Source organism: Spirosoma sp. 48-14 (assembly GCF_001898575.1).
GTDB lineage: Bacteria > Bacteroidota > Bacteroidia > Cytophagales > Spirosomataceae > Spirosoma.
Genome location: NZ_MKUD01000027.1, coordinates 57,672 through 110,617, shown reverse-complemented (window position 1 = coordinate 110,617; position 52,946 = coordinate 57,672). Strand labels below are relative to the sequence as shown.

Genomic DNA, 52,946 nt, shown 5'->3' with positions numbered 1-52,946 from the left:
TTATTATTACCGGGTGCGGGCAGTCAACGCGGCAGGTTCGTCGAATCCTTCCAATACGGTCGATGTTACAACGCCCGTTGGTCCACCCATTGCGGCTCAGGACCTGAAAGCTACGGCCACATCCACCACACAGATCAGCCTAAGCTGGAGTGCCATTCCTAATGCGGTTAGTATCGTGATCGAACGCAGCCTGGATGGAACAAGTAACTGGAATTCGCTGACGACGGTAGCCGGAACGACCACTGCCTATGTCGACAACGGCCTGACACCCAATACCCGGTATTATTACCGAATACGTGCCACCAATGCCAGCGGAACCAGCCCAACTAGTAATGTTGCCGATGCCATCACCCCCGATGTTCCACCCAAAGCACCTATTGGCCTGTCCGTCAAAGTGATTTCACCAACCCAAATCAATGTATCCTGGACAGACCAATCAGCCAACGAAAGCGGTTTTGAACTCGAACGAGCCACCGGCTCAAGCGGTTCGTTCCAGAAAGTAGCCGACTTACCCGCCAATAGCACCAGCTACGAAGACAAGACATTGGCTGACAATACCCAATATTGCTACCGGGTACGGGCCAAAAATGCGGCTGGTCCATCGGCCTATACCGACCCGATCTGCGCCACCACTCCGCTAGCCCCACCGGGCACACCCGCCAATCTGACTGCCGAAGTCGTCGATTACGACCAGGTCAAACTAACCTGGGCCGCCGTGGGTGCTTCGGCCGTAACTATACGCATTGAGCGATCAACGAGCCCGTCGGGACCGTTCCAGGGAATAAAGACCGTTCCGGCCTCACAGACGACCTACACCGATGCTGGCTTACAGGAATTTACCACTTACTACTACCGGATTCAAGCCAGCAATACCGCCGGAAGCTCAGGCTATTCGAACGTTGCCCAAGCCCAGATCAAGGAGATTCTGATTGCCGTAGAAGATGAGTGGCTTTCTCAAACGCAGGTGTTTGTTGCCGATCAGACCCTGCATATTCAAACCGACTGGCATCAGTCCAGCGTGGCCCAGATTCAACTCCATAGCCTGGCCGGACGAGTCCATCTGAATGACAGTCGACGTGTTTTACCGGCTGCTGCCTGGACCTACGCACTGGGACAACTACCAACGGGTGTTTACATCGTCGCCATCCACGTCGAGGGGCGAGTCTTTACGAAACGAATCCTACTGCCATGAAAAAACTAGTTGGCCTATTTATGCTCCTGCTTGGCCTGGCAGGTTGTCAGCCCAAACCCGTTACGCCCATCACCAGCCTGATCAACAAAGTCTGGAAAGCCAATACCGTTAAAGAATCGGAAGTGCTGGTCTTTACGCTGGGGGCTACATCGAATATAAAACCGGGCTATACCAACTTTCGGCTCGATCTGAGCAAGCCCGACCAGGTGATTTTGAAAGATGTAGATGGGCGCGTCACGACGGGCACCTGGAGTGTATCGACCGATAACAAACGGCTCCTGCTGGACAACCTAACGCCCAAGCCTACCAACACCAATGGGTTGATTGAATACTATATTCTGGCCGAGCCCGACGGCTCTACTTTATCCCTGGAACGCACCGCCGAAAGCCGCAAAACAGGCAATACCGTGAACCAGTACGCCTTAATTCCTGAATGATACGTTTATCAATGGCTTTTAATATTTCTGCTGCATCATACTAACCAACCTATCCATTTGTAAACGTTTAGGCCGATTTACTGTGCTATCATCAACATACTGATGCATGAGGAATATGAATCGTTTTCTGGTTTTCGTAGAATGAGAACTGTTGCAGCAACTGCTGCGCCATTTGTTGAAGCGTTTCTTCGGTCAGGAACCCCTGGTGCGCCGTCAACAGCACGTTCGGATGATGGCACAGCCGATCCAATAAGCTATCGTCAAGGTTTCTGCCCGAAAAATCGTAATGAAAATAGGGGCGTTCCCGTTCATATACATCAGCCCCATAGCCAGCCAGTTGCCCGGCATCCAGCGCCTTCAGAACAGCCACCGTATCGACAATCCCTCCCCGCGCTGTATTCACTAAAATGGCCGTAGGTTTAAGAGCTGCCAGCGTGTAGTCGTTGATGAGGTGTTCGGTGAGGGGGGTAAGCGAGCAATGCAGGGAAAGAATATCGGCCTGTTGCAGTAGCTCTGCCAGTAAGCCATACTGAACCCCGGCTCCGATCAGTGCGGGATCGCGTTGCAGGTCATAGGCAATTACCTTGCAGCCAAAGCCCAGCATGATTTTAGCAAACGCCCGGCCAATACGACCAGTCCCAATAATCCCAACGGTTTTCCCATGCAGATCAGTCCCTACCAGCCCGTCGATGCGAAAGTCGGCCAGTTGCACCCGTTCGTGGGCTTCGGGCAAGTGCCGAACAAGCCCCAGCACTAGCGCAGCTGCCTGTTCAGCCACTGAATAGGGCGATAGTCCGGGAAGCATCAGCAGGGTTATACCAAGTTCATCCATGGCCTGCTGGTCGACATTATCAAGGCCCACGCATCGCATTCCCACCACCGACACACCCAGCTTTTTTAGCCATAGCAAAACAGGGCGGCTTAAGTCATCGTTGGCAAACGCACAAACCGCCTGATGCCCTTTAGCCAGCTCTACAGTTTGCAGACTCAGGGGCTTTTCGATGAACGTAATTTGATGGGTAGTACCCGACCCAAACCAGGGCTTCTCGAAAGAAAATGCGCTAAAAAAAGCAATGTTCATTACGTTGCAAACGGCTACAGATTAATTCGTAAAGGTGCTGGTATGGCAACGGTCAACCTATGATCTTCGTCAGACTTCTTACTGATTTACCTCCATCGGTCAATTGGTAAACCCATTAGATGGCAGCCAGCACCGGCACCAGACTCTGACGGGCCACATGCTGCGTATTACTTTCCATCAGAAATGTCTGGAAACAGGTATGTGGCTTAGGCAGCATCATGATCAGATCGGCTTTATGATCGGCCCGAAAATCGTCCAGCACAATGCTTAGATCATTTCCGGACAAAAAACTAAATGTATGAGGTTGGTCAGCCAGCAATTTCCGGATGCCTTCGGCAGCTTTCTGGAGGGCTTCGTCCGGTTCATCTTCCATACAGACGATGTCCAGGGTGGCCCCGAAGAGTTTGGCAAAACGTTTGGCGTTGGCCAGCGCCAGCGCATCAATAGGCTCCGACAGATCGACCGCCAGAATGATTGACTGCACGCGCCGATACCGGGCTCCCGGTGGCACCAGCAGCATAGGCACCTGCGTTCGGGGAATACGTTTCGTAGCCAGGCTTCCCTCCAGGCGAGCCTTCTCCGGATTTTGGCCCGCCAGCCCCATCACCAGTAAATCCGGTTTTAGCCGGGCGATTTCGGTGTCAATCGCTGTTTCGGCATCTCCCGGAAACGCAATAATCGATACATCGATAGCCCCTTTCGTTGCACTAGTCATCCGCGTCCGCATACGACTGAGCTGGCTGATGGCCAGAAAACGCTCCTGATCAGTAAAGGAAGCGACCGAGCCATGCATGTCGGCCAGCGTAACGGGTGTATAGGCATGAACAATGGCCAGGTGCGTACGAAGCTGATTCGCCAGTTGGCAGGCATAGTCAGCAGCCCAGAATTCATGGTTCGAAAAATCAGTGGCCAACAGGATGGTTTTCATAAAGAATTGACTTGACGGAAAAGCATAAAAAGGCATTCAACATCGATTAGCTTCTGACTTCGGGCATATCGACTCCCTCCCGGCGAATGTAGGCTTTATGCTGGTCCAGCTTCTGATAGCACCAGTCTACCAGCTTCTGCGCGTCAGCCCGTTTACTCAGATGCTCCAGTGCCGCCAGCACCAGTTGGTATCGGCTCATGTTGTTCAGCACCAGCATATCGAAAGGGGTCGTCGTACGGCCTTCCTCCATATAGCCCCGCACATGAAACCGGGTCGGATTAGTCCGATGGTGCAGCAGTTCGTGAATGAGTGTAGGATAGCCGTGAAAGGCAAACACCACGGGCCTACTCTCCGTAAAGAGCTGTACAAAAGCCGCTTCGGGAAAGCCATGCGGATGCCGATCCGGCGACTGCATCGTCAGCAGATCAACTACATTGACCACCCGAACCCGCAATTCGGGCAGGTGTTCCGTTAAAATAGCGGCAGCAGCTACTGTTTCGTTGGTCGGCACATCGCCAGCGCAGGCCAGCACCACATCGGGCTGATGCCCTGTGGCATTACCTGCCCACTCCCAGTCCGACATACCCCGGCTGCAATGAGCGCGGGCTTCGTCGATGCTCAGCCATTGAGCCTGCCTGGCTTTAGACGCTACAATCAGATTTATATAATCGCGGCTCCGCAGGCAGTGGTCGGCCACGGCCAGCAAACAGTTGCTATCGGGAGGCAGATATACCCGCGCTATTTCGCTCTTCTTTTCAACTACCGAGTTAATAAAACCCGGCGCCTGATGTGTGTAGCCGTTATGGTCCTGCCGCCAGACGTGCGACGTCAGTAGATAGTTGAGCGACGCCAGAGGTTTTCGCCAGGGCGTTTCCTTGCTCACTTTCAACCATTTGGCGTATTGATTCAGCATCGAGTCGACCAGCGGTATAAACGCTTCATAGCAGCCAAACAACCCATGTCGCCCAGTGAGCAGATACCCTTCCAGCCAGCCCTCGCAGGTATGTTCGCTCAGGATTTCCATTACCCGGCCATCGGGCGACAAAAACTCGTCGGTTTCGATCATAGTCCCCATCCAGGCCCGCTGCGTCGCCTGAAAAAGAGGAGCCATTCGGTTCGACGTGGTTTCGTCGGGGCACACCACCCGGAAATTCCGAGCCGATTCATTCAGGCAAAATACATCACGCAGGTACAACGCGAGCGTATGGGTTCCCTCGTCGGTAACGGTTCCGGGCGAGGCAACCGGCACGGCATACGACGCATAATCGGGTAGTTGCAGCGGCACGAGTTGCTGGCCTCCATTGGCGTGGGCATTCATACCCATACGCCGGGAACCCGTGGGGCAGGTCGCCAGCACATTGGCAAATGGACGCCCCAGACTATCGAACAAATCCTGTGGCCGGTAACTCCGAAGCCAACCCTCCAGAACAGAAAGTTGGGCAGGCTGACCAGCCGGATCGGCAACAGGCAACTGGTGCGCATGCGAGGTATTCTCGATTGGTTTTCCATCGACAGTCAGCGGGCAGGTCCATCCTTTGGGCGTTTGCAGAATGATCATCGGCCAGGCCGGCACACCCGTCAGCAATCCCATACGTGCCTGATGCTGAATGGTCTGAATCTCTTCATAGGCCCAGTTCATGGCCTGCCACATAGTCGCATGAACCTGCATCGGATCGCTCCCGCCAACAAACCGAACCTGATACCCGTAGCCGATAAACAGACTGGATAACTCAGACTGGCTCATACGCCCGTAAATGGTCGGTCCAGACAGTTTATATCCGTTTGCGTGCAGAATGGGTAATACAGCCCCCGAGGTGGCCGGATTCAAGTACTTGTTCGAATGCCAGGCAGCTGCCAGTGGCCCGGTTTCGGCCTCCCCGTCGCCAACAACACAGGCAACCAGCAAATCAGGATTATCCAGAGCCGCTCCAAACGCGTGCGACAGGCAATACCCCAGTTCACCTCCTTCCTGAATCTGTCCGGGTGTGCCCGGCACCAGATGGCTCGGCAAGCCATACGGCCAGGAGAATTGCCGAATTAGTTCGCTCATCCCGTCCATACCTACCCTAAACTCCGGGTAAAACTCGCCCATTGTTCCTTCGAGGTAAAGGTTCGCCAGAATAGCGGGCGCTCCATGACCCGGCCCAACTACCATAAGCACCTCCGCGTTGGTATCCTGAATCAGTCGATTCAGATGCGTGTACACCAGGTTCAGCCCTGGCTGCGTACCCCAATGCCCCAGCAGGCGCGGTTTAATATCGGAGGCTTCCAGCGGTCGCTCCAGCAGGAAATTGTCACGCAGATAAAGCTGAGCCGCACCAAGGTAATTGGTCGCCTGCCAATAACGATGCACATTCGTCAATCGTTGGGGCGAAGGCTCGACAGTTGAGGGAACGATAGTCTGGTTCATTCGTATTGAGGAGGTAAATAGAAATAGGTTACCATCGGCAAAATTGTCGACTGACGGACGTCGGTAGTCTGATGGGTATTAGGTGCTTCTATGACTTTCATCAGTCAATCGTCTGAGAACATTAGGTGTGAGTAAAATCAGCCGTCCTACCAATCCATATCAGTTGATACAGCAAGCTGCGAAGGCAATTTTGAGACGCCAACTCTCTGTAGCGTATGCCCCTCTCACCCCTCGAACCGATAACCAGTTTAGCCGGATTGACAACCGATGAAGTCAACGTATCGCGAAGCCGCAACGGGGCCAACGCCTTACCCGAGCCCGAACATCGCTGGCAATTACTGGTCGATATCGTTACGGAGCCTATGTTTGGCTTACTGGCGGGTGCCTGTACTCTCTATGGGTTTCTGGGCGAGTGGCAGGAAGGCATCGTTCTCGGCATAGCGATGCTGCTTGTGGCGGGATTATCTGTTTTTGAATCCATCCGTAGCGATAAGGCGTTGCAGGCGCTACGCCAGTTAACGCAACCCACCGTTCAGGCGATGCGCGACGGGCAACTTACGGATCTTCCGACAGCCGAGTTGGTGGTTGGCGATGTGGTGCTGCTGACCGAAGGTCAAACTGTTCCGGCCGACGGGCGGCTCCTACAGGCCAATGATTGCACAGTCGATGAGTCTATGCTTACAGGCGAGTCGGTTCCGGTAACAAAAATCGAAGATGGTACTCGTTTATATAGCGGTACGGTACTCACATCCGGTCGGATATTCCTCTGGATTACGGCGGTTGGCGAACAGACCGAACTCGGTCAGCTAGGGCGTTCGCTCCAAACGATAGTTGCCGAAAAAACACCGCTCCAACAGCAGATTCATCACTTCGTAAACCGGATGGCCTTCGTAGGACTTGGGGCCTTTTTGCTGGTCTGTCTTATCAACTTCGCCCGTTCCGGCGATTGGGTTACGTCATTACTGTTTGGCCTGACCATGGCCATGACCATCCTGCCCGAAGAAATCCCCGTAGCCTTTAGCAGTTTTATGGCGTTGGGAGCGGCTCGAATGGCTCGGTTCGGTGTGCTGACCAAACAACCGCAGACCGTTGAAAGCTTAGGATCAGCATCGGTCATCTGCGTCGACAAAACCGGAACGATTACGCAGGAAGGGATGATCTTGACGCATATTTACGCGAATGGCGAAACGACCCTTATCGCTGCGGACAACGAGAGCTCCCTACCAACGGGAGCCCACGAGGTGCTGTCATATGCCCGATGGGCCAGCGAATCGGAACCGTTCGACCCAATGGAAAAAGCGATTTTAACGGCTTACATGGCGCATAGCGCCCCAACCGACGCAGGTCAGCGCCCCATGGTACATGAGTATCCGCTATCGGGTTCTCCCCCCATGATGACGCATGTGTATGACCTAACCACGGGGAACGCTCAGATAGCCGGGAAAGGAGCCGTCGAACGCATCGTTCAGATTTGTCGGCTGGCCTCTTCCGAAGCCAAGACCATTTTGGAAACGGCTCGTCTGCTATCGGCCAAAGGCTATCGCGTGCTGGGCGTTGCGGGTAGTCATTGGTCAGAGGCTACCTATCCGGCCAGTCAGGACGATTTCCCGTGGACGTTTAAAGGGCTGATCGCATTCGAGAATCCGCCCAAACCCAACGCCGGTTGGGTCATTGACCAGTTCAAACAGGCCGGTATCACCGTCAAGCTCATCACCGGCGATGCCCCCGAGACCGCGCTCGCCATTGCCCGGCAGGTCGGTCTGGACGAAGGGATAGCCTGGCTGACGGGCGAACAGGTAATGGCCCTGTCGGATCGTGAACTTCGCAAAAAAGTTGACCGGATAAACGTATTTGCCCGGATGCTGCCCCAGGCTAAACTGCGGGTGGTCGAAGCCTTAAAAGCCAACAAACAGGTGGTAGCCATGACCGGCGACGGTGTGAATGATGGCCCCGCTCTGAAAGCAGCCCATATCGGCGTGGCTATGGGTCAACGCGGCACTGAACTTGCCCGCCGGGCAGCCTCCCTCATTCTGACCAACGACGACCTGGGGAGTATGGTCGATGCGATTGCTCTGGGTCGGCGCATCGATCAAAACCTGAAAAATGCAATCGCCTATATCGTTGCCATTCACATTCCCATCATCCTGATCGTAACACTTCCCTTAATCGCCAACTGGCAGTATATCAATCTACTTAACCCAATTCATGTCATCATCCTGGAACTCATTATGGGTCCAACCTGCTCCATTGCCTTCGAACAGGAACCCGCCGGAGCCGGATTGATGCAGCAACCACCCCGCCCCCTGAATGCTACTTTTTTTTCTTCACGAGAATTAACCCTGAGTCTCATCCAGGGGCTGGCCATCACCCTGACTACGCTCGGCATCTATTATGTGACCATGCAACTTGGTTATTCGGCCAATCTGGTTCGTACGCTTACGTTTACCAATCTGGTCATGAGCAACATCTGGCTAACCTTCATCCGTCGGTCAAACCAGGAACCGCTGCTTCGGTCCATACAGAGGCCCAATCCTGTTTTGTGGGCTGTTGTCGGCGTTACGGTCGTTATGCTGGCCGCTGCACAAGGGATTCCGGGGATTCGGGATCTCATGCAGTTTACGCCACTGACCGTTGCTCAATGGGGTCAATGTTGCCTGCTCTCCCTGGCGGGAACCCTATGGGTAGAAGGGTATAACGCGTGGCAGCGACGGCCTAAGGGGTTAGGCCGGTAGCAAATTTCGAGGCAACAGATCAAGCAAACTGGTGTTGGGCATTCCCTCCTGTCGCCACAACTCGGTTCCCTGAAGCAGCAATATGAAGGCCGGAAGTCGCTGCAACCCAAAACTACGAACGATAGCTGGATGAGCTGCCGCTTCAATTTTTAGTACCCTTATTTTTCCCTCAAGCTGATATTGCAACTCACTAATCATCTCCTGCACAGCCGAATAGGGCTTATCGTCGGTAGGAATAAATGTCAGTAACACGGGCAATGTCACGCTGGGCACTAACCGTTTTGTGCGGCCTGTATTCATATGCGTATCGGTTTCTGAATCGGCCTGATCGATTCATGATGCGGTGAAGATGGGCACTTATCCAGCGCAAAAAAATGACCTCAATCAGGTAAGAAACTAATATTGATGGGGTAGCCAGATCAGCGATCGATCAACGTCCCAGCCAAGCCTCCCGAAAGCATGACATCTTCGCATGCTTATACGCCCCCTATGCTTGTTAATACGTCGTCGATAACGGCAATTTTATTAGCCGATAAGTTGCATCAACATAGCTTCATTTCCGTACTTTGTTCCCAACTACCCCTAACCATAAACTTCTCCAAGATCCTTCCATGTTTAAAGGCATCGATGCCACGGCCCTGATGAGCCTCCTGTTCGAGCAGGAAAATGACTTCCTGGGCGTGTATGATCTCCACCAGAATCACTATATACGCATCAATCGGGCGGGTGTGCAGATGCTCGGCTATCCTTCTGAAGAGCTTTTGCTGGGTCAGCCTCAGCTTTCGTTCAGAAGTCACCCCCTTTCGTCAGAAGAATGGACAGAACTGGTCGGACGCCTGAAACAGAAAGGGCACGTTGAGGAAGAAACCGAAATTAAACGGCATACGGGCGATACGTTCTGGGGACGTATAACCCTGAAGTTATTTTCAGGCGACCAGATGATGCTGGTGCGTATCGCCAATCTGGACCGACTACACCGTACCGAACGCGAGCTGGACCACAGCGTCAGGCGGTATGAATCCGTTTTTACCAAGGCGACAATTGGGATCATCGTTGCCAATGAGAAAGGCCAGATTGTATCGGCAAACCACATGGCCAGTCAGTTATTTGGGTACACGAATGATGACCTGATGGGTGTGTCGATTGAACAACTCGTACCCCGGAGCGTTAGTCAGTACCACGAAAAACTCCGGCATTCGTTCAATAATAATCCGCAGTCCCGACCGATGGGACACAACCGGGATCTGTATGCCCAGCGCCAGGATGGCACCCTGTTTCCGGTCGAAATCAGCCTGGGCTATTTCCGGCTCGACAATACACTCTATGCTGTAGCCTACATCGTTGATATCACATTCAAAAAAGAAACCGAACGGCAGCTGCTGGAACAAAAAGCCAACGTAGAACGGCTCAATACCGAACTTGAACAGAAAGTAGCCGACCGCACCCAGGCCTTGATGGACACGCTGGAGCAGTTGGAGCAATCGAAAGATGAACTGGCTCAGGCCCTGAAAACGGAGCGGGAGCTCGGCGAACTTAAATCGCGCTTCGTCTCGATGGCGTCTCATGAGTTTCGCACACCACTCACGGCCGTACTCAACTCCACCTCACTAATCGAAAAGTACCCCAACGCCGACCAGCAGGACAAACGCCAGAAACACCTGCAACGCATCCGGGCATCGGTCAAACACCTCAACGATATTCTGGAAGAGTTTTTATCGGTAGGACGGCTCGAAGAGGGAAAAATTACGGCCCATCCTGCTCAGGTAGATCTCGTTCTCTTGGTAGAAGAAGTGGTGCACGACATGAGCAGTCTGTTGAAGGCCGGGCAAACGGTCGACATTGCGATACAAAGTCCGTCTTCGATCTGGCTCGACCCCTCGCTACTTCGTAAAATCATGGTCAACCTCCTGTCGAATGCCATTAAATATTCGGGCGAAGGCACTTTAATACGAATAGAGGGGCATTGCGCTAACCAACAGATAACCGTAGAGGTGATTGACCAGGGTATTGGCATCTCACCCGACGATCAACAACACCTGTTTGAACAGTTTTTCCGGGCTAAAAACGCAACAAATGTATCGGGCACCGGCCTGGGACTACACATTGTGGCCCGGTATGTCGAACTCATGCAGGGCACCATCCAGCTGCAAAGTGAATTGAACAAAGGGACCACCATAACCTTCAGCTTACCGTATGAAAACCATCCTCTTGATTGAAGATAACGAAGCCATTCGCGAAACAACCGCCGAAATCCTTGAACTGGCCAACTATCATGTTCTCACCGCCGAAAATGGCAAAATCGGGGTTCAGATCGCCCTGGAAACCAGACCCGATCTGGTGATTTGCGACATCATGATGCCCGTTCTGGACGGTTATGGGGTTTTGCAGGTCTTCAACCGGAATCCAGATCTATCGGGTGTGCCCTTCATTTTTCTAACGGCCAAAACCGAGCGAAACGACTTTCGGAAAGGCATGGATCTGGGGGCCGACGACTACCTGACCAAACCCTTCGAAGAGAGTGAGCTACTGAGCGCCATTGAAGGCCGCCTGAACCGCTTTACACATATACGACCCGATTATGACCTGAAACAGGATGGCCTTGCGCAGTTTCTGGACGATGCCAAATCCGTAGGGAATCTGAACAGCCTGTCGGTTGATCGCAAACCGCATAGCATCCGCAAAAAACAGTACGTCTATTCGGAAGGCGATGACCCAACCCGACTATTTTTCGTTAAGTCGGGCAAAGTAAAGACGGTACGCAACAATACCGATGGCAAGGAATTTATTACGGGTATTTATGGGCCGGGTGAGTTTTTCGGTTATTTCGCCCTGTTGGAAAACCGCGACTACACCGATTCGGCCGTTACGCTGGAAGATTCGGAACTACTCTACATTCCCAAAGACGATTTCCTTCAACTGGTTTCCAGCAACCCCGATGTCAGCCAGCAGTTCATCAAATTGCTGGCCGGGCGAGTTGGCGACCGTGAACAGCAGCTACTGGGTATGGCCTATAGTTCACTCCGCCGTCGGGTGGCCGACACCTTACTTCGCCTGCACAACCAACAGCCCGACGCCCTGATCCAGTTCTCCCGCGATGATCTGGCCGCACTGACGGGTACGGCCACGGAATCGCTCATCCGAACCCTCAGCGAGTTCAAACAGGACGGGCTTATCGAGGTCAATTCATCGGGCCATATTCGGGTGGCCCAACCGGAAAAACTACGCCGGGCGAACTGGTAACTCTGTGTAAATCAGTCTGACCATAATCAGGTTTTAGCCTAAGCTCACTCAGCAGTTGCTTGAAAACCACCGGGTATTTTTATACCCGTCCAACTGCGCTTTTGGCTATGCATGCTTTGGCTAAAGGCCTGTTTCAGAAACTATTCAACACAGCAAAATCATCCACACTCGAACGGGTAGCGTAACTCCGCGTTGCTACAGTGTCGCTATACTAACTAATTGATAGAATTCAGTATGCTGTTGCGGATTTTAAGAAATGGTTTTTCAACCAACACATGGAGTAAGATTGCACCAAGTAGGCTCGTCATTATACAAACGAAGAGTACCCAATTACTGTCCCAGTTGGTTCCTTCCAGTAATCCGTGAGTTAGTTTAATGATCCCCTTGTGAGTCAGATAAATGGCAAACGATAAGGTGGCAATAGACGCGGAGATGGTTGACTTCCAGTTATACATAAAACTTGTTGGGCTAATGGCTCCAGCAACGACAAATCCATAACTAATAGCCAATAGCGGAAAACCAAAAACGGAAGCCACCAGGGTTTGTTGGTCTTCGCACATCCAATAAGCAAGTATGAGCAGTAAAACTCCTGCTGCAAGAAGTACGTTTCCCTGCTTAGAGACTCTGTGCCACAGAGTAGAATGAAATGTATATACACCAGCGACAGACACACCAATTAATAGCCCATCCAGTCGATTATAGGTAGGGTAATAGACATATTTATACCAATAGAGCCAACTGTTTTCATGCCCAATATAAGGGGCATACATAACGTTGAGACTATAAAGCCGGGCGCCAAATCCGAAAAAGAACAGAGCCAACAAAAGCCATCCCGATCGATTAAAGCGGTCTACCGATTGATAGATGACCAAAATTAGAGGTAACAACAAGTAGAAGTGTTCTTCAACACAAAGGGACCAGGCATGAGAAAACGTCCCGTAATGTTTTAAGTCCAAGTCAAAGTTTTGGGTGAAGGTTAGAAATTTCCACAGGGGTGGCAAGGCTTCTTTTTCGCGAAAGGCAGGGATACAAAAATAGAGCCCCACTGTGACTAAGTAAGGGGGTATGATTCGGAAGAATCGTTTAAGAAAAAAACCGCCCAATGAGATTTTTCTTCTTTGTTTTATATCCTCAAAAAGTTGAGAAGCAATAAGGAAACCACTCAATACAAAAAATAAGTCGACTCCAGTCCAGCCAAATCTGGCAAGCTCTGGTAACCATTCGGGTTGTCCATTGCTCAGAATAAAATAATGAAACAAAAAGACGAACCCAATGGCCAATGCCCGTAAATGGTCAAGTCCGTATAATTTTCTCGTGGTCTTTACTTCGACTGGTTTGGTGGATTTATCCCTCTCGGGTAGGTGAGTCATAAAGATGAGTTACTAATACTACTAGCAGAATGATGGGAAGAAGAGCCCGTTGGCCAACTAGATAGTTGATTATTGTACACGCCTAATGCATGTCCGTTTTTGCAGCACCTTTTTGTAGCCAAGGTACAAAATGTCAGGCTAATTACGGGTTAGCAAATCTCTCATTTAGGGGCGTTTAAAAAGACTGTATAAGCCTTCTCATCATCGTGGTTTGTCCGTAAACTCCCGAATACTTGCGTTGCGGTAGAATACCTCTGCCCCTTCTGACTGCAATAAAATGTGCCCCTTTTGGGTGTTAATCAATTCGCCTTCATTTACCTTTTTACCATTAAGCATGTGAATGAACTTGCCTTTATTCACGATCACTTCTGCCGTGTTCCATTCGCCATTGGGTTTTTCGTTGTTCAGCTCTTTCTGTCCACGAATCCAGTTCATAGGCGTCGTCTGTTTGCCACGATGCATAACCATTACACTATCTACCATCCAAACGTCACCACAATCGCCTTCCTGAATCTGGTACTCCAGGCAACGGGGCCAAACTTTATCGCCATTGTAAAAATCAGCATGGTACAGTATGCCTGCATCTCTTTTGTCGTTAACCCTGGGCGGATATTTTTTTTCACCCCATCTAAATTCTACACGTAGGTGAAAATTACTGTACTCCTTGTTGGTAGCGATGTATCCGAACTCTTCGCCCGAAACGTGAATAACATCCCCTTCAAACGTAAAAACGGCATGAGGATCATGGTTTTTCCCCGATTCACTAAGAAAAGTATACCATTCATTCTTATGATTAGCGTTGAAAATAGGCGTTGGGGCTTTCTGAGCAACGCCAACGCTTGTCACGAAACAAAGAAAAATGACTGGAAGACTTATTGGAGATTTCATAGTTGGGTACTGATTGACGAATTAGTGGTTTATCGGCGATAAAAGTACTGATTACAGAAATGGGATTTACTCTTTTCTCATAATCACACACGCTATCTTGATGCCGACGAGGTTATCCGATCACCGCAGGCATGCCTGCGGTGAAAGGCCGTATCGAAACAACCGACCTAATTAGTACCTTCAACATTTGCGATACGCTCCCTGACTCTCGTCCAACTAAACCTGTAACACCTGCCGGGTATAGCGCGCGATCATAACCTCTTCATCGGCAGGAATAACTCGTACTACGGGTAAATGTCCTTCGGGGGAGATAACGGCTTGGCTGGCCTGGTTTCGGGTGGGGTCGAGCATGATACCCAGATAGGCCAGCCGCTCACAAATCCGGGCGCGAATCGTCGGTGCGTTTTCGCCAATACCTCCGGTAAATACCAGTGTATCGAGTCCATTCAATACGGTGACCAGTGCGCCCAGCTGTTTAGCCGCCAGGTAACAAAACAACGCGATTGCTTCGGCTGCGGCTGGCGGGTCTGGCTCCAGTTGAAGCAGTGTCTGCATATCAGAACTAGTCCCTGAAACGCCTAGCAGTCCCGACTCATCGTTCAGCAACCGACTGAGTTCCGAACTCTCTAATCCCCGATGGTTCAGCAGGTAGAGCACGACACCAGGGTCCAGATCGCCAGTACGGGTTCCCATCATCAGGCCACCCGTGGGCGTAAACCCCATTGTTGTATCCATACATTTACCCTGCCGAACAGCCGCCATACTGGCTCCATTACCCAGGTGCGCCAGTACTACGCGTCCATTGGCGACATCGTCCCCAGCATCCTGCCGTAATCGGGTCATGACATATTCATACGAAAGGCCGTGAAACCCATACCGTATAACGCCCTCCTCAGCCAGATAGCGGGGTACGGGTAATCGTCGGGCCAGCGCAGGCATGCTGTGATGAAACGCTGTATCGAAGCAAACAACCTGAGGTAACTGCGGATACTGAGCCGCTACCGCTTCAATCAGGCTGATTTCGGCGGGCAAATGGTCAGGTGCTAGTGGGATCAGTAAACGTAGATCAGCCAGCAGCCCGTCAGTCACCCGCTGCGGTGTCCAGTAGCGTTCGCCCCCATGCACCATACGATGGCCAATTGCCCCGATGTACAGATGGCTTTGCTGATGAAGCCAGTCGAACAAAACATTCAGGGCCGCCGTATGGTCGGGCAATGCCAACGCATCCGTGTTGGTCTGGTGGCCATCGGTTCGTTCAAACGCCCCCGTAGCCTGCCCGATTCGGGTCAGTTTACCCGACGCAATCCGTCGTTCGGCCAGATCATAAACAGCAAACTTAATACTTGATGAACCACTGTTTAGCACAAGTAGTTGAGACGACATTTCCGGTTGGGACGTATTCATTTAGTGCATCAGTATAGGTCTGGCAAAACTCCCTATCGGAGCCACAGCCCCCTATGACCACACTCAACGTAACAGCTGTTTGTAGTCAATTGTCTGATAAGAATCAGCCTTTGGGCTGTTTGGTTTCAGCCCGATGCGCAAAATGATTACCGACCTTCGGGCCATCATCAACCTGATTCTATGGATTCTACAACCGCAATCGCTTCGGGAGGTATGCCCTTGGTGGCTTATTTTTCAATGGAATATGCCTTTGTTCAGTACCTCAAAACCTATTCGGGTGGGCTGGGCTTTCTGGCCGGGTCACACATGCGCAGTGCGTATGCGCTTCAGCAGCCGATGGTAGCCGTCGGTATTCTCTGGAAATACGGGTATTACGATCAGGTCCATAAAGCCGATCAGACGATGGACGTGCTGTTTATGGAAAAGCACTACAGCTTTCTTCAGCCAACCAACCTCCGCTTTCAGATTCAGATCAATCAGTCGCCTGTCTGGGTAACAGCCTATTACCTGCCCCCAACCGTCTTCGGCACTGTACCGACGTATTTTCTGTCGACCGATCTACCCGAAAATGATTATCTGGCGCAAACAGTCTGCCATCGGCTCTACGACCCAAACCCTGAAACCCGCATCGCTTCCAGTATTTTACTCGGTATTGGAGGGGCCAAACTACTGGAGCAACTTCAACTCAAACCAGACGTTTACCACATGAACGAAAGCCATCCGCTGCCACTTGCCTTTTACCTCCTCCGGCAAGTAGGTAGTCTTGAAGCTGTTCAGGAGCGACTGGTGTTTACGACGCATACGCCCGAAGAGGCCGGAAATCCCCGCAGCGATTGTCGGTTACTGGATCGAATGGGCTTTTTTGATAGCCTTCCCCTGGAGGATGTCCAGCGAATTACGGGCATACATGATGAGCAATTTAACTGGGCGCTAGGCGCTTTGCGCATGGCCGGACGTGCCAATGCGGTTTCGAAACGCCATCAGGAAGTAAGCCAGCAAATGTGGCAGGGCAACCCGGCCGTTTGCCCGATCATTTCTATTACCAATGCCCAAAATCACCAGTTCTGGGGTGATCCGGTGCTGGACACGGCTGCCGCTGCTCAGGATGATACCTCGCTGATTTCACGAAAACGAGCCAGTAAACAGGTTCTCTTCGAGCTGGTTGCCAATCAGACGGGCGATCTGTATGACCCAGCTGTCTTTACTATTGTCTGGGCACGACGATTCGCAGGCTATAAACGCGCCGACCTTCTGTTATCGGACCCGGCCCGATTTGACCGTCTGCTGACGAATCCCAAATACCCGGTGCAAATTATATGGGCTGGAAAACCATATCCGTTCGATTACGCCAGCATCGGCACCTTCGACCGACTGGTTCATGTATCGAAGCAGTATACTAATTGCTCAGTACTGGTAGGCTATGAACTATACCTGTCGAAATTACTTAAACAGGGAGCCGATTTATGGCTTAACACACCCCGACTCACCCGCGAAGCTTCGGGAACCAGTGGTATGACAGCGGCCATGAATGGAGCAATCAACTGCTCGACCAATGATGGCTGGATTCCTGAATTTGCCCGATCTGGCGAGAACAGTTTTGTATTACCCGAAGCGAATCTGGCCTGGCCCGCCCATCAGCAGGATGACTTCGACGCCGAAAACCTGTATACTTTGCTGGAAACAGTCATTTTGCCCATGTACTACGAACAACCGGGCCAGTGGCTCCAGCTCATGAAGAACAGCCTGCACGACATACTCCCCTATTTCGACGCCGACCGAATGGCGCAGGAATACTACGAAAAACTTTATTCGCTCCCACAGCCTGTTCGTTTGGGTACAGAAGCTCAAAAATCGGCACCCGGCTCAGCACCTGTGCCGTCAGTTGCTCACATCTGACGGTAGTGAGGTTTCTCAAAACCGAACGGTTCCTATAAACTCGGTTTTGAGAAACCTCGCCGGGCAGGTTGAAGAACCTGCCCACACCAACGCAAACCCGATCCAGCACCGTGCCGTCAGTTGCTCACAACTGACGACAGTGCGGTTTCTCAAAACCGCGCGCCTGATTGGTTCGGTTTTGAGAAACCGCACTGGGCAGGTTGAAGAACCTGCCCTCACCCACAGGTTAAGCGGCACGTTCTTTACGAATCATCAAAACAGAATCATCGTCCTGAGGTTCTTTATGTCAAGACAAACCCATTCATTGATTGATGACAACGATTCGCTCCCGTCTGCTTTACGTATTTCTGTTGCAACTAAGTACAGTGGGTTTTCTGCTGGCTCAGCAAACGCCGGATATTCGTCAGGTACGCTGGGGGTTCTCACCCAAACAGGTCAAAGAAGCAGAAAAAGAAAAACGTACATCGTCGAAAGCCGAAAAGCTGGTGTATGCCCGAGTGCCGCTGATTAACCGAACCGTTGGCCTTGAATATGGCTTCAACGGCGACTCGCTCCTTTCGGCCTCCTATTACTACTACACCACAGCATCGATCTCGGAAGCCGATGTAACAGCCGCATCGAACGAGCTGGAAGGACTGCTCCGCGAAAAATATGGTCCTGGAAAAGTAAAACGCGTGGGTGAACTCCAAACGGTAAACTGGCTCACTCCCCGCACGCAGATCACCCTTTCGCTCGGTAAGGTAGACAGGGGCTGGTCGATGGAGTTGATGTACCTCTGTCGGGTCTGTTCAGGCGATCCAGCTTCCAAAACCAATCAAGCCTGGAAACCGCTTAAAGAGATACCAGACTTATAGGCGATCAGCCTTATTGTTCCCTACTATACCGTAATCGGTCGGATAGAACGGGTAAGCAGATGGATAATTCCCCAGGCAATCAGGTAGGTAAAACCGCAGATGGTGAACAGCACATTATACCCGCCCGACAGATTTCCTTCGGCCCGGTATCGGTCCAGTAAACTACCTACCAGTATCGGAAAGAAAATGCCCCCTACAGCCCCTGCCATACCGCCAATACCCACCGCTGAACTGACCGCCTGTTTAGGAAATAAATCGGAGCCCAGCGTAAACACGTTGGTGGCCCACGCCTGATGAACCGCTACCGCCAGACTGAGCAGCCCGACCGCCGTCCAGACGTTAGTAGCAAACTGGAGCGAAATCACTGACAACTCAATGACAGCGAACGCCAGCAGTACCGTTTTGCGGGCTTTCAGCGTGGGCCAGCCGCGCCTGACGAGTTGTGATGAAAAGTAACCGCCCCCTATACTACCCAGCGTAGTAGCCAGATAAATAATCATCAGTTCCCAGCTTGGCTTTTTCAGGTCGAGGGCAAACATGGCCGAAAAGTAGGATGGCAACCAGAACAGAAAAAACCAGTAGATCGGATCGATCAGCCCTTTACCAACAATGAGCACCCACGTTTGACGGTACGCAAACAGACTGGCCCAACTAACGGATGCGGTCTGGCTTTCGCCTGATGATTCCTGCCCTGCCAGAATATAGTCCCGCTCGGCGGGTGATAGTCGTTGTTGACGCGCCGGTACGTCGTAAAAAATCCACCAGGCCACGAGCCAGACAAACCCCAGGGCACCCGTAATCCAGAATACATCGGGCCAGCCATACGTCCGCAGAATATAGGGCACCAACAGTACAGCGACAACTACTCCAATACTCGTACCCGCGTTGAAGAGTCCGGTGGCCAGTCCCCGTTCTTTCTTAGGGAACCATTCGGCCACGGTTTTCATACCCGCCGGGTAATTCCCCGCTTCACCGATCCCCAGGCCGATCCGCGCCAGGCCAAAGCCAACAGCACTGCGAGCCAGCGCATGGAGCATACCTGCTGCGCTCCAGATAATAATCATGACCGCATACCCTACTTTAGAGCCCACCTTATCGATAAACCAGCCCGACAGCAGTAGTCCAACGGCATAGGCCGCCGTAAAGGCCATGACGATGCGGGCAAAGTCGGTTTCGGACCAACTAAATTCTTTTTCCAGAATCGGTTTTAACAACCCAATAATCTGCCGGTCAAGGTAATTGATCGTGGTAGCAATAAACACCAGAAAGACAACGAACCAGCGGTAATTTGTCATGCGGGAAGCAGGCATAGGAAGATTGAGTTATATAAAGCAGAAACCCGCGACAATTGGGTAAAAATCGCGAGCTCCCACCCGCGTTACGACACGGTAAACGCCCTTTTTACAGCTACAAAATGGGCTTTCAGACCCGACCAGTCACGTTGTCGGATCAGCGCTTTGTCGATCAGCTGGCTCCCCATGCCTACCCCGTCGGCACCTGCTTTTCGATAGTCGGCCAGGTTGGATACATTGACGCCACCCGTCGGCAGCAACTTCACATCATCCAGGGGCGCTTTTATATCGCGGATATATTCAGGACCCAACATACCTGCCGGATACACCTTGACCATCGAAGCGCCCAGCACCCAGGCCCGTTCAATCTCGGTCGGGGTAAACGCGCCCGGAAAAATGGGGACCTGCTGCTCAACACACCGCTGAACGACCAGCTCATTAAGCGTAGGCGTCACGATGAACTGAGCGCCCGCAGCTAGCGCATTTTCCAGATCGGTCAACGTTCGGACGGTACCAGCCCCGATATTGAGCTGGTCGGGACACTGAGCCTGTGCCGCCTGAATCATTTCCGCAGCGCCCGGTGTGTTCATCGTGATTTCAATGGTTGTCAGGCCACTTTCCACATAGATCGGTAGCATTTCCGCAACGTCTTCGGCGGTCAGATGCCGCACAATGCCCACAATAGGACATTTCGTAAATAAGTCCCACGAAAACAGACGTTGATTCATGAGGCAGTTTCGGCTAAGGTAAGTTGGTGATTCATGATCTTAAGATGGCCCTCAGTAGCCGCATACCGGATGTGATCGGCATCGATCCGGGTTGTATGCTGCCAGAGACCAAGAACGGTGAGGGCTTCTGTATAAAAATCGACCAGGTTATTATCGCAGCAAAGCACCAGCCGCCAATCCGGTTTTTGAAACAAAGTCCGTAGTTCGGCCCCGATCAATAAGCCACTTAGGTAGAGAGCATTCTGCGGCCGGGTGAGTTTACCAAACAGTTGATTCGTTCGAACGGCAAACAGCTCATGCAGCAAAGCCGGTGACTCCGACGCCCGTACACCTTCCTGAAAATTGGCCCGGTACCGAGTTAAACCATTGGCCAAGTCAGCCACATCGGTCGACTCTTTCAGGATGGAATAGCTTGTCAACACACTGAACACTTCCCCTGTCATGAAGGTCTGGAAGTCAACAAGCTGACCATTCTCTATATACATATGCTTGGAATGGGTACCGGGAAAGATCAGCACCGAGCGATTCGCTTCCGTAAGTAAGTCGCTCAGGCCGATCATCTGCGTTTCCTCGCCCCGCATAACATCCTTTGGCCCCCGCACACCCGAAATCAGCAATAAGCGATGGTTGAAACCAGGCCGGGGTGCAAACCAGCGAACACTTACCTGAGATCCATCGAGCGAAAAGGGCAGGTTCGCGTAAGGCAACTCAGCCATCCCAATCGACGACGACGCCATGCCTGATAGCACCACCGGCACATGCTCCAGCGAAATAGCCAGCGAATCGGCCAGGGCGTCGATCTGTGTGTTTAGACATTTACTGAAAAAGGTTTCCCGTTCAATCTCAGTCCGGTCGTGCTCAATTTTCCAGGTATCGAACGTAGCCGCCACCCCTGTCGGCAGCAGTTGCTCGCCCAATACCCGACCACTCCGGGTGTCGACCAGCCGAAGCCGGAACGACGATGTACCCCAGTCGCAACTAAGCAGAAATTCGTTCATAACTCGATTCATCCGATCTTATCTACCAGTTATGAATCGACCCGTCGGGTGCGCGCAAAACCGGATGTGGATACTTGGTCTTTTCTTTTATCTCCGTGATGAAGGTAGCTTTTTTGGGGTCGAAGCGCACACCCAGCCCTGGATTCGGATTCAGGTAGAGCTTACCATTTTTGAAATTCAGATAGTCCTCGTTGAAATAGGCGGGCTTTTCGGGTTCGCCCCCGGCCAGTTCCATCAGGCATCGAACGGGGCTACTGGCCCCCAGCACATGCACCAATGCCGCCGTTGAAAGTGGGCCGGTAAAGTGCGGAATCATGCCCACATAATGCGTTTCGCAAATGGCCGCCAGCTTCTGAAATTCATGAATACCGCCTGTATTGGGCAGGGTAAACCGCGTGTAGTCGATCAGGTGATTTTCAATCAGTTCGTTCGAATCCCAACGGTCGCCAAACTGTTCGCCAACGGCAATGGGCACTTTCAGCATAGGCCGTAATGTTCGGTAAACCCCCGGATTTTCGGAGCGAACAATGTCTTCCACAAAGTAGGGTTCCATCTCCTCCAGCGCCTGACAAATCTTGATGGCTTCCTGAGTGTCGAAACGGGTATGCAGGTCAATGGCCCATTTGCCGCCCCCACCTACTGCGTCGTTGATCCGCCGACTGAATTCAATCGTTTTTTTCGCATTCTCATAGAAATCGAAGGGTTGTTCGCCATTGCCTCCCGTTGGCCCGATGCGATAGGCCCGAAATCCGGCTTCGATACAGTCACGTGCCCGTTCTTCTTCGGTTTTGGCCTTCGATGGTCGGAACCCCGTGGCATAACACTCGACATAGTCGCGGGTGGCCCCACCAAGGAGTTCATACACCGGCACCCCCAACGCTTTGCCTTTTAGGTCCCAGAGGGCCATTTCAATAGCGCCCAGAGCGTGCAGCTTTTCCCGTCCAGGTGGATAAAACATGCCCCGATAGAGGTACTGCCAGAGGTGTTCGATTCGGAAGGGATTTTCTCCAATAATCATTTGAGCACACTGCTCAATGGTGTCTCTGGCACCTCCTTCGCCAATGCCAATCAGCCCTCCGTCGGTTTCGACTTCCACAATACCCCGCGCCTGGTTAAACAACGGTTTGGTATAGTCAGGCGCTGCGTAGTAGCGAATTTTCGTGATCTTAAGCGTTGGCAAAGCGGCCACCGACAGGGAAGTCGGACGGGAAGTGGCACCAACGCTATGTAGCCCGGCCAGGGCCGCTAACGAGCCTGACGCCAGCGATTGTAGAAAACGTCTGCGTTGCATACGACGGATGAGACGGGAATAGAAGAATGTTTTCGCTTAAACGATTAAGTAAAGACGAAAAGGCCCTTTACCTAATCATCCGTTTTCGCGACGACTCCCGCGCCACCAGTTGAGCTTCGATAGTATATTGCTGACTCTCAGACGATTCCCCTTTCAATCGGCTCATTAAGATATCAACAGCTTTTTTGGCTAACACGTCGATAGGCTGTCGCATATAGGAAATGGGGCAGTAATAGAGATCGAATACTTCAGCCTGCCCAAAACTGACGATGGCTACATCTTCAGGAACCCGTAAGTGCCGTTCGTTGAAATATTTAAGCCCGTTCACGGCCAGGCCATAGGTGGAGAATATCAGCGCATCGACGGGCGATTCGGCCGAAACCAGTTCATCGATGGCCGTTCGGATTTCGGTTTCAATAGCCAGAAACGACACCCGCTTCAGCCAGTTGGCTTCGACCTGAATCCCCCGGTCGCGTAGGGCTTCCTGATAGCCGCGAATCCGCTCGCTGACATGAAACATAGCCGACTGATAAGCCATGAATCCGATGCGCCGGTAGCCATTCTCGATGAGGTGGATACCCGCTTCGTACGAAGCCCGCGCATTGTTGGTGACGACAAAGTCGGTATCGAACTGGGGAAAGTGACGATCCAGTAAGACAAACGGTAACCGGATACGTTGCAGATGCTCGACCAGCCGTTCGGAATGTTCGGACGATACAATAATGAACCCATCGACCTGCCGATTGATCAGCACATTCATCAGATCCCAGGCTTTATCGGCATCTTCGTCGGAACTCCCAATAATCACGGTGTACCCATGCCGCCGGGATTCGTCCTCGACCTCACGAGCAATGTTGGCAAAAAATGGATTGGAAATATCGGCAATAATCAGCCCGATGGTAAATGTCTGCCCCTTCCGGAGGCTTTTGGCCAACAAGTTTGGCTGATAGTTCAGTTCTTTGGCAATGGCCCGAATCTTCGCGGCAATCTCCTGCCCTACCCGGCCCTCTTTTTCCTTGCCACTCAACACATACGAGACCAGTGCGGTAGATACACCGACCATACGGGCAATATCACTAAGCGAGACTTTGTCGGATCGCATACCCCATAAATACCGTCAAAGATAGACGCCTTACCCGACTAACTGCAACAATGCTTTCGTTTTGTACTCCTATCATCCAGGAATAGCCAGGCCTGATGGGAATTATTCATGTCCCCACCAAGCCTGTTGACGTACCACAAAGAGCCGACGCTTTACTGGACGGACGGGTTTCGTGATCAATTTTTTAAATAGCCGTTTCATTGTGTTGTTGTTTATCTGTTCGTTTGACCAGCTTCGGCCGTTGAGCAGCCCGATCTGATGCTACAAAATTGAGTTTCGGCGGGGAATGTCCCATGCTGAACCCAGACGGAATGATAAAACAGCAAAGTGAACTAGCGATAATCCGGTTTCAATCGTAGACGGGTGAGCTACGCAAAGCACAGCACCCCGCAAATAATGTAGATTATTTCATGTGTAAATAATCTACTTATTCTGTAGAAAAACAGAAACACTAATACTATTGAGAAAACAGGTAACCTACAGAGTCTCAGTAGTTGGCCCGAAATTGGTAATTCAGGATAGTGTTTTAACAAGTACTAATCACAAAACATAAGAATCATGGCAACATTTGGAGAACGCATCGCTAACTTTTTTGGAGGAACAGACACCGAAACACAGGAAGGTCTGAAAAGCCTGTTCATCACTGAGCTTCAGGATATCTATTACGCTGAAAAGCAGGCTGTCAATGCCCTCGGCGAACAGGCTGATGCCTCTACCACGGATGAGGTTCGGAACGCGTTTCTGCAACATCAGCAGGAAACCCGTAATCAGGTAGCCCGGCTGGAACAAGTATTCAGCAGCATAGGTATCGATACTGACGAAGGTACCTGCGACGCGATCGACGGTCTGGTCGATGATGCGCAACGTGTAGTATCTAATACGGATTCCGGTTCATTAACCCGCGATGCCGGACTGATCATTGCCGGGCAAAAAATCGAGCATCACGAAATTGCATCGTATGGCTCAGCCGTAACGCTGGCCCAGGTATTAGGCTATCACGAAGCGGCTCGTCTGCTCCAGCAAACGCTGGACGAAGAGAAAAATGCGGACAAGAAACTGACCACGCTGGCCGAATCGTTCGTCAACAACCGGGCTGCCGGTGAATCGAACGATCACACCTCTGATTGGAATTCGTCCAGCAACTATTCGGATCGGGACAGCACCAACGATAGCATTGTGAACCCAGATGGCACCCGTTATGCTGACTCCAACCGTGGCATGACAGGGCTATCGAACGAATCGACGTCTGGCAGCGTCATTGGGTATTAATTCCATTCCGTGTATTCATTTCAGGTTGGTTGGCATAGTTCGGTTTGCCAGCCAACCTGATTTTTTATACGGTCCAGGTTAGCATCAGGTGCCAGGCTCGACTCATTAGCCTACCATTGGAGAAGCAGAAATAGCTCCCTGCACTACAGGCAGGTATCGGTCAATAGATGGCAGTTGGTATTGGATGAAAGCGATGCCGCTTATCTTTGCTCTATTTCGAACCCTGAACCGCCGATCCGATGACTCTGAACTTATGTAGACGAACTTTTTTGTTTTCACATATCTACACCTATTGCAAGCATCCTAAGAAACTAGTTCTAGCTGTTCTATTTCTCGTTTCAGGCTATCAGCTCTTTGGTCAGGCTACCACCCATACGGAACCTTACCGGCCTCAATACCACTTCACGCCCAAAGCCCACTGGATGAACGACCCCAATGGGATGGTTTACCTGAACGGCACCTATCACCTGTTTTTTCAGTATTACCCCAACGACACCAAATGGGGTCCGATGCACTGGGGCCATGCCACTAGCAAGGACATGGTACACTGGCAGGAACAACCGATTGCTTTATACCCGGATAAACTAGGCTATATTTTTTCGGGCAGTGCCGTAGTCGATGTCCATAATACCAGTGGGTTCGGCAAAAAAGGGCAGACGCCACTGGTCGCCATTTTTACGCACCACAATCCCGAGCAGGAAAAGAAAAAGTCGGATAAGTTCCAGTATCAGAGTATCGCCTACAGCCTCGACGAGGGCAAAACCTGGACGAAATACGCTGGCAATCCAGTACTTCAGAATCCGGGTATTGTCGATTTCAGAGACCCAAAAGTGCGTTGGTACGAGCCGCAGAAAAAGTGGATCATGACCCTGGCAACGAAAGATCGGGTTACGTTTTACGGGTCGCCCGATCTAAAAAAATGGTCGAAGGAAAGTGAATTTGGCAGTAATCTGGGCGCGCATGGGGGTGTTTGGGAATGCCCGGACCTGCTCTCGCTGGAGCATAATGGCAAAAAAGTCTGGGTACTGCTGGTCAGTATTAACCCCGGTGGGCCAAACGGTGGCTCGGCGACCCAGTATTTTGTAGGCGATTTCGATGGCAAAACCTTTAAACCGTATTCAACCAAAACCAAATGGATGGATTATGGGACCGATAATTATGCAGGGGTCACCTTCTCCAACACGGGCAATCGCACGATTTTGATGGGGTGGATGAGTAATTGGCAGTATGCACAGGTGGTACCCACATCGGCCTGGCGCAGCGCAACTACAGTACCTCGTTTACTCCAGCTAACAGACGTTAACAACGAATTATATCTCACGTCAACGCCCGTCAACGAACTGGATGCGCTGAACGGGCAGAGCTTTACCGAGAAAAACCGATCCGTTACAGGAACGTATGATCTGACCAGTAAAGTAACGAATGCGTCAGATCTATTCCGATTGAGCCTGACCACGCAAACAGCCAACGACTTTTCCATTGTACTGGCAAATGAGCAGGGCAACGAACTGGAAATCGGCTATGACAAATCGGCTAACGTATACTACATCGATAGAAGCCGATCGGGTAAAATCGATTTTGAAAAAGGCTTCGGCAAACGGCATACCGCCCCCCGGCTGTCGATCAATAAAACCCTGTCGCTTACTTTACTAGCCGATGCCGCTTCGGTCGAATTATTCGCTGACGGTGGATTGACCGTAATGACTGATGTATTTTTCCCGGACAAGCCAATGAATAAGTTGACCATCAAATCGGCTACGGGCATTACCATTCCTACGCTAACGTACACCCAACTGAAATCTTCCATAAATACCGGACATTGAGCCTGTCGCTCTTTCGTAAGCCCCCAAAGCCGTCTCAAGTACTCCCGCCAAAAATTTTCAAAAAAAGGAGATCATACCGTTACATCCCGATTTTTTTTCGTCTCTATACTATCCACGAATCGGCCCGTCTACCCAATAGCCGGGCCATTCAGTATTTTCGAAAATTCATTAACGGTCTATGCAGTTACTTGATTCAGACAGTCTACCCACTCAAACGCTAACCAGACATTTCCTGCAAAGCTCCTGCGTTAGTCGGACAAATCAGATTCGGCTGCCTGGCCTTGATAGATCGGTCGCCCACAGCTCAATTATCCGTCTGATGGGGTTTGGCAATTACACCTGGGTTCATCTAGCCGAAGCGTCTAAGCCTATTCTGATTACACAGACCCTGAAATGGTTTGAGAATCAGCTTCCCGACTTTATACGGGTTCATAAATCAGAGATGATTAACCCCCTGTTTGTTCAAACCCTCAGAAACCCGAACCATGTAACGCTTGAAGTCTGCTTAACCAATGGCTATACAGCCCGTATTTCCCGCAGACGCATCCAGATGGTGACCCAAAAGCTAGGCCTAGCCAATCGATCGGTTAATCCCTAACCAGAAACCAGCCTGGATTATTTCTAAATAAGCATGCGCGTTTGGGGTCCTTAAACTTTCTGGCCAACTTTACGTTAAGGGGTTAAACGAGTAAGGTAGGATTCATGAAGTCGGTGGTCGCATTTTTGCTGGCATTGCTGATAACGGGAAGTAGTTTGCTTCCCGGTTTTGGCATTGATCAGACCAGCCGACTCCTTGATCTGGCTCAACATTACCGCGAGCATCGGCAGCAACAGCCAACGCTGAGCTTTCTGGATTTTATGGAAATGCACTACGGTGCCAACTCCGAGCATCAGAAACATCCCAACCACAGCCACCATAACCTCCCAGCGGTAGGTCATGCCGCTCCGGTATTCTCTCCCAATCTTTTTTTATCGTTTGTCTTTGCTTCGCTGGCGATTCTTATCCTGGCCCGGACGGCTTGCTTCCGGTACGCTAACCTCTACTCGTTTCTCAGCGTTTCGTCGCTAATTAACCCACCCCGACACTAAGCCTGCGTACAGACGGGGCGCAGTGTGCCCAAACGGGTCGATTCTGTTTTATATTCCCCCATGTTTCTGATTCTTCTTACGCTTTCGATCGATCGACAGGATTGATTCGGATCGATTATTCAGGCACGTATTTCCGGGCAATCGCTTCCATGACTATTGGGTCAGGAGCCATTATGATTTCCCAACTGTTTATAGCTGGCTTATGATCCTTGAGTAGCAATGCTGAATGCGATTATTCATTTCTCAATTCATAATAAATTAATCATTGGCCTGTTTACTCTGGCCCTGATCATTTGGGGAGGCTGGTCGGCCACCCAACTCCCTATCGATGCCGTACCTGATATTACGAACAACCAGGTGCAGATTATCACCAGCAGCCCATCGCTGGCGGCTGAAGATATTGAACGACTGGTTACCTTTCCGGTCGAAGTGGGGCTGTCGAACATTCCGAACCTGATCGAAATCCGGTCATTTTCCCGTTTCGGTCTGTCGATTGTTACCGTTGTTTTTACAGATGCGACGGATATATACTGGGCTCGCCAGCAGATTGCCGAACGGCTTATCGCTGTCAACACCCAAATTCCACCGGGAGTAGGTACCCCCACGCTGGCACCTGTTACCACAGGGTTGGGCGAAATTTTCCAGTATACCGTCGTTCCGAAAAAAGGCTATGAAAACCGCTACACCCTCAGCGATCTGCGCACTATTCAGGACTGGATTATCCGTCGTGGACTGCTCGGAACGCCCGGTGTCGCTGATGTCAGTGGCTTTGGCGGGCTGTTAAAACAGTACGAAATCGCCGTAGACCCAGACCGGCTTCGCAGCTACGGCATCACCATCAATGATCTGTTTACGGCCCTACAGCAGAACAACCAAAACACGGGTGGCGCATACATCGACCAGAAACCCAACGCGTATTTTATCCGCGCCAATGGACTAATCGGATCGACGGACGATATCGGCAACATCATGGTCAAACTGAATGCGCAGGGTTTACCCATTCGAGTACGTGATGTGGCTCAGATCGGTACGGGTTCGGCTGTGCGTTACGGTGCTGTTACGCGGAATGGTCAGGGCGAAACGGTCGGTGCCATTGTCATGATGATCAAAGGCGGGAATTCGTCAGAAGTAATTAAGGAAGTAAAAGCCAAGATCGCTGAGATTCAGAAAACCTTGCCGGAAGGAGTACAGATTATACCCTTCCTCGATCGGACCAAGATGGTTAACAGCGCCATCAGTACCGTTGAACGAAACTTACTGGAAGGAGCGATCATCGTCATTATTGTGCTGGTGTTGCTGCTGGGCAACTGGCGGGCGGGCGTCGTGGTGGCTTCCGTTATTCCGCTGGCCCTGCTATTTGCTATTTCGATGATGAATCTGTTTGGCGTATCGGGTAACCTGATGAGCCTGGGCGCTATCGACTTCGGGCTTATTGTGGACGGTGCCGTCATCATCGTAGAAGCCACCCTGCATCATATTATTATGCGGAATAAAGATCAGGTACTTACGCAGGAACAGATGGATGACGAGGTATTTGGCTCAGCCAGTCGGATTCGGTCGTCGGCTGCCTTTGGCGAAATCATCATTCTGATCGTGTACCTGCCCATTCTGGCCCTTTCCGGCATCGAAGGTAAGATGTTCCGACCTATGGCATTAACGGTTGCCTTTGCTATTCTGGGTGCGTTTATCCTCTCGCTAACCTACGTACCAATGGTCTCGGCATTACTACTGAGTAAGAATGTCGTTCACAAAGAATCGTTTTCCGATAAGCTGATGAAACGGCTACATCATTTCTATGAGCCAATTCTGCTGTGGGCGCTTCGGCATCGGATACCTGTTCTGGGAGCAGCCATCGCCATGCTGGTCGTGGCCGGGTTTCTGTTTACACGCATGGGCGGTGAATTCATTCCGCAGCTCGACGAAGGTGATTTCGCGGTCGATACACGTACACTCACTGGTAGCTCACTGTCGGAAACGGTCGATGCCACCCTGAAAGCCGAGCGGATTTTGTTAAAGCAGTTTCCCGAAGTCGAACAGGTAGTCGCCAAAATTGGATCAGGCGAAATACCCACCGACCCAATGGCCATCGAAGCCGCCGATCAGATGATTATTCTGAAACCCAAAGATCAATGGACTTCGGCCACTACCCGCGACGAACTGGCGAATAAAATGGCCGAAGCGCTCTCGGTGATTCCCGGGGTTACGTTCGGTTTCCAGCAACCCGTTCAAATGCGCTTTAATGAGCTGATGACCGGAGCACGGCAGGACGTAGCACTGAAAATTTATGGCGACGATCTACAGCAACTCGAACGACTCGCCGGTCAGGTAGGGCGAATTATCCGCACCATCAGCGGAGCTAAAGACCTGTATGTGGAGCAAGTGGCTGGACTGGCCCAAATCCAGATTCAGCTCGACCGATCAAAACTAGCCCGGTTTGGCCTCAACGTAGCCGACGTGAACCGGACTATCAACACCGCTTTTGCCGGACAATCGGCCGGGCAGGTGTTTGAAGGCGAAAAACGATTCGATCTGGTGGTCAGGCTGGCCGCCGACAAACGCCAGCATATCGAAGATGTCCAGAATTTATACATCGCAACGCCCCCCGGCCCGAATGGTATGACGCAGCAAATTCCTCTTTCCCAACTAGCTCAGGTTAGTATGCAGCAGGCCCCCAACCAGATTCAGCGCGACAACACGCACCGCCGGATTACGCTGGGTTTCAACGTTCGTGGACGCGATGTAGAAAGTATCGTGACGGAATTGCAGCAGAAAGTAAGTCGGCAGATCAAGCTTCCACCAGGCTATTCGGTCACTTATGGTGGCCAGTTCGAGAATCTGGTCGATGCCAAGCGTCGACTTGGTATTGCGGTTCCGGTAGCCCTGGCACTCATTTTCGCCCTTCTGTTCTTTACCTTCCACTCGATTCGGCAAAGTCTGCTGATTTTTATGGCTATCCCACTGGCCGCTATTGGGGGCATTTTCGCGTTACTGATTCGGGATATGCCGTTTAGCATTTCGGCAGGTGTCGGCTTCATTGCCCTTTTCGGGGTATCGGTCTTGAACGGTATTGTGCTTATCGCTGAGTTTAACCGACTTCGCCACGATGAAGGTCTGACCGATTTAGCCGAAATTATCCGGCGAGGCACCGAAGTTCGATTACGTCCGGTTATTATGACGGCTTTAGTCGCTTCGTTTGGGTTTATCCCGATGGCGCTGTCCAATTCGGCGGGGGCCGAAGTCCAAAAGCCGCTGGCTACCGTCGTGATCGGTGGCCTGTTGACCGCCACTCTACTAACGCTCCTCATTATTCCCATTCTGTATTCGATTCTGGAGAAAAAATCCATTGACCGAGAGATGAAGGCAACCCCAAAAGGAACTACATCCATTCCAGCGACAGTAATCCTGGGTTTTCTGCTGATGGCTGGGCTTTGCAGGCCACAAACAACCAATGCTCAGGTTCCGCAGATGGTAACGCTGGAACAGGCCATTCAGCAAGCTACAACTCGCAATGCGCAGGTGCAGCTTGCTGAGTTGGGCGTGAATCAACAGCAGGCGCTCCGACGAACGGCCTATGATCCGGGTCGGTTATCGGCGGTGCTAATGCTGGGACAATACAACAGCCGCCGGTTCGACAATAACCTGACCCTTACACAAACCATTCCGAACCCAACCCTGATGCAACGACTGGCAAAGTTGAATGACCAGGCGGTATCGGGAAGGCAGGCAACGGCTCAGGTAACCCGCAACGACGTGGTGTATCAGGTAAAACAAACGTACTACGATCTGCTCTATCTGGCGCAGCGCAACCGTCTCTTTCAGCAACAGGACACCTTGCTGACGGCCTTCGTCAAGGCAGCTACCGTTCGGTTGCGCGTAGGTGAAACCAACACCCTGGAAAAAGCAACGGCCGAAAGCCAACTGGCCGACCAGCGGGTTCGGCTGGCTCAGAACCAGGCAGCCCAGATCGACGCCCAAACGCGGTTACAGACGCTGCTGCTCCGTCAGGACCCCGCTACCCTCCCCGATCAGCCGTTGCCCAAACTGACACTCACCTTACCGACGGATAGTTCGTTGCTGGCCCAAAACCCATTGCTCCGCCAGTTGCAGCAGCAAATCCAGATTGCCGAACAGAGCCGACTGGTTGAGCAAGCCCGCCTAAAACCTGACTTTCTGATTGGTTTTTTCTCGCAGACTCTGACGGGCAACCAGCTTATCAATGGGCAGGAGTTGTATTTTGGGCCGGGGTATCGGTTTCAGGGCGGCCAGGTTGGCATGACCTTTCCGCTGATTGGTGGCGCCGGACGGGCACGGGTCGAAGCAGCTCGCGTTGGTGAGCAGTTAGCCCAAAAGGAGCTACAGGCCCAACAGACTGCACTTCAGCAGCAGGTGGCGAAAGCTGTGGCCCAATACAACCAGTACCGCGATGCGCTGACCTATTACGAACAAACGGGTCTGGCCCAGGCGCAGGTCATTCAGAGTCAGGCGCAACGGGCGTTCAGCGGGGGCGACATTGGCTATGTCGAGTATTCGCTGGCTCTCCAGCAAGCCCTTACCATCCGGCTGAATTACCTCGATTTGCTCTATCAGTACGACCAGTCGGTGCTGTATCTGGGCTATCTGGCGGGTACGCCTTAAAGGTACTCTTTACAACCTGATCACTCCAATCATCCATTTGCCATTTCACGATATACGTTTCGCATGAATACGCAACACAATCTTTTCTCCCATACAATTTCACTCACCCTGTTCCTGGCCGGAGCGAGTCTGGCGTTCAGTTGCCAGTCTGGTTCAGCGGATACCAATCAAGCTCAGGAAACCAAAACGGATTCGACACAGGCAGAAACCACAGGTCCGGTTCAGGTAACGCTCACGCAGGCACAATACCAAATGGCCGAACTTCAGTTGGGCCAGCCAGAATCCAGACCCATGCAAACAATGTTGAAGGTGACGGGCATGCTGGAAGTCCCCGCTCAGAACGAAGTATCGGTATCGGTGCCCGTTGGCGGATACATTCGAAAAATACAGCTGGAACCGGGTATGCAAATTCGGAAAGGGCAGCCCCTGGTGATCCTCGAAAACCCTGAATATGTACAACTTCAGCAGGATTATCTGGACACGAAGGCCAAACTGGGTTATGCCGATGTCGAATATGCCCGGCAGCAGGAACTAAGCCGCGACAACGTAGCTGCTCTGAAAGTTTTCCAGCAAACCAAAGCTAATCGCCAGAGCCTGCAAGCCCAACTGGCGGGTCTGGGGCAACGACTAAGTATGCTGCACATCAACCCGGTTACCCTCACGCCCGAGCAACTGACTCGTAGCATAACGATCCCGTCGCCAGTCTCGGGTTTCGTGACCAATGTACCCGTCAATAATGGTCGTTTCGTGAACCCGGCCGATGTCATTGTGCAACTGACCGACATTAGTCACATGCACCTTCAGCTAAGTGTTTTCGAAAAAGATCTGAGTCAGATTCATATCGGGCAGGCCGTCCGCTTTGCCTTGGGGGGCGATACGAGTGCTCAGGTGAGTTCGTTTCCACACAGGGGTTCTATTTTTCTGATCGGCAAGTCCATTGCCGCCGACCGAACAGTTCCGGTGCTGGTACACCCGGAAGGTAGGTCCAGTGATTTTATCCCTGGCAGTTATGCAGCCGCCCAGGTATCAGTCCGGGCACAGCAACTGACTACCGTACCCGAATCGGCGGTAGTCAATTTTGGGGGTAAATCGTATGTGTACGCCCTTGAGCAGCAGTCGAAGGAGAGTTATGTATTCCGGCAGATCGAGGTAAAAACGGGTATTCACGAACGGGGTTACGTAGCCGTGACCCTCCCTGCCGACCTTGACCCGCAAAAAACACCGTTAGCCGTAAAAGGAGCTTATAACCTACTGGCGAAACTTAACAATAGCGAAGAAGAATAATCATGGCCGACTTACATCTTCATCATCGGGAGGAGCACCTGCAAAGCTCCGATTTCATTTCCGACATCGTCATTGGTATGTCGGATGGCCTTACGGTTCCCTTCGCGCTGGCGGCTGGTCTGAGCGGGGCCGTCGCCGATTCATCGCTGGTCATTACAGCCGGTATAGCCGAAATTGTAGCCGGTTCCATTGCGATGGGGCTGGGAGGTTATCTGGCCGGTCGCACGGAAGCCGATCATTATACATCCGAACGTCGCCGTGAAGCCCTGGAAGTAGAAACCGTTCCCGAACGCGAAAAAGCAGAAGTGCGTGAGGTATTTGCCGATATGGGAATTAGCCCATCTTTGCAAGCCATCATTGCCGACGAACTGGCGAAAGACAAAACCAAATGGATCGACTTCATGATGAAGTACGAACTCGGCCTTGACAAACCCGATCCCAACCGGGCAACTAAAAGTGCGTTGACCATTGGTTTGGCTTATGTTGCTGGTGGCCTGATTCCCCTAACACCCTATTTTTTTATCAATCCACCCAAACTCGCTCTCCTTTATTCCTGTTTATCAACGCTGATCTGCCTGTTTATTTTCGGGTATTTCAAGAGCAGCGTAACCGGGCAACCACCCATCACCGGCGCGTTCAAAGTAACACTGATTGGTGCTTTAGCAGCAGCCGCGGCCTTTGGTGTTGCCCATTTTTTCAGTTGATCTAATCTTCAATACACCGCCATGCACATCGACGTGAGGCTACTCTTTATCCCTCGCGTCGTTGCGCCCTGGCGGTGTATTGAAGATTCTGATCGCTCCGGCTATAGCCGCATGTCGGCCACTGATTTATCCAGCACCGACTTCACATCGAACACAACGGAGGTTCTGTCTTTTTTGAGGGCTGCTATATCCAACATCAACAATTGGTCATGAGCAACCGCCAGAACAATAGCGTCGTACGTCTGGTCAATCGTTGTAATCAGGTCGATACCGTACTCCTGCTTCACCGTTTGGGACGACGCCCAGGGATCATACACATCAACGGAGACGCCAAAGTCGGTCAGTTCGCGGTACACATCGACCACTTTCGTATTTCGCGTATCGGGGCAATTTTCCTTAAACGTAATCCCCAGAATCAAGGCCCGACTCGTGTGAATCAATACGCCATTACTGATCAGCTTTTTTAGAATCTTTTTGGCGATAAACAACCCCATACCATCATTTACAAGCCGTCCGGAAGCGATCACCTGCGGATAATACCCTAAACTTTGGGCTTTATGGACCAGATAGTATGGGTCAACGCCAATGCAGTGCCCCCCTACTAATCCCGGCCTGAAGGGCAGAAAATTCCATTTGGTGCGGGCTGCTTCCAGCACTTCGTGTGTATCGATCCCCATCCGATCGAAGATGAGCGCCAATTCATTGACGAATGAGATATTAATATCGCGCTGGGCGTTCTCAATCGCTTTAGCGGCTTCGGCCACTTTAATAGACGGGGTTTTATAGGTTCCTGCATCGATGATCGAACGGTATAGCTCGTCAACAAATGCGGCTGTCTCCGGAGTAGAGCCCGATGTAAGTTTGCGAATCTTCGTAAGGGTTCGTTCCGTATCACCGGGGCTGATTCGTTCGGGCGAATACCCACAAAAAAAATCCTGATTATAAACAAGCTGGCTGGTACGTTCCAGAACGGGTACGCACTCGTCTTCGGTACAACCCGGATAAACCGTCGATTCATAGATTACCGTATCCCCTTTTTTTAACAGCTTGCCTACCGCAGCCGATGCCATCAGCAAATAGCGTAAATCTGGATTTTTAAACGCATCAATGGGCGTTGGGACGGTAATAATGAATACGGTACAATCCGACAGATCAGTTACTTCGGAACTCAATACCAGCATTTCGGAACCAACTATTTCCTCTCTCGTTACAGCAAACGTTACGTCATGGCCTTGTTGCAACTGCCGAATCCGCTCCAGATCAATGTCATAACCAACGACCGGGTATTTCCGGGAGAAGGCAACGGCCAGCGGTAACCCAACGTAGCCTAATCCGACAATTCCTATTTTGGTTGCTTTGTGCATATTCGTGTTGTATGCCCTTCATACTCATCATGTAGCCTCGTCACTTTTCTCTGGCTCTCCAGATTCGACTCGCCGTCAGGTTGATCAGAGCATTAATAATGAAGCCGATTCCGAAGGCGACAGCGACTGAAAACTGGTTAAGCAAAAACGCCTGTAAAAAGAGAAAGGTTGTAAATCCGAGCAGGCCCATCACCAGGCCACGCAAGGTCATAATGGTAGCCCGACTTCCCTGCAAGGTATGCGAAAAAATGGCCAGAATGGACGTCAGAATTGGGAAAGGCGTTAGAATACCGCTCCAGGTTGGGCCAAGTACACTGGCCAGCCCCGTGATCACCAGCACGAACAAGGTAGCTACCAACATCCGAATCGGAATCTCGAATGGCAAACGCCGAGCCTTAACGGCCTGCATGGGCGGAGTTGGGAAGAGCCGGACAACTAGGAATACGAGCACAATAACCAACCCGTAGCTCACCCATAAACGCAACTGTAAATAACTGAACAATAGTGCTGTAGCGGTATATATCACATACGACAGCATCAAGGTAGGAAACCAGCTATAATTCCGACACAAGGCCGAATAACTATAACAAAAGGCGATCAGGGCCAATATGCCAGTCATGGTTCCCTGAATGGAATGAATGCCGAAATCTTTTCCCTGCTCCAGTATAAAAAACAGTAGAATTGGCCCAGCGATCCAGGGCATACTTCCGATTAACCCACCCAGTTGATTCCCCCATCGTCTGGCTGCCAGCGTGACCAGAGCGATCACCGACGGCATCAGGGTTACTTTCAATAGGAGAATATTCATAGGCGGGCCAGTTACAAATAGCCCGCAAATTAGTCTGAAATGCTATATAGAACGAGTGCGACCCCACCGGGGGCGAATGTTTATAGCCTGCATAGCACTATATCCCTTCCATCCTGATGAGGTCGCACCTTTCAATCAAAAAAGGATTGATTATCGTAGCAAACCCTCTCGACGGGCACGGTCGCGGACACGCTGCGCACGCGCTTTACTGTCGGGGTGACTCGACATGATCGTTGCTACTTGCCCCCCTTGTCCTCCGCCACTCAGTTTAGCCAGCTTCTCAAAAGAGGTAGCCAATGCCAGCACACTATATCCATTTCGTTTCAGAAAACTATAACTGTAATCATCCGCTTCGGTTTCCTGCTTCCGGCTGAATGAGGCCCCTACCAGATAATCGGCTACGTCGCCCAACTGCGAGCGCGAAATTTTACCGATTACCCCTGAGTTAGCCGACGCTACATCCCGTATGGCTGACCGTTGTAAGGACCGTTTCATAGCATCGCGTACATCATGATTGGCAACATGGCCGATTTCATGACCCATTACGGCCAGCAACTCTGTATCGGTCATAATGTCCATAAGTCCCTGAAATACCCGAACGCTTCCATCGGCCGTAGCAAACGCGTTGACATCCTTTACTTTATATACTTTATAGTTGAGTGGTATGCCACTAATGGTATGATGGCGTTTAACAATACGATTCAGTCGTACCGTATAAGGATCGCTCGGGCCTGCTACCGGATTTTGCGCATCCATTTGAACCATAGCCTGCCGTGAATAGTCCGCCACCTGTGCATCAGACAAAGTAGCCGAACCGATGGCTGCCATACCCGCTTTCACCAGATTCGAATCCAGTCGGATTTGCGCCTGAGTGATCAACGGGAGGCTAAGCAGCCAGAAAACTAGTTTTGTTATACGTTTCATCGTTGAGTGAATTAAGTGTTAGATAACTCTATCAGACATAGAGCCTATTAAAAGACTAGTTAAGGGATCGAAAGGTTTAGTGAAGCTATTTGTGTAGTCATTTTACAGCTTTTTTCCAGTTAGGGTGAGGGCAGATTCTCAAATCTGCCCTGAGTGCGGTTTCTCAAAACCGAGCCAGGCCAACCGTTCGGTTTTAAGAAACCGTACGCGTCAGGTTGGAAGAACCTGACCCCACGAACGCAAACAACTTCTTAATAAAGCCCTGCTCTGAAATCAGATGTAAATTTGCTGGGGCACAAATCGTTCGTCATTTTTGCTGACAAATCAACCTGTATACACCCAATAGCCCGCATTCTGATGAGTCATCAATCACGAAGAAATTTTGTCAAAAACAGCGTAGCTGCCGGACTGGGAGCCAGTCTACCAGCTGTAGCACCCGAAGCGGGGCAGCTATTTGTGCACCATGTACTGTTTTACCTGAAAAATACCGGAAGTGAAGCCGACAAAGCCAAATTGCTGGAGGGGCTGAATAAACTGGCTAAATGCCCAACTATAAAGCTGGTTCATATTGGCACACCCGCAGCTACCAACCGCGATGTGATCGAACGGAAATACACTTATTCGTGGCTTTGCTTTTTCGACAGCCCCGCCGACGAAGAGGCCTACCAGAAGCATCCCATCCACGATGATTTCCGAAACAACTATGCCCATCTCTGGGAAAAAGTTGTCATCTACGATTCAATTGGCCCTAAACGATAGTGAACTGCCCGTGACCAGATCAGACTTCTGAAACAGTCACGGGCGGTGATGGTTTTGTGGCTCGCCCCCGGCTGAATGAAATAATGGCCCCGGTAAACACCAGCCCCGCCATGACCCGATACGCATAATGCATACCTAGCAACTGGGCCTCAACGGTTTCGTAGGTCACCTGATGCGCCAGCGCATATCGGTTGCGTGTACTGTACCAGACCGCAGCCGCCAATGCAATGCCCACCACAAACCCCAGATTTCGCATAAAGGCAATCATACTACTGGCAATTCCCCGCTGATTCATTGGAGCCGCGTTAAGAGCACTGCTGCTATTGGGCGACTGGAACAGGCCAAATCCCATGCTAACCAGCGCACTCCGCCAAACCACATCATTCCACTCCCAAGCGGTATCCAGAAACGAAAAGGCAAAATAACCACAGGCCGTTATCAACAACCCGAAACTGGACAGCCATCGCGTGCTAACCCGACTAGACAGATACCCACCCAAAGGAGCCACCAGGCTAAGGGTAAGTGGGCCAGCCAGCAACACCAACCCCGCCCGTTCGGGATTTAGGCCAAGTAATTGCTGCAGAAAGAATGGAATCACAAACAGGTTGCCGCCCGAGGCAACAAACCCACAAAAAGCCGCCAGAATGGCCGAAGTGAACGGCCAGATTCGAAATAAGTTTAATCGTAACATGGGTTCACTAACCCGCGTTTCCCAGAACAGGAACAAAGCCAGCAACACAACACCGATAGCCAGTAGGGAGATCACTAGCGGGTTATCCCAGCCGTAGCGGGGTTCAGGTCCAAAATCCAGCCCGGTCAGCAACGAAATAACACCCAGTAGGAACAGCCCTGCTCCGACCAAATCAAAACGTTGTCCGCTTACTTTGGGCGTTTCGGGCAAAATGGTCCAGGCTCGCCAGATGGCAATTAGCCCGATGGGAACATTTACAAAAAAGATACTGGTCCAGCCAAATTTTCCCAGCAATAAACCACCAATGACCGGCCCGGCGCTGGAACCTGCGGCTACAATAGATCCCATAAATCCCAACGCCTGTCCTCGTTCATTTGGCGCAAACGCGTCACCGATAATAGCCGGTCCAATGGCGAAGATCATGGCGGCCCCTAACCCCTGCACGACCCGAAACGCTACCAGCGACCACAAACTCCAGGCTAGTCCGCAAAGCAACGACCCCAGCACAAAAACGCAGAAGCCGGTAATATAAAGCTGCCGACGGCCGACCCAATCCGACAGTTTACCCATAATCAGCAGGGTACTGGTGGTCGTCAGCAGGTAACACAGTACGATCCATTCCACACTGTCGCCAGCCGCCAGTTCCCGGCGAATCGTCGGTAGGGCAATGTTGACAATACTGCTATCGAGCGTCGACATGAACGTGCCGAACATGACCGTTCCCAGAATGATCCATTTATTGGGCGATGATGATGGGACGGAGGTAGTGGGCGATGACACAGGCAATTCAGGTTACTTCGGGAAGGTAACAGGTTAATACGCTGGGTTGTTTCGGGCAATTCTGATTAAAATCGACAACAAAATGACTGTCGACGAAGCAACTGAACAGCGATTTTTTATCTTAGTACACTCATTTTCTGAGACAAACTACCATAACAACCTGATGAAAACAACCCGACGTTCGTTCCTCCAGACCACCCGCAACGGATTGGCGGCTTTGTCGACCAGCCAACTAACGACCGCATCTCCTCTATTGGTATTAGAGGCAGCCTCCAACGCCCTGCCGATAAAGCCCGATCACATCGTTCGGTCATTGCCTGAAAACATGGTATGGGGTTACTTTGGCGCCGATGTACCACCTGTCGCTAAAGTAGCCGATGGCGATACCGTTGAAATTCAGACAGTTAATCCGTCGGGGGTAAGTCGAACCAATCCCGAAGAGTTTTATACCAAAAACAAGTTACCCATCGACCAGCATGCGCAGGAAGTGATTGCGATTCTGAAGAATGTAAAACCAGAACCATCCGGCATTCGCGGCCATATGCTGACGGGGCCGATCTACATCGAAGGCGCTGAGCCGGGCGATAGTCTGGAAATCCGCATCCTCGACCTCACGTTTCCAGCTCCCTTTGGCGTCAACAGCGTCTGGCCGGGCGGTGGTGGGATTCCCGACGAGGTAAAAACCCGCGAAACATTCGTGTATCGATACGATATGAAACGCAAAACCGCAACGTTTAAGGAAGGTATCGAGATTCCGCTAAAACCGTTTATGGGCGTCATGGCGTTATCGCCACCCGCCGACATGGGCCACCAGAGTTCGATACCACCCAATTTTTACGGGGGTAATCTGGATATCAAACACCTCACGAAAGGAACAACCTTATTTCTGCCGGTATCGGTCCCCGGTGGATTATTTACGACTGGCGATGGGCATGGCGCACAGGGGAATGGGGAAGTGAGCGGGGTAGCCATCGAAACAGCCATTAACCTCACAGTGAAATTCATTGTGCACAAAGGCAAAACGCTGAAAAATCCCCGCGCTGAAACCCCCACCCATTTCATCGCCGTCGGCCTGGATAAAGACCTGAACAAAGCCATGAAAAACGCGCTTTCAGAAGCCTGCGCCTTCATTCGCGACGAACTGGGCTTTACATTTAACGAAGCGTTGTCTATTGCCAGTACCGCCGTCGATTTTGAGGTGAGTCAGGTAGTCGATCAAACTCTGGGTGTGCATGCCATGATCCCGAAATCGATCTTTACGAAAAAGAAATTTACATTCTGGGCTTAGCTTTTCTGTCGTTCCGGTTGGAGAGGTGTTTTACCTTCCTTTCTGACCGGAACGACACCATTTCAATCAATACTGTCCATGCAACTTCTGAAAGGTCTGCACCAAACCCTATATTTTCTGCTGGAACTCTGTATGTTAGGCGCTTACGGCTATGCGGGATTTCACCTGAGCCAGCACCCTTACGGAAAATATCTCCTGGCAATTGGCCTGCCACTGGCAGCCGCAACACTGTGGGGTATTTTTGCAGCACCCCGCTCAACGCACCAGCTTAGCTTTCCCTATCATACGCTATTTGTACTGCTTATGTTTGGCCTGGCTTTTTTTCTATTATACCGAACAGGTTATACGCGTTTGGCAATCACCTTAGCCGGACTAGCGTTCGTCAGCGAACTACTTGCCTTGTTGCTGAAGGATTGACCTAGTCCGGCTACGAACACGTACTCGGCAGAACAACAGGAAATTGACGATTTACTTTGCCTTTACCTGTACCACATACGTACGAACAGGCTGACCAGCGCCGGGTTGATTCAGCGGTCTTGTCGAAAACACGACGTTAGCGGTGCCGACCGTAACGCCCTTGATCTGAAATACTGTGGGGCCATTATTGGTTCGTTTCAATGTATCTACAGCGGGCGCAAGCTGCTGCCGGGACACATCCACCACTTCCTGGTTATCCGACGTACCGATCAGTTCCGATGTCCCATCGCCCCGGCTAGGTATGGAAATTTCCTTGATCTGCCCCACATCGATCGTCAGTCGTTTTTTAGAACCCACATCCGAGTGAGTACAGGCTGATAAACACAGCAAAAAGAGGATAAACCAGCCGTAGCTGACGGTTAACCGGTAGCCCCGACGTAAGGAGGAGCATTGAGTTGATTGTAGAGAGGTAGCCATGCTCCTTATAACGAACGGGCTACCTCAACGGTTTGACAAAGCGATCAAACACCAAACTGCCGCAGATGATGATCCAGGTGCTTATACATCCCAATACTCCATTGCTCGGGAGTCAGTTCCCCGAAAAATGAATGAGGATGCGTCGTACACCTTGCAGGGCCACCTACCGAAAACTGCTTAACGAGTTGCATCAGTTTTTCTTTCTCTGCTTCAAATACGCGCTGATCGGCCACAACAAAATCCTTATGCGTAGGCCCGTTTCTATTGAACGGTTTCTCATTGTAGAAACTGGTTTTAACGAAAGGAGCCAGTATACGGCCAATGAATAATCGTGGAAGTTTTTTCTGGCCAGTCGCCGTTTCCATGCCTACAGAACAATGTGCCAGCATCTGGGCTACATCCATTTTCCCCCACTGGCGCTGGGAATTTGGGCGTAGCTTTTCAATTCGACTCAGAATTTCGGCCAGAGGATTGGTTTCGTACAGACTTTTCATAGGTACGGCAAAGGGGGCTTCAGTTCTTTTTCTTACTGAATTGCAGGGTAGTTTTGCCACCGATTATGCGACCATTCTGATACTGATATGTTGAACTCACCCGTTTTTGCTCGATCTTTTTAACCATATCCGGGTTTGGCTGACCTGCCGATGCCGGGGATGGCGATGGCGTAGTCTGCACACCGTACTGGCTCGGCTGCTGGTATTTCGAAAAAGAATTCGTGGTGGGTTTGGCTTTTGTCGTATCAATCGACTGAGCCACAGCAGCAATAGATGCGCAGAGCATTGGAACGAGTAAGGCCTTTTTCATACGGTTTGTGTTTAGCAAAATCAACTGACTTATCATCCCTTAAATAAGTGATGGCCCCAATAGGGGCAAGTGTTTCTAAAAAGCTTTATAACTGGAAACACTTGCCCCTATCGGTGTGATACCTTTTGCAAGTTGCTTATTACAAGTAAGTTAGTAATAAAAAGGATCAAAAATATCAGAACATCGAAACAAAAGAGCTTCGATGAGTTTAATCAAGCCTATTTCGCCTGACGACGATAGAAGACGAAGCCGTTCTCCTGGCCCGTTTTCTTTACATCGGGCAGGGAGTCGAGCAGGGTGGGTTGCTCGGATGCATGACGGATGAAGAGTACATCTTTATCGATCTTACCGTGCAGCAGCCAATCGTCGTTATAGGCATTCGGATTCGTTACGGGCGGTTTCATTGTATAAAAAAATGGGCCATAGCTATGGTAGCCGTAGGTTTTCACGTATACATTCTGCCCCTGCGCCCGTTCAAAGAACCGCATGGCAGCCGCCTGTGAAATGCCTTCAATCCGCCCAATAAAGGCCCAGAGTGTCAGGGTTATGAATACAGCCATTCCCCCAAACAGTACAACGGATGCCTGCGCGGGTTCGTGATGGTTATACCATCGAATGACCAACACCAGAATAATCAGCAGCCATATACCAGGAATCAGTGTCCAGTAAGGCCAGTCGATATTGGCGTCCAGATTACCCTGTGAAAACGCATCCTGATCGGCAAACTGGCGAACAATATCCATCCGATGGGCAATCAGCGGCAAGCCCCCCACGGCCAGCACGAAAATACCGCCAACGATAATCAGTCCGGCCCGTAGCCAGTTGCTGAACTGAATTTTCCGGTCTTCCAACTGCGACAATGTCAGCGCGGCAAAGTAGGTCAACGGGAAATAGCAGAGCGACGAATAATGGACAATTTTCGACTGGACAATGCTGAACAGAACCAGGACTACCCAGAACAGAATGAGCATCCACTGCCGGAAATCACGCTGGTAATTTCGTTCGATAAATAGCGGTCCAAACGCCCGGAGTGCAAAAATGGATGCGGGAAAGCAGCCCACCAGCAGAATAATGAAATGGTAACCCGGAAAACCCACATGCCCCGCATCGGGCGTACTAAGCAATCGAATACTATACGCCAGAAACTCCCGTACCAGCGTTGGGCCATGCAGGTAAATATCGAGCCCATACCACAGCAGCGAACCTACCGAAGCCGCCAACGAAAAGCCTATAAACTGGAAGGGCGTAATAAACCAGCGAAATCGGTTGAGCGCCCAATAGGTAACCAGTACCAGAAAAATAATCAGGTAGGCTACCGGTCCTTTGGTCAGAATGGCCAGGCCCAGCACAAAGCCCCCGATCAGGATGTACGTCCACTCCGGTTTGGGTACAGTCATGGCGCCACCGAGTCGTTCACGTTTCCAGGAAGCAAAAATCAGATTGACTAACCCAATGAAAATAAACAGGTTGAAAAACGGATCGATAATACCTGAGCGAAAATACAGGTGGGGTGTTACCGACCCCAGGTAAGCCAGCGACCATAACAGCCCAAACCGATGCCCGTGGAGTTTCTGGCCCAGGTTGTAGAGATACACCAGGGTGATAATCCCACAGATGGCATTCGGTAGTCGGGCCGAAAACTCATTGATGCCAAACAGGTTCATCATCATCGACTGAAGCCAGAAAAACAGCGGTGGTTTTTCGTAAAATGGCTTAAAATCAATATGTACGTGTAGATAATCGCCCAGGGCAATCATCTCGCGGGCACACTCAGCAAAGTTAATTTCGTCCCAGTCAAATAAGCGTACCCCGCCCAGAAACGGGATAAACAACAAGGTTCCCACCACCGTAAGGACGAGCGAATAGAAAAGTTTTTGATTCATTCAACAACGTAGTCAGCAACACAAAGGCTATAAAAGAATGGCAAAAATAGCCGAAAAAAGATTGCCGGGATTCACGATATTCGCGCCGATAAGTCAGTTATCGGTATATAGGTTTCAGATTTTAGTGAGCTGGTCTATTATTTCACCTGTGAGCACCAACCGTTAAAAACCTGAAAACCAATACCGGAACCATAAATCAGACTCCCTCTATGCTTGCCAACCATCGATTTACCGAGCTAGCCGCTTATGCTCCGTTACAGGCTCATTACGACCGTTTAAAAGACCGTCATTTACGGGATTTGTTTGCCGAAGACCCACAGCGGTTTGCAACCTTTTCGCGACAGTTTGAGGACATTCTTCTGGATTTTTCGAAAAACCGGATTACGACCGAAACGCTGGACCTGCTCATTCAGCTCGCTAATCAGGCCAAACTGAAAGACGCTATTGGCAAACTATTTTCGGGCGACAAAATCAATCGAACCGAAGATAGGGCCGTTTTGCACATAGCCCTCCGAAATCGGTCCAACACCCCGATTCTGGTCGATGGAAAAGATGTGATGCCGGATGTAAACGAGGTGTTAGCCCACATGAAATCGTTTACCGAACGCATTCGGTCGGGCGAATGGAAAGGCTACACGGGCGAAGCCATTACTGATGTCGTGAATATCGGTATTGGTGGTTCCGATCTGGGTCCGGTTATGGTTACCGAAGCGCTGAAGCCCTACGGCGACGATAAAAAGCTACGCGTTCATTTCGTTTCGAACGTCGATGGCGTTCACATCTATGAAACGCTGCAAACCGTTCGGCCCGAAACCACACTCTTTCTGATCGCTTCCAAAACATTCACCACGCAGGAAACCATGACCAATGCCCAAACGGCCCGTCAGTGGTTTCTGGATGCTGCGAAGGATGAAGCGGCCATTGCCAAACATTTTGCGGCTTTATCGACCAATCAGAAAGACGTCGAGAAATTCGGGATCGACCCCAGCAATATGTTCGGCTTCTGGGACTGGGTTGGTGGCCGGTATTCACTCTGGTCGGCGATCGGGCTGTCGATTGCGCTCTACATCGGCTTCGATAAGTTCGAGGAATTGCTGGATGGGGCTCACGCAATGGATAATCACTTCCACGATACACCCCTAGACCAGAACCTGCCTGTTATTCTGGGCTTAGTGGGCATTTGGTACAACAACTTCTTCGGCGCACAAACGGAAGCTATTCTGCCGTACGACCAGTATATGCACCGCTTTGCCGCTTATTTCCAGCAGGGCGATATGGAGAGTAACGGCAAATCGGTTGATCGTGACGGCAATCCCGTTGATTACCAGACGGGGCCAATAATCTGGGGTGAACCGGGCACCAATGGGCAACATGCGTTTTACCAGTTGATCCACCAGGGCACCAAACTAATTCCCTGCGATTTTCTGGCACCCGCCATCAGCCAGCGACCCATTGGCGAACATCACAAAATTTTAATGGCTAATTTTTTCGCCCAAACCGAAGCATTGATGAATGGCAAAACAGAAGCTGAAGCAGCCGACGAATTGCGCAAGTCAGGCAAGAGCGAGGATGAGGTGAAGGCACTGACACCTTTCAAAGTTTTTTCGGGCAATCGACCAACGAATTCGATTCTGTTCAAAAAGCTGACCCCTTACACACTGGGGAACCTGATTGCTATGTATGAGCACAAAATCTTCACACAGGGCGTTATCTGGGATATTTTCAGCTTCGATCAATGGGGCGTAGAACTTGGCAAACAACTAGCCAACCGTATCCTGCCCGAACTTCAGGACGATGCAACGGTCAGCTCGCACGACAGTTCGACCAACGGTTTGATGAATGCCTTCAAAGCAATGCGAGCAGAATAAATTATAACGTCGGTTAGCCGCAGATTCTGACGGAGTTACGAGATTAAAATTTAATCGAAACCGACGTTCGCCAAAACATTGCTCACAATACGTCTGTTAATGGGGTGTAATTTCGATTACACCCTTTTTTAGTGCAACTCAACGACATAAGCAAATTATGAAAAAGCAATTCTCATTCCTGGCAATCTGCCTGTGTGGTTTTGGCCTGGCTAATGGGCAAACCACCTCTACTACGTATTCGACTACGACAAGTACAAGCACTTCGACTCCTGCTTACTCAACCCAGACGACAACGGACACCACGAATTCGATGAATAATTCGAACTCGATGAACAACAATTCGATGTCGAACAATAGTATGTCGGATAGCTCGTCGATGAATCAGATGAACAATGCGAATACAGTGCCAAACAGCACGTACTCGACCAACAGCATGTCGCCTGCCGACAATACCCAGACGACAACCGTGACCACCACGGAAACAACCCGAACACGGGATAAAAAAGCAAAGGATTACAAAAACTTCGTATTTGGTATTTATGCAGGTCTGAACACGACCAAATTTAAAGGGGAAAGTGTCAACACAGGTGGTGATCTATCAGGCCGACTGGGTTATCAGGCTGGTTTCTTCGTGCGTGGAGGTGGCCGTTTGTTTGGTCAATTGGGTGCTGAATACTTTGCCTCTAGCTCAAACTACTTTACCAAAGGAGACGGTCAGAGCGCGCAAAACATTCAGGATCAGATCAATATCCAGTATGTCCAGATTCCGGTTTACATCGGTTATAAACTCCTTGAATCGGACCGTGGTATTTCGGCCATTCGTTTGCAGGCAGGTCTTGAATACGCCAACCGAATCAGTTCCAGCAGTGGTCGATTTAATCTGACCAATGCTGAAATCAAGAGTGGTACGTTCAATGCACTGGGGCAGATCGGCTTTGATATTGGTCCGCTGTTGATTGACCTGACTTACCACCACGGCTTAAGCAACTCGATCACGAACCCAACCAATGGAAATACCACCACAACGGGTTTCAATGGTTCGCAACGTCGGGTTCTGAGCGCCAGCGTAGGCTTTAAGTTCTAAAAAACGAATCAGTCATTCGTCGTCAGTCGATAGGAGTTCGTTTGCAAAGTAGATTTGGCTTCCCAAATTTGCTGGCAACTCCTATCGACTGACGATTTTTTTATGAATACACTGTTTCCCATATTCGTTAAAGCCGACCATCTACACATTCTGATCGTTGGTGGCGGATACGTGGGTCTGGAAAAGCTGACCGCCTTACTCAGTAACTCGCCCGATGCCCGTATTACGCTCGTAGCGCCTGCCATCCGGGAGGAAATTCAGACGCTGGCGACTCAATACCCGAAGCTCCAGTTGATCCATGAACCCTACGAGTCTGCTCACTTGTCGGATAAAGACCTGGTGATTGTCGGGACAAACGACAAATCAGTAAATCAGCAGGTTCAGGTCGACTGTAAACATCAACGCATTCTGGTCAATGTAGCCGATACGCCTGACTTATGCGATTTCTACCTGAGTTCGGTCGTCAAAAAAGGGGATCTGAAAATCGCCATTTCGACCAACGGAAAGTCGCCAACCTTTGCCAAGCGTTTTCGGGAAGTCCTGGAAGATATCCTACCCGATAGTTTGCAGGAAACCCTCGATAACCTGACAGCCATCCGAAATCAGCTCAAAGGCGATTTTGTCCAGAAAATGGAGAAACTAAACGAGATCACGAAGGTGTTGCGTTGATACGCCGACAACAACACCATGAACATTCTCGCCATTTCGGGTAGTCTTCGCGCTGCGTCGACCAACACATCCCTCCTTCGCGCAGCCGCCAAACTGGCTCCGGCAGGTGTAACGATCAGTCTTTACGATGGCCTGGACGATTTGCCCCATTTTAGCCCTGAGCGGGATATTGATCCAGCGCCCGAATCGGTGAGTAAGTTACGAAATCAGCTTCGCCAGACTGATGCGGTTATGATTTGTACGCCCGAGTACATCCACGGAATGCCGGGGGCACTAAAAAATATGCTCGATTGGCTGGCCTCGTCGGGGGAATTCGTTTACAAACCCGTTAGTGTGATCAGTGCGGGGCCATCGGCATCAGGTGGTTCGCGGGCACATGCGTTGTTATTGCATACCATGGACGTTCTGACGGCCCATTTACCCGAAGGTGCTTCGCTAATTGTGCCTTCTGTTAAAACGCGCCTGAATGCTGGTGGCGAAATTACCGACCCAATACTGGCTCAGGAACTTCAGGCAGCTATTGCTTCGTTGGTCAACGCTGTACAGCATCCCGCTGCAACGGCTTAGCTTGGTCACGATCGACTGGCCACTAAACTGGTGGCGTACCAACACTATCTGGATGAGTAGGCAATCAGGTCGATGTATTTACAGGGTCAACTCGATAGTCGGGTCCCAATACATGGTCTTGAAGTCTACCACTTTATCGTTTTCCACCCGAACACCTTCATCTTCAAGTAGTTGCTGCATGATAGTCGGCCCACCGAAAAAGTGCTTGCCGGATAAGACACCCACACTATTCACAACCCGGTGCGCAGGCACGTCCGGGCGGTTATGGCAACCGTTCATGGCCCAGCCAACCATGCGTGCTCCTGCACGGAGACTCAGGTAACGGGCAATGGAACCATAGGTCGTAACACGCCCTTTCGGCACGAGCCGTACAACCTCGTACACATCTTCAAAGTAATCGCGCTGCTCCATGACAAAAGAGTTGTAACACAGAGATTCGCGGAGTAAGAGGAGATACACAGAGTATGGTTATAGCTCTGTGCGGCTCCTTTTACTCCGCGAATCTCTGTGTAATAGTCAGTTAATCAGTAGTTTTTTCTTCAACTGCTCTTACTAATCGATTGTACCAATCGTCGCCATAGGCCCGAATGAGCGCTTCACGGACAAATTTGTAGATAGGCACATTCAGTTGTTCACCAAAGCTACAGGCAGGATTGCAGATGGGCCATCGGTCGTAGTTGAGCGCGTGAAAGGAATCGTATTTAGTAACCCGAATGGGGTATAGATGGCAGGAAATCGGTTTCTTCCAGTCGACTTTACCGTCGTTGTAGGCTTCCTCGATACCACATTTAAGAATCCCCCGCTCATCCCAGATCGCATACACGCACTCGCGTCCGCCCACAGTGGTAGTTACATAGCCACCATGTCCATCGGGTTCATAGCCCCCCTGCTGTTCAATGGCCCGGATGCCTTCGGGCGACAGGTACGGTTTGATGTCGTCATAAATCCGGTCGAGGATGGCCGGTTCGTCGTTTTCCAGCGGAGCACCCATGTCGCCCTCTACACAACAGGCTCCTTTACACTTATCTAAGTTACAGACGAAAAACTTCTCAGCCACATCGTCGCTGATACAGGTATGGTCAAGCAGAATCATACAGTAAAGATACAAAAATATGGCGAGGCCGGGTTATCATCAGCATAAACCCTGACAATAACCCGGCCTCTGTGCTGGTGAATCATTTACTTCATGATCTTTATCTTCTGCCCTTCACGTACAGTCACATCCGACAGGTTGTTCCAGGCTTGAATCTGCTCAATGGTAACGCCATAATTTTTCGAAATTCGGAACATGGTTTCTCCTTTGGCAACGGTATGGTAGGTCGCCGTTGGCTGAGCCGATTCGGAAGCGGATGGTCTAGCCGACGTAGTAGGTTGTACAGCCCGACTGCCAGGTGCTGCTTTCACAATCAGTTGCTGACCTACTTCCAGTACATTATCCCGCGTCAGGTTATTCATTGACAGCAGTTCATCGACCGTTAATCCGTACTGTTTGGAAATACTGTAATACGTCTGACCAAGCTCAACGGTATGGCTGGCGGCTGAGCGATTGGCAGCCCCGGTCGTAGTGGGGCGATTGGCAGGTACGGTTGTTGGCGAAACGGGTTTAGGCTCTACGGATGTGCTGGTCGAGGCATCAGGCCGCGTGTCGTTTTTAGCGACTGGCAAAGTCGCTGGCCGGGAAGGCGCCTTCGTCGGAGCAACTGGTGCTACAGTCGTCAGGGAGCCATCGGCCTGTTGTTCGCGAGCGCCCTCATATTTACTGGTTTCAGGACGGCCCATGTCCATATCGGATGCCGAAGCCGGTTTCGATTGTGGGGTTACTGCTGGCTTCTGGGTCAACGCAACGGGTTCCTCGGTTGGTTTAGCACGCTCTGGTGTTGTGGCAACAGGAACCGTTTTAGTTGGCTGCGAACTATCGGGCGTCCGTACAATTACCACCCGCTGTGACCCATCCGCACTACCCGATGGGACACTACTGGCCGGGACTGAACGACTCGTCGTGGGCGGGGTTGCTGAGCGAACTGGCTCTGTGCGTTGGGGAGCCGCTGGTTCCGACGTACCGTCGTTGGGCGTAACGCCCCCGCCTACCAATTTTGGCTGATATAGTTTACGTTCCGATGCGTTCCGGGGAACACTCTCCATACCATTCACATTTCGGTTGCCACCCGCTAAAGGTGTCGTCACAACGGCCTCAGTCCGTCGTGGTGGAGTTGGTGTTGGATCGTAAACTGGTGGCGTTGGCCCATTGATCACTTCTACGGGTTTGTTGCTGGGTCTGCGTTCACGCAGCCACATTACCCGGCCGGTTACCAGCTTTTGCACACGGTCCAGCCGGTTGTAGCGCATCAGTTTTTTTAGCCGTAGGCCATACCGCTGCGAAATGCTGCGTGCCGTTTCGCCATCCCGAACGGTGTGAAACGGAACTAATGCTTTCTTCCGCTTTTTGGCCAGGTAATACACATCGTTGACGATGATAGGATCGCGGTCGGACATATCGTTATACCGCAGGAAGCTCGACAGGCTAATTTTTGCTTTTCGAGCCAGCGACCCAGCATCATCACCCGCTTGTGCCTGTATACCCGGCAGTCCGTTGATTTCGTATAATATAGGCTCATTTTTACTGCTCAGCCCAGTCGTTACCCGACGTAAGACTGGGAAACCCACATCATTCTGAACAAAATCGGGCGTCTTCTTCCCACTTACTGTAACGATTTTCTGCCGGACATCGTTAATCTGGGTATTCACGACCGGAACAGCCATAATGTACGGCTTATCGGTTGGAATAGCATCGCCCAATACCCAGCGGTTGTATTTACGCAACTCAAATTCATCAACTCCAAGCTCTTCAGCAATGCCTTTTATAGTTTTGCCTCCGCCGTTCGGGTATTCAATCAGGGCAAAGCGATTGCTGGTCTGGTGTGTTTGCAGGGCATTCTCGATGGCAATCTTGTGCGCAAAGAACCGCAGAATGTACCGATCCGTACGACCGTCCAGCGCTACTTCCCGGGCATACGACCAATCGGGTGGGATCAGTTTGGCAATCCCACCGGCACCCAGATAGTATGAATACAGCGAGGCAACCCAGTTATTAAATTGGGCATTACTGCGTTTCAGGTATTTAGCGGCCCCATGCGTGGAAGCTGTAATGCTTTTACGCTCATCGATTTCGTCATCCACCCGCATGCCATGATCAAGAGCGGTTTCGCGTTTGAACTGCCAATACCCTACCGCCGTTGACGACGAGACCGCATCTGGCGTAAGCGAGCTTTCCTGAACAGCAAGGAATTTGAAATCAGTTGGCACGTCTTCGTCGATCAGAATCGCTTCGATCATCGGGAAATAAAGGACTACCCGATCCAGTTTAGCCGTCCAGTACTGCCGATTCGACAAGAGTGCGTTCACATCCTGCTGCACGATCCGCCGGGCATCGGGGTCAAGCCGTACTGAAATGTCGGCAAAGGTGAGTTGCTCGGGTACGACAGGTACACTTACCTGCGCCGATGCCAGCATGCCCGTCAGCAGAAAAAGAAGGGTTAGGATATGCATTCGTTTTTTCATACTTCGTACCGCTTCGGCGGCTCTTTTCAAGCGTAATTATCGTTTTCGAATCATCATAATCCCGTCTCGTACGGGCAACAGCACATTTTCTACGCGCGGGTCGTCCTGAATTTTCTGGTTAAATGCCAGCACAGCCGCCGTATCCAGATCCGATGGTTTTACTAACTCAACAACCTTGCCACTCCATAAGACATTATCGACCAGTATGAAGCCCCCTGGCCTCAGCTTATCAAAAATCAGGTCGAAATAGGTTGAATTGTTCCGTTTGTCGGCATCAATGAATACCAAGTCAAACGTTTCATTGAGGGTTGGCAGTATATCAGCAGCCAGGCCAACCCGAAAATCAATTTTGTTATAA

General features: G+C 51.0%; 45 protein-coding genes (1 of these 45 only partly in view). 21 read left to right on the top strand and 24 right to left on the bottom strand.

Annotated features, from left to right (window positions below; translation table 11 throughout):
- On the top strand, window positions 1-1,192 hold a 1,192-nt coding region (locus tag BGO59_RS16100; protein ID WP_293684650.1), incomplete at its 5' end, for a fibronectin type III domain-containing protein.
- Window positions 1,189-1,629 (top strand): hypothetical protein, encoded by a 441-nt coding sequence (locus BGO59_RS16095; protein ID WP_293684649.1) that lies wholly within the window; start codon window positions 1,189-1,191, stop codon window positions 1,627-1,629. The genes BGO59_RS16100 and BGO59_RS16095, both read left to right, overlap by 4 nt.
- Before the next feature lie 91 nt (window positions 1,630-1,720).
- Here BGO59_RS16095 and BGO59_RS16090 read toward each other — a convergent pair whose 3' ends face one another.
- From BGO59_RS16090 to BGO59_RS16080, 3 genes are all read right to left on the bottom strand, one after another.
- The gene (locus tag BGO59_RS16090) at window positions 1,721-2,710 is read right to left on the bottom strand and encodes a 2-hydroxyacid dehydrogenase (RefSeq protein WP_293684648.1); all 990 of its coding nucleotides are present in this window, start codon (window positions 2,708-2,710) and stop codon (window positions 1,721-1,723) included.
- A 115-nt stretch (window positions 2,711-2,825) separates the two neighbouring features.
- Window positions 2,826-3,638 (bottom strand): universal stress protein, encoded by an 813-nt coding sequence (locus BGO59_RS16085; protein WP_293684647.1) that lies wholly within the window; start codon window positions 3,636-3,638, stop codon window positions 2,826-2,828.
- Between the two features lie 46 nt (window positions 3,639-3,684).
- Window positions 3,685-6,048 (bottom strand): phosphoketolase, encoded by a 2,364-nt coding sequence (locus BGO59_RS16080; RefSeq protein WP_293684646.1) that lies wholly within the window; start codon window positions 6,046-6,048, stop codon window positions 3,685-3,687.
- Window positions 6,049-6,263: 215 nt separating this feature from the next.
- Here BGO59_RS16080 and BGO59_RS16075 point away from each other — a divergent pair, with 215 nt between their 5' ends.
- Window positions 6,264-8,780 (top strand): cation-translocating P-type ATPase, encoded by a 2,517-nt coding sequence (locus tag BGO59_RS16075; RefSeq protein ID WP_293684645.1) that lies wholly within the window; start codon window positions 6,264-6,266, stop codon window positions 8,778-8,780.
- Here the strand turns inward: BGO59_RS16075 and BGO59_RS16070 are convergent.
- Window positions 8,769-9,080 (bottom strand): thioredoxin family protein, encoded by a 312-nt coding sequence (locus BGO59_RS16070; protein WP_293684644.1) that lies wholly within the window; start codon window positions 9,078-9,080, stop codon window positions 8,769-8,771. The two genes, BGO59_RS16075 and BGO59_RS16070, sit on opposite strands and share 12 nt — an antisense overlap.
- Before the next feature lie 311 nt (window positions 9,081-9,391).
- Here BGO59_RS16070 and BGO59_RS16065 point away from each other — a divergent pair, with 311 nt between their 5' ends.
- The gene (locus BGO59_RS16065; protein ID WP_293684643.1) at window positions 9,392-10,996 is read left to right on the top strand and encodes a PAS domain-containing sensor histidine kinase; all 1,605 of its coding nucleotides are present in this window, start codon (window positions 9,392-9,394) and stop codon (window positions 10,994-10,996) included.
- Complete coding sequence (locus tag BGO59_RS16060; RefSeq protein ID WP_293684642.1) at window positions 10,974-12,020, top strand: response regulator; 1,047 nt, start codon at window positions 10,974-10,976, stop codon at window positions 12,018-12,020. The genes BGO59_RS16065 and BGO59_RS16060 overlap by 23 nt, the downstream gene beginning before the upstream one ends.
- Window positions 12,021-12,235: 215 nt before the next feature.
- Here the strand turns inward: BGO59_RS16060 and BGO59_RS16055 are convergent, their stop codons facing one another.
- The 3 genes from BGO59_RS16055 to BGO59_RS16045 form a co-directional block, all read right to left on the bottom strand.
- Window positions 12,236-13,390 (bottom strand): acyltransferase, encoded by a 1,155-nt coding sequence (locus BGO59_RS16055; protein ID WP_293684641.1) that lies wholly within the window; start codon window positions 13,388-13,390, stop codon window positions 12,236-12,238.
- Window positions 13,391-13,591: 201 nt separating this feature from the next.
- Window positions 13,592-14,278 carry a DUF1080 domain-containing protein gene (locus BGO59_RS16050; RefSeq protein ID WP_293684640.1) on the bottom strand — a complete coding sequence of 229 codons (687 nt, stop codon included), beginning with the start codon at window positions 14,276-14,278 and terminating at the stop codon, window positions 13,592-13,594.
- Between the two features lie 216 nt (window positions 14,279-14,494).
- Window positions 14,495-15,682 (bottom strand): acetate/propionate family kinase, encoded by a 1,188-nt coding sequence (locus tag BGO59_RS16045; protein WP_293684639.1) that lies wholly within the window; start codon window positions 15,680-15,682, stop codon window positions 14,495-14,497.
- 180 nt (window positions 15,683-15,862) lie between these two features.
- Between BGO59_RS16045 and glgP the strand changes: the two genes are divergently transcribed.
- Entirely contained in the window at window positions 15,863-17,578 is a 1,716-nt protein-coding gene (gene glgP, locus BGO59_RS16040) for an alpha-glucan family phosphorylase (RefSeq protein ID WP_293684638.1), read from the top strand.
- A gap of 311 nt (window positions 17,579-17,889) precedes the next feature.
- Window positions 17,890-18,432 carry a hypothetical protein gene (locus BGO59_RS16035; protein WP_293684637.1) on the top strand — a complete coding sequence of 181 codons (543 nt, stop codon included), beginning with the start codon at window positions 17,890-17,892 and terminating at the stop codon, window positions 18,430-18,432.
- A 23-nt stretch (window positions 18,433-18,455) separates the two neighbouring features.
- Here the strand turns inward: BGO59_RS16035 and BGO59_RS16030 are convergent, their stop codons facing one another.
- The 5 genes from BGO59_RS16030 to BGO59_RS16010 form a co-directional block, all read right to left on the bottom strand.
- On the bottom strand, window positions 18,456-19,742 hold the full coding sequence (locus tag BGO59_RS16030; protein ID WP_293684636.1) for an MFS transporter: 1,287 nt from the start codon (window positions 19,740-19,742) through the stop codon (window positions 18,456-18,458).
- 68 nt (window positions 19,743-19,810) lie between these two features.
- Entirely contained in the window at window positions 19,811-20,452 is a 642-nt protein-coding gene (locus BGO59_RS16025; RefSeq protein ID WP_293684635.1) for a bifunctional 4-hydroxy-2-oxoglutarate aldolase/2-dehydro-3-deoxy-phosphogluconate aldolase, read from the bottom strand.
- Window positions 20,449-21,450 carry a 2-dehydro-3-deoxygalactonokinase gene (locus tag BGO59_RS16020; protein WP_293684634.1) on the bottom strand — a complete coding sequence of 334 codons (1,002 nt, stop codon included), beginning with the start codon at window positions 21,448-21,450 and terminating at the stop codon, window positions 20,449-20,451. Before BGO59_RS16020 ends, BGO59_RS16025 begins: the two co-directional genes overlap by 4 nt.
- 22 nt (window positions 21,451-21,472) lie before the next feature.
- The gene (locus BGO59_RS16015) at window positions 21,473-22,741 is read right to left on the bottom strand and encodes a mandelate racemase/muconate lactonizing enzyme family protein (RefSeq protein ID WP_293684633.1); all 1,269 of its coding nucleotides are present in this window, start codon (window positions 22,739-22,741) and stop codon (window positions 21,473-21,475) included.
- 67 nt (window positions 22,742-22,808) lie between these two features.
- Entirely contained in the window at window positions 22,809-23,843 is a 1,035-nt protein-coding gene (locus tag BGO59_RS16010; protein WP_293684632.1) for a LacI family DNA-binding transcriptional regulator, read from the bottom strand.
- 558 nt (window positions 23,844-24,401) lie between these two features.
- Between BGO59_RS16010 and BGO59_RS16005 the strand changes: the two genes are divergently transcribed.
- The 7 genes from BGO59_RS16005 (at window position 24,402) to BGO59_RS15975 (ending at window position 34,647) form a co-directional block, all read left to right on the top strand.
- Complete coding sequence (locus BGO59_RS16005; RefSeq protein WP_293684631.1) at window positions 24,402-25,112, top strand: ferritin-like domain-containing protein; 711 nt, start codon at window positions 24,402-24,404, stop codon at window positions 25,110-25,112.
- Window positions 25,113-25,381: 269 nt separating this feature from the next.
- On the top strand, window positions 25,382-26,935 hold the full coding sequence (locus tag BGO59_RS16000) for a glycoside hydrolase family 32 protein (RefSeq protein WP_293684630.1): 1,554 nt from the start codon (window positions 25,382-25,384) through the stop codon (window positions 26,933-26,935).
- Window positions 26,936-27,113: 178 nt separating this feature from the next.
- Window positions 27,114-27,533: a LytTR family DNA-binding domain-containing protein gene (locus tag BGO59_RS15995; protein WP_293684629.1), complete on the top strand. Its 420-nt coding sequence runs from the start codon at window positions 27,114-27,116 to the stop codon at window positions 27,531-27,533.
- Window positions 27,534-27,637: 104 nt separating this feature from the next.
- Entirely contained in the window at window positions 27,638-28,024 is a 387-nt protein-coding gene (locus BGO59_RS15990; protein ID WP_293684628.1) for a hypothetical protein, read from the top strand.
- A 219-nt stretch (window positions 28,025-28,243) separates the two neighbouring features.
- Window positions 28,244-32,659 (top strand): CusA/CzcA family heavy metal efflux RND transporter, encoded by a 4,416-nt coding sequence (locus tag BGO59_RS15985; RefSeq protein WP_293684627.1) that lies wholly within the window; start codon window positions 28,244-28,246, stop codon window positions 32,657-32,659.
- Between the two features lie 63 nt (window positions 32,660-32,722).
- Window positions 32,723-33,943 (top strand): efflux RND transporter periplasmic adaptor subunit, encoded by a 1,221-nt coding sequence (locus BGO59_RS15980; protein ID WP_293684626.1) that lies wholly within the window; start codon window positions 32,723-32,725, stop codon window positions 33,941-33,943.
- Between the two features lie 2 nt (window positions 33,944-33,945).
- Window positions 33,946-34,647: a VIT1/CCC1 transporter family protein gene (locus BGO59_RS15975; protein WP_293684625.1), complete on the top strand. Its 702-nt coding sequence runs from the start codon at window positions 33,946-33,948 to the stop codon at window positions 34,645-34,647.
- A 101-nt stretch (window positions 34,648-34,748) separates the two neighbouring features.
- Here BGO59_RS15975 and BGO59_RS15970 read toward each other — a convergent pair whose 3' ends face one another.
- From BGO59_RS15970 to BGO59_RS15960, 3 genes are all read right to left on the bottom strand, one after another.
- Window positions 34,749-36,011, bottom strand: coding sequence for a nucleotide sugar dehydrogenase (locus BGO59_RS15970; RefSeq protein ID WP_293684624.1), 1,263 nt, complete (start codon window positions 36,009-36,011; stop codon window positions 34,749-34,751).
- Between the two features lie 40 nt (window positions 36,012-36,051).
- On the bottom strand, window positions 36,052-36,819 hold the full coding sequence (locus tag BGO59_RS15965; protein WP_293684623.1) for a hypothetical protein: 768 nt from the start codon (window positions 36,817-36,819) through the stop codon (window positions 36,052-36,054).
- Window positions 36,820-36,969: 150 nt separating this feature from the next.
- Window positions 36,970-37,743 carry a M48 family metallopeptidase gene (locus BGO59_RS15960; protein ID WP_293684622.1) on the bottom strand — a complete coding sequence of 258 codons (774 nt, stop codon included), beginning with the start codon at window positions 37,741-37,743 and terminating at the stop codon, window positions 36,970-36,972.
- Window positions 37,744-38,100: 357 nt separating this feature from the next.
- On the opposite strand from BGO59_RS15960, the gene BGO59_RS15955 reads away from it, so the two are divergent.
- The gene (locus BGO59_RS15955) at window positions 38,101-38,502 is read left to right on the top strand and encodes a Dabb family protein (protein WP_293684621.1); all 402 of its coding nucleotides are present in this window, start codon (window positions 38,101-38,103) and stop codon (window positions 38,500-38,502) included.
- Between the two features lie 19 nt (window positions 38,503-38,521).
- Here the strand turns inward: BGO59_RS15955 and BGO59_RS15950 are convergent, their stop codons facing one another.
- Window positions 38,522-39,973, bottom strand: coding sequence for an MFS transporter (locus tag BGO59_RS15950; protein WP_293684620.1), 1,452 nt, complete (start codon window positions 39,971-39,973; stop codon window positions 38,522-38,524).
- A 163-nt stretch (window positions 39,974-40,136) separates the two neighbouring features.
- On the opposite strand from BGO59_RS15950, the gene BGO59_RS15945 reads away from it, so the two are divergent.
- Both BGO59_RS15945 and BGO59_RS15940 read left to right on the top strand, forming a co-directional pair.
- Entirely contained in the window at window positions 40,137-41,261 is a 1,125-nt protein-coding gene (locus tag BGO59_RS15945) for an acetamidase/formamidase family protein (RefSeq protein WP_293684619.1), read from the top strand.
- 78 nt (window positions 41,262-41,339) lie between these two features.
- Window positions 41,340-41,678 carry a YrdB family protein gene (locus BGO59_RS15940; RefSeq protein ID WP_293684618.1) on the top strand — a complete coding sequence of 113 codons (339 nt, stop codon included), beginning with the start codon at window positions 41,340-41,342 and terminating at the stop codon, window positions 41,676-41,678.
- A gap of 51 nt (window positions 41,679-41,729) precedes the next feature.
- On the opposite strand, the gene BGO59_RS15935 is transcribed toward BGO59_RS15940, so the two are convergent.
- From BGO59_RS15935 to BGO59_RS15920, 4 genes are all read right to left on the bottom strand, one after another.
- Window positions 41,730-42,155 carry a hypothetical protein gene (locus BGO59_RS15935; RefSeq protein ID WP_293684617.1) on the bottom strand — a complete coding sequence of 142 codons (426 nt, stop codon included), beginning with the start codon at window positions 42,153-42,155 and terminating at the stop codon, window positions 41,730-41,732.
- 44 nt (window positions 42,156-42,199) lie between these two features.
- The gene (locus BGO59_RS15930; protein ID WP_293684616.1) at window positions 42,200-42,649 is read right to left on the bottom strand and encodes a DUF1569 domain-containing protein; all 450 of its coding nucleotides are present in this window, start codon (window positions 42,647-42,649) and stop codon (window positions 42,200-42,202) included.
- Window positions 42,650-42,668: 19 nt separating this feature from the next.
- Entirely contained in the window at window positions 42,669-42,959 is a 291-nt protein-coding gene (locus tag BGO59_RS15925) for a hypothetical protein (protein WP_293684615.1), read from the bottom strand.
- A 218-nt stretch (window positions 42,960-43,177) separates the two neighbouring features.
- Window positions 43,178-44,842: a glycosyltransferase family 39 protein gene (locus tag BGO59_RS15920; protein ID WP_293684614.1), complete on the bottom strand. Its 1,665-nt coding sequence runs from the start codon at window positions 44,840-44,842 to the stop codon at window positions 43,178-43,180.
- 209 nt (window positions 44,843-45,051) lie between these two features.
- Here BGO59_RS15920 and pgi point away from each other — a divergent pair, with 209 nt between their 5' ends.
- From pgi to BGO59_RS15900, 4 genes are all read left to right on the top strand, one after another.
- Window positions 45,052-46,710: a glucose-6-phosphate isomerase gene (gene pgi, locus BGO59_RS15915; protein WP_293684613.1), complete on the top strand. Its 1,659-nt coding sequence runs from the start codon at window positions 45,052-45,054 to the stop codon at window positions 46,708-46,710.
- A gap of 157 nt (window positions 46,711-46,867) precedes the next feature.
- A complete protein-coding gene (locus BGO59_RS15910) occupies window positions 46,868-47,794 on the top strand; it encodes an outer membrane beta-barrel protein (RefSeq protein ID WP_293684612.1) in 927 nt (308 codons plus the stop codon).
- A gap of 102 nt (window positions 47,795-47,896) precedes the next feature.
- The gene (locus tag BGO59_RS15905; RefSeq protein ID WP_293684611.1) at window positions 47,897-48,463 is read left to right on the top strand and encodes a bifunctional precorrin-2 dehydrogenase/sirohydrochlorin ferrochelatase; all 567 of its coding nucleotides are present in this window, start codon (window positions 47,897-47,899) and stop codon (window positions 48,461-48,463) included.
- Window positions 48,464-48,481: 18 nt separating this feature from the next.
- Complete coding sequence (locus BGO59_RS15900; protein WP_293684610.1) at window positions 48,482-49,030, top strand: NADPH-dependent FMN reductase; 549 nt, start codon at window positions 48,482-48,484, stop codon at window positions 49,028-49,030.
- Window positions 49,031-49,108: 78 nt separating this feature from the next.
- On the opposite strand, the gene BGO59_RS15895 is transcribed toward BGO59_RS15900, so the two are convergent.
- The 4 genes from BGO59_RS15895 to BGO59_RS15880 form a co-directional block, all read right to left on the bottom strand.
- Window positions 49,109-49,441 (bottom strand): MGMT family protein, encoded by a 333-nt coding sequence (locus tag BGO59_RS15895; protein ID WP_293684670.1) that lies wholly within the window; start codon window positions 49,439-49,441, stop codon window positions 49,109-49,111.
- Between the two features lie 109 nt (window positions 49,442-49,550).
- Entirely contained in the window at window positions 49,551-50,123 is a 573-nt protein-coding gene (locus tag BGO59_RS15890; protein ID WP_080055381.1) for a DUF3109 family protein, read from the bottom strand.
- 86 nt (window positions 50,124-50,209) lie between these two features.
- Window positions 50,210-52,576 (bottom strand): LysM peptidoglycan-binding domain-containing protein, encoded by a 2,367-nt coding sequence (locus tag BGO59_RS15885; protein WP_365982235.1) that lies wholly within the window; start codon window positions 52,574-52,576, stop codon window positions 50,210-50,212.
- Between the two features lie 48 nt (window positions 52,577-52,624).
- A protein-coding gene (locus BGO59_RS15880; protein WP_293684608.1) for an O-methyltransferase crosses the window boundary here: on the bottom strand, window positions 52,625-52,946 show its 3' portion. The gene runs 320 nt beyond the window's last position; 322 of the gene's 642 nt are visible here — the last part of the coding sequence; its start codon lies off the right edge, out of view; its stop codon occupies window positions 52,625-52,627.

What these genes read in the sequence shown, in the direction of transcription:
- BGO59_RS15920 (WP_293684614.1), bottom strand. Translation starts at nt 44,842, where the DNA reads ATGAATCAAAAACTTTTCTATTCGCTCGTCCTTACGGTGGTGGGAACC.
- BGO59_RS16065 (WP_293684643.1), top strand. Translation starts at nt 9,392, where the DNA reads ATGTTTAAAGGCATCGATGCCACGGCCCTGATGAGCCTCCTGTTCGAG.
- BGO59_RS15995 (WP_293684629.1), top strand. Translation starts at nt 27,114, where the DNA reads ATGCAGTTACTTGATTCAGACAGTCTACCCACTCAAACGCTAACCAGA.
- BGO59_RS16070 (WP_293684644.1), bottom strand. Translation starts at nt 9,080, where the DNA reads ATGAATACAGGCCGCACAAAACGGTTAGTGCCCAGCGTGACATTGCCC.
- BGO59_RS15940 (WP_293684618.1), top strand. Translation starts at nt 41,340, where the DNA reads ATGCAACTTCTGAAAGGTCTGCACCAAACCCTATATTTTCTGCTGGAA.
- BGO59_RS16095 (WP_293684649.1), top strand. Translation starts at nt 1,189, where the DNA reads ATGAAAAAACTAGTTGGCCTATTTATGCTCCTGCTTGGCCTGGCAGGT.
- BGO59_RS16050 (WP_293684640.1), bottom strand. Translation starts at nt 14,278, where the DNA reads ATGAAATCTCCAATAAGTCTTCCAGTCATTTTTCTTTGTTTCGTGACA.
- BGO59_RS15965 (WP_293684623.1), bottom strand. Translation starts at nt 36,819, where the DNA reads ATGAATATTCTCCTATTGAAAGTAACCCTGATGCCGTCGGTGATCGCT.
- BGO59_RS15990 (WP_293684628.1), top strand. Translation starts at nt 27,638, where the DNA reads ATGAAGTCGGTGGTCGCATTTTTGCTGGCATTGCTGATAACGGGAAGT.
- BGO59_RS15945 (WP_293684619.1), top strand. Translation starts at nt 40,137, where the DNA reads ATGAAAACAACCCGACGTTCGTTCCTCCAGACCACCCGCAACGGATTG.
- BGO59_RS16035 (WP_293684637.1), top strand. Translation starts at nt 17,890, where the DNA reads ATGACAACGATTCGCTCCCGTCTGCTTTACGTATTTCTGTTGCAACTA.
- BGO59_RS16025 (WP_293684635.1), bottom strand. Translation starts at nt 20,452, where the DNA reads ATGAATCAACGTCTGTTTTCGTGGGACTTATTTACGAAATGTCCTATT.
- BGO59_RS15980 (WP_293684626.1), top strand. Translation starts at nt 32,723, where the DNA reads ATGAATACGCAACACAATCTTTTCTCCCATACAATTTCACTCACCCTG.
- BGO59_RS15970 (WP_293684624.1), bottom strand. Translation starts at nt 36,011, where the DNA reads ATGCACAAAGCAACCAAAATAGGAATTGTCGGATTAGGCTACGTTGGG.
- BGO59_RS15985 (WP_293684627.1), top strand. Translation starts at nt 28,244, where the DNA reads ATGCTGAATGCGATTATTCATTTCTCAATTCATAATAAATTAATCATT.
- BGO59_RS16010 (WP_293684632.1), bottom strand. Translation starts at nt 23,843, where the DNA reads ATGCGATCCGACAAAGTCTCGCTTAGTGATATTGCCCGTATGGTCGGT.
- BGO59_RS16045 (WP_293684639.1), bottom strand. Translation starts at nt 15,682, where the DNA reads ATGAATACGTCCCAACCGGAAATGTCGTCTCAACTACTTGTGCTAAAC.
- BGO59_RS15895 (WP_293684670.1), bottom strand. Translation starts at nt 49,441, where the DNA reads ATGGAGCAGCGCGATTACTTTGAAGATGTGTACGAGGTTGTACGGCTC.
- BGO59_RS15900 (WP_293684610.1), top strand. Translation starts at nt 48,482, where the DNA reads ATGAACATTCTCGCCATTTCGGGTAGTCTTCGCGCTGCGTCGACCAAC.
- BGO59_RS16055 (WP_293684641.1), bottom strand. Translation starts at nt 13,390, where the DNA reads ATGACTCACCTACCCGAGAGGGATAAATCCACCAAACCAGTCGAAGTA.
- BGO59_RS16030 (WP_293684636.1), bottom strand. Translation starts at nt 19,742, where the DNA reads ATGCCTGCTTCCCGCATGACAAATTACCGCTGGTTCGTTGTCTTTCTG.
- BGO59_RS15910 (WP_293684612.1), top strand. Translation starts at nt 46,868, where the DNA reads ATGAAAAAGCAATTCTCATTCCTGGCAATCTGCCTGTGTGGTTTTGGC.
- BGO59_RS16060 (WP_293684642.1), top strand. Translation starts at nt 10,974, where the DNA reads ATGAAAACCATCCTCTTGATTGAAGATAACGAAGCCATTCGCGAAACA.
- BGO59_RS16080 (WP_293684646.1), bottom strand. Translation starts at nt 6,048, where the DNA reads ATGAACCAGACTATCGTTCCCTCAACTGTCGAGCCTTCGCCCCAACGA.
- BGO59_RS16020 (WP_293684634.1), bottom strand. Translation starts at nt 21,450, where the DNA reads ATGAACGAATTTCTGCTTAGTTGCGACTGGGGTACATCGTCGTTCCGG.
- glgP (WP_293684638.1), top strand. Translation starts at nt 15,863, where the DNA reads ATGGATTCTACAACCGCAATCGCTTCGGGAGGTATGCCCTTGGTGGCT.
- BGO59_RS15960 (WP_293684622.1), bottom strand. Translation starts at nt 37,743, where the DNA reads ATGAAACGTATAACAAAACTAGTTTTCTGGCTGCTTAGCCTCCCGTTG.
- BGO59_RS15890 (WP_080055381.1), bottom strand. Translation starts at nt 50,123, where the DNA reads ATGATTCTGCTTGACCATACCTGTATCAGCGACGATGTGGCTGAGAAG.
- BGO59_RS15885 (WP_365982235.1), bottom strand. Translation starts at nt 52,576, where the DNA reads ATGCATATCCTAACCCTTCTTTTTCTGCTGACGGGCATGCTGGCATCG.
- BGO59_RS15905 (WP_293684611.1), top strand. Translation starts at nt 47,897, where the DNA reads ATGAATACACTGTTTCCCATATTCGTTAAAGCCGACCATCTACACATT.
- BGO59_RS15975 (WP_293684625.1), top strand. Translation starts at nt 33,946, where the DNA reads ATGGCCGACTTACATCTTCATCATCGGGAGGAGCACCTGCAAAGCTCC.
- BGO59_RS16015 (WP_293684633.1), bottom strand. Translation starts at nt 22,741, where the DNA reads ATGCAACGCAGACGTTTTCTACAATCGCTGGCGTCAGGCTCGTTAGCG.
- BGO59_RS15930 (WP_293684616.1), bottom strand. Translation starts at nt 42,649, where the DNA reads ATGAAAAGTCTGTACGAAACCAATCCTCTGGCCGAAATTCTGAGTCGA.
- BGO59_RS16005 (WP_293684631.1), top strand. Translation starts at nt 24,402, where the DNA reads ATGGCAACATTTGGAGAACGCATCGCTAACTTTTTTGGAGGAACAGAC.
- BGO59_RS15955 (WP_293684621.1), top strand. Translation starts at nt 38,101, where the DNA reads ATGAGTCATCAATCACGAAGAAATTTTGTCAAAAACAGCGTAGCTGCC.
- pgi (WP_293684613.1), top strand. Translation starts at nt 45,052, where the DNA reads ATGCTTGCCAACCATCGATTTACCGAGCTAGCCGCTTATGCTCCGTTA.
- BGO59_RS16090 (WP_293684648.1), bottom strand. Translation starts at nt 2,710, where the DNA reads ATGAACATTGCTTTTTTTAGCGCATTTTCTTTCGAGAAGCCCTGGTTT.
- BGO59_RS15935 (WP_293684617.1), bottom strand. Translation starts at nt 42,155, where the DNA reads ATGGCTACCTCTCTACAATCAACTCAATGCTCCTCCTTACGTCGGGGC.
- BGO59_RS16075 (WP_293684645.1), top strand. Translation starts at nt 6,264, where the DNA reads ATGCCCCTCTCACCCCTCGAACCGATAACCAGTTTAGCCGGATTGACA.
- BGO59_RS16085 (WP_293684647.1), bottom strand. Translation starts at nt 3,638, where the DNA reads ATGAAAACCATCCTGTTGGCCACTGATTTTTCGAACCATGAATTCTGG.
- BGO59_RS15925 (WP_293684615.1), bottom strand. Translation starts at nt 42,959, where the DNA reads ATGAAAAAGGCCTTACTCGTTCCAATGCTCTGCGCATCTATTGCTGCT.